This window comes from Pseudomonas sp. AC229 (assembly GCF_979254655.1).
Map to the genome: position 1 here is coordinate 1 of NZ_CEEDHK010000013.1, position 56,773 is coordinate 56,773.

Genomic DNA, 56,773 nt, shown 5'->3' on the forward strand with positions numbered 1-56,773 from the left:
TGGACGTTGGGACGCGCAAAAGGTGGCGTCAGCATCGCGGCTGAAGCCGCTCCCACAGGCTGCATATTTCCGTAGGAGCGGCTTCAGCCGCGATCCCTTGTTTACGCTCAAGCCCAAGCCGTTGATATGCCTGCTCGCTGCAGCGATGAAATGGCGGATTTGACGCAGGGTCATCATGGCAGGCGGCTCGCGGCAAGGTCGATTAGGTGACCTTGCCGCGAGTTTTATTGTTACGGAAGGGAAGCTATCTAAAATTAAGAATCCTAGCGGCGGTTCGCGTCAGTTAAAACGAGTAGCGGTATTGAACGCCCAGGCCAAACAGCGGACGTTCCCCGGCGTAGCGTGACTGCGCCATCTGTACACCGCCGCCCACCGTTGAATTGGCGTCTAGCGCATGGCTATAGCCTGCGGTTGCCACGGGTACGACGCGGCGCTTGTCCAGGCTGCTGTCGAGCTTGAAACGGCGCAAGCCCGGCACGGCTGAACGGCCTTCCAGCGCGTGGCTGTCTTCGCTCAGCAGCGCATCTGCCGCCAGGCTCAAGTGCAGCGTGCCTTGCGGGCTAACGGCGGTGGCGCTGCGCACGCCAACGGTGACGATTGCCTCGCGGCTGACGGAGCTTTCAACCGTCAGCGGCAACGCGACGTTGCGTTCGGTGAAGCCGTTTTGCGTGGTTCTGCCATGGCTCAACGCCAGTTCTGGCGAGAGCACCGAGTCGTCGATCTTGAACCCGTAATTAACAGCCGCTCGCACCACGCGGCTGCTCAGGTCCAGCTTGGCGCGCGCACGCTGAACATCCGCCAAGCCGGTACCGCGTTCGAAGCGATTGGCGCTGTCGCCGAGGGCCATGCTGGTGCTGGCATTCCAGCCGGTGGCGTCGACGTTTTCCTGAACGGCGCCCCACAGGCTCAAGCCGAACGTGTTGCGCTGCTGCGCGCCTTGCTCGCGCAAGTCGGCGCGGCCTACGGTGCCGTTTGCGCCGACCGAGAAATGCGGGTTTACGCGCAAGCCGGTTGCCAGATTCAGGTTGTGCTGATTGCCATTGGTATTGCCGTCGGCCCGATCACGGCTGCCGCCAACACCCAGGCAGAAGGTTTGCGAGGCGTCGGGTAGGCATTGCTGCTGAGCCAGATCCCGCAGGCGACGGGTTTGCGCGGCTACGAGGTGGTTGACGGTGTTGGTGCTGCGGATGATGGAGGTTTGTAGATATGACAGATCCTGGATGGCTGGGCTGTCCGGCGTCCAGATGAAAGCGCGGTTGCCGCTATTGCCTACCACGGTGTTGCCGTCGTCACTGACGCCTGTGGCGAAGCTGTTGGTTTCTCCGGTCAACACGCCGAGGTTTACCATCCCGGTCAGGTTGGTCCAGCGAAAGGCGCGGTTTTCGCCGCTATTGATCTGTGAGCTGCCCACGACCACCGAACCGTCGGCATTTACATCCGCTGCGCTCGATGACAAACCGCCAAGGGTTGCCAGATCCAGAAGCGCGTTGGGCGCGGTCCAGATCACAGCGTGACTGTTCCCTGCAAGCTCGCTTCGTCCCACTGTTACCGAGCCATCGCTATTAGTGGCGAAGGCTTGGCTGGCGCCCCCCAGGGAGCCCAGGTCGACCATCGTGGTCGTGGCGGTATCCCAACGGAAAGCTTTGCTGGTGGTTAAGTCTTCTACTCCATAGCCATTGGCGCCCAACGTTGCATTGGTGCTGTAACCCACCACGACCTGACCATCACCGCTGACGCCTCGGGCGACGCTGATGTCTCCGGCTCTCAATACGCCGAGGTCGGTCATAGCGCCGCCTTCCCACCTGAATGCACGGCCGAAGTACTTGTTTCCCGGCGTGTCAGCTGCGCCGACGATTACCATTCCGTCGTCGCTAATGCCATACGCTTCGCTTGTAGGGCCGCCTAAAGTACCTAATTCCAGGGCTGTATTCGCGGCGACGTCCCATCGGAACGCGCGCCCGACTGAAAAGCCTCCCGCCAAAGCCCATGCCGTACCCACGATGAACGTGCCATCCAGGCTGACGCCGTTTGCGATATTTCGGGAATACCTTGGAAAACCAGGGACCACCTGTTGGCCGGCGGCGGCAGTCCAATACGAAGGGTTTTCACCCGCTAACCCAACTACTACCTCCCCATTGCCGCTAATCCCTTTTACCGCGAGCCCAGCGGCACCGTTCTGCAAGCTCCCCAAATCCAACATCACCGCCGAAGCCGGCTGGCTGCCCAATACGGTGAGCGCGACAAGCGCGGTGGCGGAAATGAAGTGCCAGGGCGTGAGCGCCTTGGCAAGGGAACTAGGAATAAAAGGGATCGATTTCATGGCAAGCACACCGGAGGAAAAATGAGGTGGCAAGCTTGGTGATGACGTGGGGGCGGGTGCTGCCATCCCGTTCTTAACGGGGGTTGGGAAAACGGTGTGGTTTTGGGTGGGACGGTTCCGTGCAGTGGCGGCGATCGCCTATGGACGACGCTCCATGGACGTTGGGACGCGCAAAAGGTGGCGTCAGCATCGCGGCTGAAGCCGCTCCCACAGGCTGCATATTTCCGTAGGAGCGGCTTCAGCCGAGATTCCTGTTTAGGCTAAAGCCCAAGCCGTTGATATGCCTGCTCGCTACAGCGATGAATGGCGGATTTGACGCAGGGTCATCATGGCCGGCGGTTCGCGTCAGTTAAAACGAGTAGCGGTATTGAACGCCCAGGCCAAACAGCGGACGTTCCCCGGCGTAGCGCGACTGCGCCATCTGTATATCGCCGCCGACCGTTGAGTTGGCGTTCAGCGCATGGCTATAGCCTGCGGTTGCCACGGGTACGACGCGGCGTTTGTCCAGGCTGCTGTCGAGCTTGAAACGGCGCAAGCCCGGCACGGCAGAACGGCCTTCCAACGCGTGGGTGTCTTCGCTTAGCAGCGTGTCTGCCGCCAGGCTCAAGTGCAGCGTGCCTTGCGGGCTGACAGTGGTGGCGCTGCGCACGCCGACGGTGACGATTGCCTCACGGCTGACGGAGCTTTCAACCGTCAGCGGCAACGCGACGTTGCGTTCGGTGAAGCCTTTTTGCGTGGTTCTGCCATGGCTCAACGCCAGTTCTGGCGAGAGCACCGAGTCGTCGATCTTGAACCCGTAATTAACAGCTGCCCGCACCACGCGGCTGCTCATGTCCAGCTTGGCGCGCGCACGCTGAACATCCGCCAAGCCGGTGCCGCGTTCGAAGCGATTGGCGCTGTCGCCGAGGGCCATGCTGGTGCTGGCATTCCAGCCGGTGGCGTCGATGTTTTCCTGAACGGCGCCCCACAGGCTCAAGCCGAACGTGTTGCGCTGCTGCGCGCCTTGCTCGCGCAAGTCGGCGCGGCCTACGGTGCCGTTTGCGCCGACCGAGAAATGCGGGTTTACGCGCAAGCCGGTTGCCAGACTCAGGTTGTGCTGATTGCCATTGGTATTGCCGTCGGCCCGATCACGGCTGCCGCCAACACCCAGGCAGAAAGTTTGCGAGGCGTCGGGTAGGCATTGCTGCTGAGCCAGATCCCGCAGGCGACGGGTTTGCGCGGCTACGAGGTGGTTGACGGAGTTGGCGCTGCGGATGATGGAGGTTTGTAGGTACGACAGGTCCTGGATGGCTGGGCTGTCCGGCGTCCAGATGAAAGCTCGGTTGCCGCTGGTGCCGATTACGGTGTTGCCGTCGTCGCTGACGCCCGTGGCGGAGCTCGAAGTCTGACCCGCCAGTACGCCCAGGTTTGTCATGCCGGTTGCGTCCGTCCAGCGAAAAGCGCGTGTTGCACCGTCGGTTTGTCGAGCAGAACCTACTACGACCGAGCCGTTAGCATTTACATCTCTCGCTTCGCTGAAATCGCCCCCGAGAGTTCCGAGATCTTCCATGCCGTTAGCGGCGTGCCAGCGGAATGCATGGTAAGACGTCGGGGTATTGCCCCGGCCAACGATTACGGAACCGTCCTGGTTCGTGGCATAGGCGATGGAGCTGAACCCGCCAGTCAAAGTGCCTAGGGAGGTAATTCCCGAGACTGTGTCCCAGCGAAACGCGGTGCCGGCTGAATTGCCGACGATCACGTTTCCGTCGCCGCTAACACCCCGCGCGGTCCCTGCGCCAATTGTTAACAGGTTGCCGGCTTCCCAGCGGAAAAATTCAGACGCGCCAGCTGCGTTCTCGTTCGTACCGACGATCACACCGCCGTCAGCGCTAATCCCGCTCACGGTGCTAAAGGTGCCGTTTAGCTCGCCCAAGCTCACAAACCCATTTACCGCATCCCACCGAAACGCATGTTTAGTCGTGTCGCCAGGAATGATGGCGGCACTGCCTGCGATCACGCTGCCGTCGCGGTTTACGACGCTATTGATGGTGACGCCGGGGAGCGAGCCTAGTGAAACGAAACCCTTGTCGGCTTTCCAATAAAACAGCTCATCGGCGCCCATGCTTCCCACAATCGTGCTGCCATCGCCGCTGATGGCCTGAGCGCCGACCACGCCCAAATCAAACACCACCGCCGAAGCCGGCTGGCTGCCCAATACGGTGAGCGCGACAAGCGCCGTGGCGGAAATGAACTGCCAGGGCGTGAGCGCCTTGGCAAGGGAACTAGGAATAAAAGGGATCGATTTCATGGCAAGCACACCGGAGGAAAAATGAGGTGGCAAGCTTGGTGATGACGTGGGGGCGGGTGCTGCCATCCCGTTCTTAACGGCGGTTGGGAAAACGGTGTGGTTTTGGGTGGGACGGTTCCGTGCAGTGGCGGCGGTCGCCTATGGACGACGCTCCATGGACGTTGGGACGCGCAAAAGGTGGCGTCAGCATCGTGGCTGAAGCCGCTCCCACAGGCTGCATATTCCCGTAGGAGCGGCTTCAGCCGCGATTCCTGTTTACGCTAAAGTCCACGGTAACTACCGCCCACAAGCCATTGATATGCCTACTCGCTGCTACGCTTTCAGCTTGCGCCGGTGTAGGGTGCGTCTTACAGTCGCTGCCATTGGCGCGCCATCTGCCGCCGTCAGCTTGAGCCGTGCGCGGGCACCGTTCATTAGGGGAGTTACGTGTGAAGAACTGGACCCTGCGTCAGCGCATTCTGGCGAGTTTCGCGGTGATCATCGCGATCATTATTCTGATGGTGGTGGTGGCCTATTCGCGGTTGGTTACCATCGAAACCAGCGCCAAAAGCGTGGCCGAAGACTCCATGCCCGGCGTGTATTTCAGCTCCTACATTCGCAGCTCCTGGGTCGACAGTTTCCTGTTGGCGCAACAGGTGGTGGGTTTGTCGGATGAGCAGGTGATCAGCCCGGCCGTGCTGGCCGAATTCACCAGTAACGACGAAAAACTCATGGCCCGCGTCGCCGAATACCGCCGGTCCATCGTTGAGGTTGAAGACAAAGCACACCTCGACTCCTTCCTGAAAAACCGCGACGAATTCAATAAGGCGCTCGCCGAGGTGCTCGGCACTTTCCAGCAAGGCCAGCCGCTGCAAGCACGCAAAATTCTCAACGAGCGCCTGCGCCCGGTCTGGGCCGAAGGCCGCGAGCAATTGCTGCAAATGGTGCAGTTCAATAAAGACCGCGCCGACGTGGCCACCACGTCCATCACCGCCCAGGCCGCCGGCGCTAAGATCAGCCTGGTGTTGTCGCTGTTGCTGGTGATTGCCGTGGCGTTGATCAGCGGTTTCGTTTTGATGCGCGCCATCATGGGCCCGCTGAATAACCTGGCGCAGATTCTCACGGTAATGCGCACCGGCAACCTCACCACGCGATTCAACGATGTGCGCGCCGACGAGTTCGGCGCCGTGCAGGGCGGCTTCAACGCCATGGTCGACGACATTACAACGCTGGTTTCCCAGGCCCAGCGTTCGGCCGTGCAGGTCACCACCTCGGTGACGGAAATTGCTGCCACCTCCAAACAGCAACAGGCCACGGCTACCGAAACCGCTGCGACCACCACGCAAATTGGCGCCACCTCGCGGGAAATTGCCGCCACCTCGCGCGACCTGGTGCGCACCATGGGCGAGGTGTCCTATTCCGCCGAGCAAGCGTCGGCGCTGGCCGGAGCCGGGCAGGTGGGTTTGCAGCGCATGGAAGACACCATGCGCCAGGTAATGGGCGCCGCCGAGCTGGTAAACGCCAAGCTGGGCATTCTCAACGAGAAGGCCAGCAACATTAATCAGGTGGTGACCACCATCGTCAAAGTGGCCGACCAGACCAACCTGCTTTCGCTCAACGCCGCCATCGAGGCGGAAAAAGCGGGTGAGTACGGGCGCGGTTTCTCGGTGGTGGCGACCGAAGTCCGGCGCCTGGCCGACCAAACGGCCGTGGCCACGTATGACATCGAGCAGATGGTGCGCGAGATTCAATCGGCGGTGTCGGCCGGCGTGATGGGCATGGATAAATTCTCCGAGCAGGTGCGCCGTGGCATGAGCGAGGTGCAGGAGGTGGGCGAGCAGTTGTCGCAAACCATCGACCAGGTTCAGGCGCTGGCGCCGCGCGTGGTGGTGCTCAACGAGGGCATGCAGGCCCAGGCCACGGGCGCCGAGCAGATTACCCAGGCGCTCACGCAACTGGGCGAAGCCACCGGGCAAACCGTGGAGTCGCTGCGCCAGGCCAGCTTCGCCATCGAAGAGCTGAATCAGGTGGCCGGCAGCCTGCGTAGCGGCGTGTCGAGCTTCAAGGTTTAAGGCCGCCATGAGCAGCCACTCGCAGCCGGCGCCGCTTCAAAAGGCGCCGCTGTTTTTATTGTTTTCGCTGGGCGGCGAACGCTATGCACTGGCTGCCCGCGAGGTGGTGGCGGTGCTGCCCCGCGTGCCGGTGAAGAGCATTCCGGGCGCACCGGCATGGGTGGCCGGCGTGTTTGCCTTTCGCGGCGCGCTGGTGCCGGTGCTCGACCTTTGCCACCTAAGCCTCGGCACGCCTGCGCCCGCGCGCACCAGCACGCGCACGGTGCTGGTCGACTACCGCACCAGTGACGGCCGCCAAACCCCGCTCGGGCTGGTGCTGGAACAAGCCAGCGACACCTTGCGCTGCGACGCCGAGGCATTCCGCAATTACGGTTTGCTCAGTCCCGACTCCCCGTATTTAGGCCCGGTACTGGAAACCCGCGACGGCCTGGTGCAGCGCATTCAGATCGACCAGTTACTGCCTGAAAGTGCGCAGGCGCTGTTGTTTCCGCCCGCCGGCTTGAGCCTGGAAGTCGGCACGCCATGAGCATCGACCCGCGTTTCGAGCACCTGTTGAAAGAGCGCATCGGCCTGGACGCCATCACGGTGGGCGAGTCGGTGGTCGAGCGCGCGGTGCAGCGCTGCATGGCCGCTGTGCCAGGGCGCGATATTGAAAGTTACTGGCGCGCGTTGAATCAGTCGGATGCCGAATTGCAGGCGCTGATTGAAGCGGTGATCGTGCCCGAGACGTGGTTTTTTCGTTATCCCGAATCGTTCGCCACCCTGGCCCGTCTGGCCACCCGGCGCATCGGCGAATTGGCCGGCGCGCGGCCGTTGCGGCTGCTGAGCCTGCCGTGTTCAACGGGCGAGGAGCCGTATTCCATCGCCATGTGCCTGCTCGACGCCAACCTGCCCGCCGCCTCGTTCACGGTCGACGCGCTGGACATCAGCCCGTTGTCCATCGAGCGCGCGGTGGCCGGTCGTTATGGGCGCAATTCTTTTCGCGGCGACACCCTGGGCTTTCGTAATCGCTACTTCAGCGCCGAGGGCAATGGTTATGTGATCAGTCCGCAGGTGCGCAAACAGGTGCGGTTTCAGGCCGGCAATCTGCTTGAGCCGGGTTTGCTGGCCGGCGAGCTGCCGTACGACATGGTGTTCTGCCGCAATCTGCTGATTTATTTCGATGTGCCGACTCAGGAACAGGTGCTGGAGGTGCTCAAGCGCCTGACCCGCGACGACGGCGTGCTGTTTATCGGCCCGGCCGAAGCCGGCCTGTTTACCCGCGTGGGCATGCAGTCGCTGGGCATTGCGCTGTCGTTCGCGTTTCGCCGCCAGCCGGTGGCGGCCGATGTGCCGCGCATGCCTGCGCCGCCGCCACGTCGCGCAGTGCCGCCAGTGCCGGCGCCGCGTCCGGTGGCGCGCTTGCCTGCCAAACCGGTGGTGGCGAAGGCGCCAGCGGTGGATTCGTCTGAGCAACAGTTGGGGCAGATCGCTGCGCTGGCCAATCAGGGGCGCAGCCAGGAGGCGCGGCGCCTGGCCGATGGGTTTCTGGCCAGCCACGGCCCCTCGGCCGAAGTGTTTTATTGGCTGGGGCTGCTTTGCGAAGTGGAGCGCGACATGCCCGGCGCCCAGGGGTTTTACCGCAAGGCCTTGTACCTGCAACCGCACCACCCGGCCGCCCTGGCGCAACTGGCGGCGCTGCTCGCGGCACAGGGCGACAAGGCCGGTGCCGAGCGCTTGCAGGGGCGGGCGCAACGGGGGGCCGGCCGACATGAGTAATTGCCATGACTGACGTGAGCCTGCACCGCAGCGAATACGCGGTGGACGACTGCTGGAACCGCATCGGCGTGCGCGGCGACAAAAGCTGCCCGAAACTGATCGAACATGTGCACTGCCGCAACTGCGAAGTCTACGGCGCGGCTGCCACGCGCCTGCTTGATCGCTACAGCCTGAGCCAGGAACACGTGGCGCTGTACGAACACACCGACGACCTCAGCGAGCAGGTCACACGCTCCATGATCGTGTTTCGCCTCGGCGAAGAATGGCTGGCCCTGGCCACGCGCACGCTGGTGGAAGTGTCGCCGCTGGCGCCCATTCATTCCCTGCCGCACCAGCGCTCGCGGGCGCTGCTGGGCGTGGCCAACGTGCGCGGCGCGCTGGTGCCGTGTGTGTCGCTCAGCGAGTTGCTGGGCCTGGATGCGGCTCCGGCCAAAGCCGCCGGCCGCGTGGTGCCGCGCTTGCTGATTCTGGCGGCGCAGGGCGGCAACGTGGTGGCGCCGGTGGATGAAGTGCTGGGCATTCAAGCCTTTCCCGAGCAGCAGTTGGCCCAGGCCAGCGCCGGCCAGACGGGCGCTGGTGTGGCGGCGGCGAAGTTCACCCGTGGCGTGTTGCAGTGGCAGCAACGCAGCGTGCGCCTGCTCGACGAAGACCTTCTACTGAACGCCGTGATGCGGAGCCTGACATGACCCCGGATCAGATGCGCGACGCCTCGATGCTGGAGCTGTTTCAGCTGGAAGCCGAGGCCCAGGCCCAGGTGCTCAACGCCGGCCTGCTGGCGCTGGAACGCAACCCTACGCACGCCGAGCAACTGGAAGCCTGCATGCGCGCGGCGCATTCGCTCAAAGGCGCGGCGCGTATTGTCGGCGTCGATGCCGGCGTGGGCATTGCCCATGTGATGGAAGACTGCCTGGTAAGCGCGCAGAACGGCCAGTTGCGCCTGACGCCCGATCATATCGATGCGCTGCTCAAAGGCACCGATCTGTTGCTGCGCGTGGCCAAGCCCGACTCCGGCGTAACCCCGGCGGAGGTCGCGCAGTTCGTCGAGCAGATGGACATCATGAGCCGTGGCGGTTTTATCGCCATGCAGGAAAGCCGTGTGGCGGCGCCGGAGCCGGTGTTTGTCGAAACCGCCGTACCCCCGGCCGAACCGCTTGCCGCGCCAGCGTCGCCGGAGCCCGTTGTCGACGAAGCGCCAGTGGCCGATGCCGGCGGCGAGCGCGTACTGCGTGTAACGGCCGAGCGCCTGAACCGGCTGTTGGATTTGTCCAGCAAGTCGCTGGTGGAGTCGCAGCGGCTCAAGCCGTTTCTCACCTCGATGCAACGCATGAAGCGCCTACAAACCAACGCCAGTCGCACGCTCAATGGCGTGCACGACGCATTGAACGAGGCCGATACCGACCCGCAAACCTTGGCGCTGCTGGCCGACGCCCGGCGCCTGGTGGACGAATGCCAGCAACTGCTGACCCAGCAGGCCAGCGACCTCGACGAATTCAGCTGGCAGTCGGAGCAGCGTGCGCAATTGCTCTACGACACAGCGCTGGCCTGTCGCCTGCGGCCGTTCAACGATGTGCTGCGCGGCCAGGAACGGATGATCCGCGACCTTGGCCGCTCGCTCGGCAAGCAGGTGCGGCTGGAGGTGGTCGGCAAGAAAACCCAGGTCGACCGCGAGGTGCTGGAAAAGCTCGAGGCACCGCTGGTGCACTTGCTGCGAAACGCGGTCGACCACGGCATCGAGAGCGCCGAGGCGCGGGCGCAAGCCGGCAAGCCGGCAGAAGGCGTGATCCGCATTCGGGCCAGTCACCAGGCCGGTTTGCTGGTGCTGGAGTTGAGCGACGATGGCGGCGGTATCGACCTGGATCGCCTGCGCCGCGCCATTGCCCAGCGGCAGCTATCGACCGCCGACACCATCGCGCAGATGAGCGAAGACGAGCTGCTGAGCTTTCTGTTTCTGCCCGGTTTCAGCATGCGCGACACGGTGACCGAAGTGTCGGGCCGTGGTGTGGGGCTGGATGTGGTGCAACACATGGTGCGCCAACTGCGCGGCGCCATTGAACTGCGCCAGGTGCCGGGGCAGGGCGCCACGTTCCACCTGGAGGTGCCGCTGACGCTGTCGGTGGTGCGCAGTCTGGTGGTGATGATCGGTGGCGAGGCCTACGCGTTTCCGCTGGCGCAGATCGACCGCATGCTGGAGCTGGCGCCGGCCGACATCGTGCAGCTCGAAGGCCGTCAGCATTTCTGGCACGAAGGCCGGCATGTCGGCCTGGTAGCCGCACATCAACTGTTGCAACGCCCGGAAGGCGAGGCCTCGGCCGGCGACATCCGCGTGGTGGTGATTCGTGAGCGCGACGCGGTGTACGGCGTGGCGGTGGAGCGTTTTGTCGGCGAGCGCACGCTGGTGGTGCTGCCCATTGATGCGCGGTTGGGCAAGGTGCAAGACATCTCGGCCGGCGCCTTGCTCGACGACGGCACGCCGGTGCTGATTCTCGACGTCGAAGACATGCTGCGTTCGGTGGAAAAACTGCTCAGCACCGGCCGTTTAGAGCGCATCGACCGCGGCGCGCGGCAGGCCGGCGCGGTGGCGCGCAAACGCATTCTGGTGGTCGATGACTCGCTCACCGTGCGCGAACTGGAGCGCAAATTGCTGCTGCAACGTGGCTACGACGTGGCCGTGGCGGTAGACGGCATGGACGGCTGGAACGCGCTGCGTTCCGAGCACTTTGATTTATTGGTGAGCGACATCGACATGCCGCGCATGGACGGCATCGAGCTGGTCACCCTGATTCGCCGCGACAACCGTTTGCAATCGTTGCCGGTAATGGTGGTGTCGTACAAAGACCGAGAGGAAGACCGTCGCCGTGGCCTGGATGCCGGCGCCGATTACTACCTGGCCAAAGCCAGTTTCCATGACGAAGCGCTGCTGGAAGCCGTCGTCGATCTGATTGGGGAGCCGTAGGTGAAGATAGGGATTGTCAACGACATGCCGCTGGCCGTGGAGGCGCTGCGCCGGGCGCTGGCGCTGGAGCCGGCGCATCAGGTGATCTGGGTAGCGGGCGACGGCGCCGAAGCGGTGGCCAAATGCGCCGAGCAACGGCCCGACGTGGTGCTGATGGATTTGATCATGCCGGTGATGGACGGCGTCGAGGCCACCCGGCTGATCATGGCCAACACGCCGTGCGCCGTGGTGGTGGTGACGGTGAATTCGCAGCAGAGCATGAACCGCGTGTTCGAGGCCATGGGCCACGGCGCGGTGGATGTGGTGGACACGCCGGCGCTGGGCGTCGGCGATTTACGTGAAGCCGCCGCGCCGCTGCTGCGCAAGATTCAGAACATCGGCTGGCTGTTGGGCGAGCGCGAAAAGAAGCCTGCGGACAAAGCCCCGGCCGTGGCGCCGAACCGACAGCGCAAGGCGCTGCTGGCCATCGGCGCCTCGGCAGGTGGGCCGGCTGCGCTGGAAATTCTGCTGAAAGCGCTGCCGGCGGATTTTCCCGCCGCCGTGGTGCTGGTTCAGCACGTGGATGAAGTGTTTGCCGCGGGCATGGCGGATTGGCTGTGCAGCGCCGCCACTATGCCGGTGCGCCTGGCCGTGGCGGGCGAACAACCGCAGGTGGGCACGGTGTTGCTGGCGGGCACCAATAATCACCTGCGGCTGCTCAAGGACGGCACATTGAGCTACACGGTGGAGCCGAGCGAGCACATTTACCGGCCGTCCATAGATGTGTTTTTCGAAAGCGTCGCGCAGTATTGGCAAGGCGAGGCAATTGGTGTGCTGCTCACCGGCATGGGGCGCGACGGCGCCAACGGCCTGAAACTCCTGCGTGAGCGCGGGTTCCATACCATTGCGCAAGACCAACAAAGCTCGGCGGTGTACGGCATGCCCAAGGCGGCCGCCGCCATTGATGCGGCGGTGGAAATTTGTTCACTCGACGCCATCGCGCCCACGCTGTGTCGGCTGTGGACATAGGCGTTACCCGGTTCTCGTGTAACAACAACAATGATTGATCGAGGGTAGTACCGAAGTGATTAACGACGAAAACGCCGTGATGGTGTTGCTGGTAGATGACCAAGCTATGATCGGCGAGGCCATCCGCCGGGCCCTGGCGAACGAGCCGAACATCGGCTTTCACTTCTGCTCGGACCCTCACCAGGCCGTGGCGCAGGCCATTCAGATAAAACCCACGGTAATCATTCAGGACCTGGTGATGCCCGGCGTGGATGGTTTGTCGCTGGTGCGCGCCTACCGCGCCAATCCGGTGACGGCGGACATCCCGATTATCGTGCTGTCGACCAAAGACGACGGCCTGGTGAAAAGCTCGGCCTTTGGCGCCGGCGCCAACGATTATTTGGTGAAGCTGCCCGACTCCATCGAACTGATCGCCCGCATTCGCTACCACTCACGTTCCTACCAGATGCAAGTGCAACGCGACGACGCCCACCGCGCCCTGCGCGAAAGCCAGCAGCAGTTGATGGAAACCAACCTGGTGCTGCAACGGCTGATGAATTCTGACGGCCTGACCGGGCTATCGAACCGTCGCCACTTCGACGAATACCTGGAAATGGAATGGCGCCGCGCCATGCGCGAGCAGAGCCAACTGTCGTTGCTGATGATCGACGTGGATTACTTCAAAGCCTTCAACGACGGTTTCGGCCACCTCAAAGGTGACGAGGCGCTGCACCAGGTTGCCGACGCCATTCGCGGCGGCTGCAGCCGACCCTCGGACCTTCCCGCCCGCTACGGCGGCGAAGAATTTGCCATGGTGCTGCCGAGTACGTCGTCAGGCGGCGCGCGCTTGGTCGCCGAGAAAATTCGCCGCGCTGTGGAAGGGCTGAACATCGCCCACACCTCGCCCAAAGACGGCTCGGTGCTGACCGTCAGCATCGGCCTGGCGACCATGCTGCCGCAGCAGGGCGAAGAGCACCGGCTGCTGATACAAAGCGCGGATCGGGCGCTGTACCAGGCCAAGAATGCGGGGCGTAATCAGGTGGGGATGTTGTAGGAGGGCTTGGTCCAGTGGCTTCTGTGCGGGTCAGTGTTCGTCTTTGACCGCCACTCAAACCCAAGTCCCCGTCATTCCCGCGAAGGCGGCGATCCGAAAATTCGGAATCCAGGCTCGTTCAGGGAACTGCGTTCGGCGCGGCATACTGGATTCCCGCCTGCGCGGGAATGACGGAGGTTTTTGTTGCGACCACCGTCATTCCCGCGAAGGCGGCGGTCCGACGATTCGGAATCCAGAGTCTTGAGTCGAACGAACATCCCCGAACCCTGCAGTTCCGGACCGTCGGACGCCTGCTCGCGGCTTTTGAAACGGATTGCCGCCAATGGCCACACTCCCCAAAAGCAACATCCGCAAACACTCTCGTGTAGGGCTTTTCCCGCGTTTGGTTCTAGTCTGCCGGTCGGCTAATTCAATGACTGGAGGCGTTATGAACACCCGTGGCTTACTCGATCAGCTGCTCAAGTCCGGCCAGGATCTGCTGCAAAGCAAAACCGGCGGCGCCAAGCCCGGCAACAGTGGCGGTAAGGCTGGCGGGCTGCTGGACAGCGCCAATCTCGGCAGTTTGCTTGGCGGTGCCGGTGGCGGCGCGCTGGCAGCCGGGGCCATGGGCCTGCTGCTGGGCAACAAGAGCGCGCGCAAGCTGGGCGGTAAAGCCCTGACCTACGGCGGCCTCGCCGCGCTGGGCGTGATCGCCTACAAAGCCTACGGCAACTGGCAAGCCAATCAGGCCAACGGCGCCGTCAGCGAACCGCAGACCCTCGACCGCTTGCCGGAGTCCCAGGCCGAGTTGCATAGCCAGGGCATTCTCAAAGCGCTGGTGGCTGCGGCCAAGGCGGACGGCCACGTCGATGCCCGTGAGCGGCAGTTGATCGAGGGCGAGTTCGTCAAGCTGACCAACGATCCCGAGCTGAAAACCTGGCTCGACCTCGAACTGAACAAACCCCTCGACCCAGCCGACGTCGCCCGCGTGGCTACCACGCCTGAAATGGCGGCGGAAATGTATGTGGCGAGCGTGTTGATGGTTGATGAGGAGCACTTTATGGAGCGTGCATATCTGGACGAGCTGGCCAAGCAGTTGAAGCTTGAGCCGTCGTTGAAGCTGGAGTTGGAGAATCAGGTGCGTCAGGCGGTTTAACGGCAAGAGCCCCTCTCCCCAGCCCTCTCCCGCAAGCGGGCGAGGGGGCCGACCGAGTAGGCGCTAGCGGCCGGAGCGCGATTGAATTCCCCTCTCCCGCTCGCGGGAGAGGGGCTAGGGGAGAGGGCAGCGGCGAACCGCGATCTTCGCCCAATCCCCCCGATTTCCCGCTGCAACCCGCATATCTACTCGGGTATACTCGCCGGCTTTTCGAAAGTAACGCCTGCGAGTGCTGCCCACCATGGAAATCAACCCGATCCTTAACAGCATCAAGGACCTCTCCGAACGTTCCGAAACGATTCGGGGGTATCTTTGACTACGATCACAAGAGTGATCGTCTGACGGAAGTCAACCGCGAGCTGGAAGACCCGGCCGTGTGGAACAACCCCGAATATGCGCAGAATCTGGGCCGCGAACGCGCTCAGTTGGCGCAGATCGTCGAAACCCTCGACGAAATGAGCAGCGGCCTCAGCGACGCCCGCGATCTGCTGCAAATGGCAGCAGAGGAAGAAGACCAAGGCGCCGTCGACGACGTGGCCGCCGAGGTGGAGCGCCTGCGCGAAGCGCTGGAGAAGCTCGAATTCCGCCGCATGTTCAGCGGTGAAATGGACGCCAATAACGCTTACCTCGATATCCAGGCCGGTTCCGGCGGCACCGAAGCCCAGGACTGGGCCAACATTCTGCTGCGCATGTACCTGCGCTGGGCCGACAAACGCGGCTTCGACGCCACCATCATGGAGCTGTCGGCCGGCGAAGTGGCGGGCATCAAAGGCGCCACCGTGCATATCAAAGGCGAATACGCGTTTGGTTGGTTGCGCACCGAGATTGGCGTTCACCGTCTTGTACGAAAAAGCCCATTCGACTCGGGTAACCGTCGCCATACCTCGTTCTCGGCGGTGTTTGTGTCGCCGGAAATCGACGACAACATCGAAATCGAGATCAACCCGGCAGACCTGCGAATTGACACCTATCGTTCATCCGGTGCCGGTGGTCAGCACGTAAACACCACCGACTCGGCCGTGCGTATTACCCACGTGCCGACCAACACCGTGGTCAGCTGCCAGAACGAGCGCTCGCAACACGCCAACAAAGACACCGCGATGAAGATGCTCCGTGCTCGTTTGTATGAGCAGGAAGTGCAGAAACGCAACGCGGCGTCCCAGGCGCTGGAAGACACCAAGTCGGATATCGGCTGGGGTCACCAGATTCGCTCGTATGTACTCGACGCCTCGCGCATCAAAGACCTGCGCACCAGCATCGAACGCAGCGACTGTGACAAAGTGCTGGACGGCGATCTGGACGAATACCTGATCGCGAGCCTCAAACAAGGGCTTTAAAACCGCCGAGTAACTGAATCGGACGCAGTGTGGGAGCGGCTTCAGCCGCGATGGCCGTGATGCAATAAGCCGCCGAATTCCCACACCTGCGCGTACCGCACCCTGTAATGGATACCGAAAAAACATGAGCGACCACAAAGCCGAACCGCAACCCGACCTGCAAGCGCTGCAACAGGAAGAAAACTCCCTGATTGCCCTGCGCAAAGAAAAGCTCGCAGCCGCGCGCAGCAAAGGTCAGGCCTTCCCCAATGACTTCCGTCGCGACAACTACTGCAATGACCTGCAGAAGCAGTACGCCGACAAGACCAAGGAAGAACTGGAAGCAGCGGCCATCCCGGTGAAGGTTGCCGGTCGCATCATGCTCAACCGTGGCGCGTTCATGGTTATCCAGGACATGACCGGCCGCATTCAGGTGTACGTGAATCGCAAAACCCTGTCGGAAGAAACACTGGCCGAGGTGAAAACCTGGGACCTGGGCGACATCATCGCCGCCGAAGGCACCCTGGCCCGTTCCGGTAAAGGCGACTTGTACGTTGAGATGACCAGCGTGCGCCTGCTGACCAAGTCGCTGCGTCCGCTGCCGGACAAGCACCACGGCCTGACCGACACCGAAACCCGCTATCGCCAGCGCTACGTTGACCTGATCGTCAACGAAGAAACCCGCCAGACGTTCCGCGTTCGTTCGCAAGTCATCGCCCACATCCGCAGCTTTTTGATGAAGCGCGACTTCCTCGAAGTGGAAACGCCGATGCTGCAGACCATTCCGGGCGGCGCCGCAGCCAAGCCGTTTGAAACCCACCACAACGCATTGGACATGGGCATGTACCTGCGCATCGCGCCGGAGCTGTACCTCAAGCGTTTGGTAGTGGGCGGTTTCGAGCGTGTGTTCGAGATCAACCGCAACTTCCGTAACGAAGGCGTTTCGACCCGGCACAACCCCGAGTTCACCATGCTCGAGTTCTACCAGGCCTACGCCGACTACGAAGACAACATGGACCTCACCGAGGAACTGTTCCGCGAGTTGGCGCAGCTGGTGCTGGGCAGCACCGACGTGCCGTACCAGGGCAAGGTGTTCCACTTCGGCGAGCCGTTTGTGCGCCTGTCGGTGTTCGACTCGATCCTCAAGTACAACCCGGAACTGACCGCTGCCGACCTTACCGACATCGACAAAGCGCGCGAAATCGCCAAGAAAGCTGGCGCCAAGGTGCTGGGCTTCGAAGGTCTGGGCAAATTGCAGGTGATGATTTTCGAAGAGCTGGTCGAGCACAAACTCGAACAGCCGCATTTCATTACCCAGTACCCGTTCGAAGTGTCGCCGCTGGCCCGTCGCAACGACCAGGACCCAAGCGTGACCGACCGCTTCGAGCTGTTTATCGGTGGCCGTGAAATCGCCAACGCCTATTCGGAGTTGAACGACGCCGAAGACCAGGCCGAACGCTTCCAGGCGCAGGTAGCCGACAAGGACGCCGGCGACGACGAAGCCATGCACTACGACGCCGATTTCGTTCGCGCGCTGGAGTACGGCATGCCGCCAACAGCGGGCGAGGGCATTGGTATCGACCGTTTGGTGATGTTGTTGACGGATGCGCCGTCTATTCGCGACGTGATCCTGTTCCCCCACATGCGCCCTCAAGCGTAAGCGATGCAGGCCGAGCGCATGCCCATGCGTTCGGCCTGCTGCGGTAGCGGCTAGAAAGGTTTAGTGGGGAAGGGATTTATTCTGCCTAGGCGTGCTCCAAGGCGAGAGTTTCACCATTGCGAGCATTTCACCAATGCGAGAGGTAAGCCCAGTCGTGACCCAACCTTCCCGAGACAGAGCCGCAGACGTCGCCAGCGCCGTTGCCGAAAGCGTGCAGTACCAAGGCCGCAAGGCCAGCCGCCAGGGCAGTGAACAACGCCGTCAAGCCATTCTCGATGCCGCCATGCGCATCATCATTCGCGAAGGCGTACGGGCAGTCCGGCACCGCGCCGTGGCCGCCGAGGCCGACGTACCGTTGTCTGCCACCACCTATTACTTCAAAGACATCAACGACCTCATCACCGATACCTTCGCGTTGTTCGTAGAACGCAGCGCTGCCGACATGGCTGCGTTTTGGGAAGGGGCTGAAGGGCTGTTGCGCGCGCGTGTGGAAAAACTGCATGGCAGCGCCGAGTCGCGCCGTGAGCTGGCCGACTATATCGCCGCCATGGCGGTCGATTACGTGTACCGCCAAGTGATGGAGCGCCCGGCGCATCTGCTGGCCGAGCGCGCGTTTCTGCAGGAAGCCTTGCTCAACCCGCGCTTGCATGAACTGGTGCGCTCGCACCGGCAAATTCTGCAGCAGGGCGTGACGCATTTCTTTGAAGTATTGGGTTCGCAGCACCCAACCGAAGACGCCAAGGTGCTCACCGGTATCGTTGAGCGCATGGAATACCAGGGCTTGATCGATGGCGCATCGAACATGAACAGCGCCGAGCAACTGGCGCTGCTCAAACGCTACATTTATCTGGTGCTTGGCCTGTAGAGCTGCTCGAATCCTGGTTCGCATCACTTGTCACATTTCAGGAGTAGGGTGCGCCGTTTTGTAGTCAGGGGAGTGGCAGTGGTAATGGCTAACGTAAGAAGGAGTGGGCTGCGGATGGAAAAATCGATAAACGTCTGGCGCGTGCTGATGGCCTTGTCGTTCGTGTTGCTCAGCGGCTGCCTGGTGACGTTTAAAGACCCCATTCCCGCCAACGAACCGGCGCCCATGCCGCTGCTGGGCGAGTGGACACGCAAAAACGAGTTTGGCGACACCCTCTACCTGGACATCAGCCGCTCCGGCTCGAACGTCTACAAAGCCCGTACCTATATCAACAGCCCCGACAACGCCAAGAGCGTCGAGGAATACAGCTTCACCGTGTCGCACCACGGCAGTCGCTGGTACTTGTCGGCGGGCCTGCCGAAAACCCTGGGCGCGAACTTCGCCATTGGCGGCTTTGAGCTGACCAAAGACAACGAGCTGTTGCTCTATAACCTGGACATCGACCGGGTGAGCCAGGAGCTGCAAGTCGGTGGTTTGCAGGGCGATGTGATAGAAACCCCGGAAGGCGACGGCGTGCTCATCACCAGCCCGCTGCAAAAGGTGTTTGCCTACCTCGACGACCAAGCCAACTCGGACGTGTTCGTCGAAGTGGCGCGCTACCAACGCACCGGCGAGTAATACGCTGCTTTTGTAGGAGCGGCTTCAGCCGCGATGCTCTTGATTTTGAGGCGAGGGACCGATGAACAGCCAAACCCCACTCGACAACTACCAACTGGTCATTCGCGCGCTCTCCGACCGGCTGGTAGAAGCGCAAACGCCGATCCGCGTGCTGGACGCCGTCAAGTGGGACGACAACGTGCGCCAGGCCTTCCTCAAGGGCAAAGGCAAGGAAATGCCGCTGGTGGGCCGCGACTACTACGCCGGCCGCCCGCTGGGTTTTGATTCGGGCGCCAAAAAGCTGGAATTCCAGAACATCGAGCGCGACATCACCCGCCAGCTCGGCCAGTTCAACCCGGTGGGGCAGATCATGCGGCGCATGTGCAAGGAATACCGCATGGTGATCCGCATGCTCGAAGCGCGCGGCACCCCGGATTTCGGCCTGATCTCGCAAGAACTTTACGGCTCCGCCTCCGACGCCTTCCACGCCGGCGACCCGACCCTGGCCGACCTGGGCCTGATGTTTTCTGATTACCTGAACAAGATCGACGACCGCGGCGACCTCAAAGACGAGCCGAAAACCCTCACCGCCAAAGACGCCGTGCAGTTGCTGCAAGGCCGGTTGAATACCGTGTTTGGTGAAGAACAGAGCACCATTCGTGTGTTCGAGTCGGACGGCATTCTGGCCGACGCCGCTGCTGGCGCCGATTACATCAAGATTCGCGCTGACGCCATGTTCAACGAACGCGATGTGCGCGCCCTGGAAGTACACGAAGGGCTGGTGCATGTCGGCACCACATTGAACGGCTTGAATCAGCCGATCTGCACCTTCCTCGCCAAAGGCCCGCCTTCCTCGACGGTGACCCAGGAAGGCTTGGCCATTCTCATGGAAGTGATCGCCTTCGCCTCGTACCCGAGCCGCTTGCGCAAGCTCACCAACCGCACCCGCGCCATCCACATGGCCGAGGAGGGCGCCGATTTCCTTCAGGTGTTCGACTTCTTCCGCGCCCAAGGCTTCGACATGGAGCAGAGTTACGCCAACGCCAGCCGCAGCTTCCGGGGCTCGACGCCGGACGGGTTGCCGTTTACCAAGGATTTGTCGTACCTCAAGGGTTTTATCCTGATCTACAACTACATCCAGTTGGCTGTGCGCAAAGGCAAGCTCGAAGCCATTCCGCTGCTGTTCTGCGGCAAGGCCACGCTGGAAGACATGCGCACCTTGCGCCAGTTAGTCGACGAAGGCCTGGTGGTGCCGCCCAAATACCTGCCGCCGCAATTTCGCGACCTCAACGCGTTGTCGGCCTGGATGTGTTTCTCCAACTTCCTCAACCACCTGAGCCTGGACCGCATCGAAGCCGACTACGCCAATATTTTGTAGGCAGCATTCAACAAAATGCCGGGGAGGCGATTGATGCGACGACTGCTGGTGCTCGGCCTGCTGCTGGCCAGCTTGTGCGGATGCAGCAATTTGCTGTTCTTCCCGCAAAAGGGCCTGCCGTTTACTCCGACCGTTGCCAAGGTCGACTACCGCGACGTCGCACTCACTGCAGCAGACGGCACGCGCTTACATGCCTGGTGGATGCCGGCGAAAGCGGGTGTTGCCGTCAAAGGCACGGTGCTGCACCTGCACGGCAACGGCGGTAATGTGGCCACCCATCTGGGCGGCAGCTACTGGTTGCCGGAGCAGGGCTACAACGTGCTGCTGCTCGATTACCGGGGCTACGGCAACTCCGAAGGCAAGCCAAATCTGCCGGGCGTTTACCAAGACATCGACGCCGCCTTCGCCTGGCTGCGCGCCGCGCCTGAAACCAACGGTCAGCCGCTGTACGTGCTCGGGCAAAGCATCGGTGGCGCGCTGGCGGTGCGATACCTCAGCGAACACCCCGAACAAGCCAAACGCCTGAGCGCCCTGGTGCTGGATGGCGTGCCAGCCAGCTACCGCGACATTGCTCAACTGACCCTGAGTAACTCGTGGCTGACCTGGCCGCTGCAGGTGCCGCTGTCGTGGCTGGTGCCCGACGGCGACAGCGCGCTCGCCGCCATTGGCAATTTGCCGCAGCTGCCGTTGTTGATCTACCAGAGCATCGACGATACGGTCGTGCCCCTTTCCAACGGCGTGAGCTTGTATCAAGCTGCGCGCCCGCCGCGGGTGTTCCGGCCCACGCGTGGCGGCCATGTGCAAACCTTCGCCGACCCCGTATGGCGGCAAGTAATGCTCATGTTCCTCAGCGACCCCACCGGTTTTACCGGCCTGCGGCGCCTGGCTGAAGTGCCCAACACCCCGACTTCCGATTCAAAAGCAGAGACAGCGCAATGAGCGAACAACGCGATGCAATTCCCCTGATCATCACCGGCGTGTGCAGCATCATCGGCACGGTGGCCGCGCTCTGGTACTACGGCTACCTGCACATCGCCAAACCCGAAGACGCCTTGCTGCTCTCCGAATTCACCATGCTCAAGACTGTGCCGGGCGAGGACTACAAAGTCTCCCTGGAACCGGCCGCGCAGGTGGCGCAATGCGTGGATGGCGTGGTGGTGTTGTTTGATACCGAGCAGAAGGGTTTGACTGGCGTGCTGGTGGATAACCGTAAGAAGGCCGTGCGGTGTATTGGGCAGGAGACGCCGCAGAAGACGGAGTGATTGGGTGGCTGGGTTATGAAAAGCCGCTCTTCGGAGCGGTTTTTTTATGGTTGCGAGACCGATGTCTTTTTGTTTGGGGCGACACTTTCAAACTAATCACCGTCATTCCCGCGCAGGCGGCGGTCCGACGATTCGGAATCCAGAGTTTCGGATTGACCGCTGTTTTCGGACCCAGCAGAAACCGCTTTTTGCTTCCGATCTTCGTCCCGTCCAACATTCTGGATTCCCGCGTGCGCGGGAATGACGGGGGTTTTTATTAAGTCATCCGTCATTCTCGTGAGAATCGCGGATGAATCGGCAAAAACCTCCGTCGTCCTCGCGAAAGCGGGGACCCAGAATGCCGGAGCGGATGATGAACTCCGGCATGACTCTGGATTCCGAATCGTCGGACCGCCGCCTGCGCGGGAATGACGGTGTCGGTGCGGATAGCTCTGCAGAACGGTACCCGTCGTCGAATCAAACTCTGCCCGCCCGCAACAACCGCAACCCGTTAAACACCACCAGCAAACTCGCCCCCATATCCGCAAACACCGCCATCCACAGGCTGCCCATCCCCGCCAACGTCAGGCCGAGAAACACCACCTTTATCCCCAGCGCCAGCGCAATGTTCTGCATCAGCACCGCATGGGTGCGGCGTGACAGGCGGATAAACACGGGCAGCTTGCGCAAGTCGTCATCCATCAACGCTACGCCCGCTGTTTCAATGGCGGTGTCAGTGCCCGCTGCGCCCATGGCGAAACCAATGTCGGCGCGGGCCAGTGCCGGGGCGTCGTTGATGCCGTCGCCGACCATGCCGACCCGCTGCCCGCCTTCCTGGCGTTGGCGGATAAACGCCAGCTTCTCTTCCGGCAATAAGTTGCCTTGCGCCTCATCGATACCCACTTGCGCGGCAATGGCAGCAGCCGTATGGGGGTTATCGCCGGTGAGCATCAGGGTTTTAACGCCCAGCTTGTGCAACTCGCTAACGGCTTCGCGACTGGTTTCGCGCACCGCATCGGCCACCGCAAACAATGCCAGCGGACCGTTGCTGTCGAGCAGCACAATGGCGGTTTTGCCTTGGCGCTCCAGGGCGTCCAGTTGGGCTTCCAGGTCGGTTGAACACAGGCCCAGCTCCTCGACCAAGCGGTGATTGCCCAAGTGATACAGCGCGCCGTCGACCGTTGCTTTCACGCCCCGGCCGGGCAGGGCGACTACGTCCTGAACCGCCACCTGCTCAACTTGCTCAGCCTGCGCCGCACGGGCCAGCGCCTGCGACACCGGGTGGTCCGAGCGCGCGGCCAGGCTAGCGGCGATTGCTCGCGCATGAGGCTGGTCACCGAGCAGCACCACATCGGTTTGCTGCGGACGACCGTGGGTCAGCGTGCCGGTTTTATCCAGCGCCACCCAGGCCAATTGCCGGCCCATTTCCAGAAACACGCCGCCCTTGACCAAAATGCCCGAGCGCGCCGCTGCGGCCAGACCGCTGACCAGCGTCACGGGCGTGGAAATCACTAGCGCACAGGGGCAGGCGATCACCAGCAACACCAGGGCTTTGTAGATCCAGTCCAGCCAGGCGCCGCCCAGTACCAGCGGCGGCACAACGGCGGTGAGCAAGGCAATGGCGAACACGGTGGGCGTATAGATGCGCGAGAAGCGATCGACGAAGCGCTGGGTCGGCGCCTTCGAGCTCTGCGCTTCTTCCACGGCATTAATGATGCGCGTCAGGGTGCTGTCGTTGGCGGCGCGGGTGGTGCGGTATTCAAGCTCGCCTTCGCCGTTGATGCTGCCGGCGAACAGCACGTCGTCCGGGGCTTTTTCCACGGGCATGCTTTCTCCGGTGATCGGCGCTTGGTTCACGCTGGAACGTCCGGCCAGCACCTCACCGTCCAGGGCAATACGCTCACCAGGGCGCACGCGCACGTGGCTGCCCAGCTCGACTTCAGCGACTTGCACCTCGCGCCATTGGCCGTCGACCTTCACGGTCGCCTGTGCCGGGGTTAAATCCAGCAGCCCACGGATCGCCCGACGCGCACGGTCGAGCGACTTCGCTTCGATCAACTCGGCAATCGCAAACAGCACGCTGACCATCGCCGCTTCCGGCCACTGGCCAATCAGCAGCGCGCCAGTGACGGCGATGCTCATCAGCGCGTTGATATTGAGGTTGCGGTTTTTCAGGGCGATCAGGCCCTTGCGGTAGGTGGGCAGACCCGCGCCGGCAATGGCAGCCAACGCGAAAGCGGCGATCAGCCACGTCGGGCCGGCGCCGGTCCACTCCAGCACTTCCGATACCAGCGCCGCCACACCGGCAACCGCCAACGGCCACCACGGCTTTTGCGCGACGGGCGGGGCAGGCGTGGCGCCGTCCACAGGTTCGCCTGTCATGCCAAGGCTGGCGATGATTTGTTGCAGCGGTTGCAACTCGGCAAAGCGGTGCTGCACGCGCAGGACGCGCTGCATCAGATTGAATTCCAACGCCTCTACTTCTTTCACCTTGCCCAGCGCATCGCGAAGCAAACGTTCTTCGGTGGGGCAATCCATCGCGTCGATGCGCAGGCTGCTCCAGCGCAATTCACCGGTCGCGCCGCTGACCGCCACGGCCGGCGCCGGGGCCGGCTCGTGATGATGGTCGCAACAGTGGTGGTGGTCGTGGCTCATGGTCCGCTCCGTTGGCGCGTCTGGAGTTGACGCTATGGAAGCGATTGCACACCCTGTAGCTACTACAGAGTCAACAGGCGAAAAGGCACACGATGAAAATTGGCGAACTGGCACGACTGACCGACTGCCCCGTGGAGACCATCCGCTACTACGAACGCGAAGGCCTGCTGCCTGAACCGGCGCGCTCGGAAGGCAACTACCGGCAGTACACGCAGGTGCATGTCGAGCGCCTGGCATTTATCCGTCACTGCCGCTCGCTGGACATGACCCAGCAGGAAATCCGCGAACTGCTGGCGCTGCGCGACGCGCCCGAAGCCGATTGCGCGGCGGCCAATCGCTTGATCGACGAACACATTCACCACGTTGAAGTACGGATTAACGAGCTGCGCGCTTTGCAGGACCAGCTACGGGATTTGCGCGCGCACTGCCAGGTCGCGGGTAATAGCGAAGCGTGCGGCATTTTGCGTGAGCTGGAGCAGCCGGCGCCGCCTGCGGTGGCGAGCGAGGCGTGTATTGAGGCGGGGCATCTGCATGTGCCGGGGGTGCACAAGCGGCATTAAGCGGTTTGCCCAAGAGCATCGCGGCATTCCGATTAGCCGCGATGCTTTTGCCCCGCCCAAAAAAACGCCCGCATCTGCGGGCGTTTTCCTATCGCGAGCTACCTTACAAAACCCGCGGCGCCACCGGTGCATTGCCGTCGGCAATGGTCACTTCAACGCGACGGTTCAGCGTGCGCGAATCCGCTGTGGCGTTGCTGGCCACTGGATAGTCTTTGCCGAAACCGTGGGTAGTGATGCGCGTCGGCGAAACGCCCATGGCGACCAGGGCGCTACGCACCGAGTCGGCACGTGCTTGCGACAGGCGCAGGTTGTGGTCGGTGGTGCCGGTGTTGTCAGTGAAACCTTCCACTACCACCTGGCTGTTCGGGTTCTGCTGCAAATAAGTGCCCAACTGCTGCACGTTGCGCAGACCGTTCGGGGTCAGCTCGGCGCGATCAATCTGGAACAGTACGTCGCCCAGTGTGACCACGGTGCCGCGCGGAGTCTGCTTGGATTGCAGCTGCTGCAGCAAGGTGTCGACCTGTTTGTTACGCGCATCCAGTTGCGCCTGGGTGCGCAAGGCCGGGGCGTTGGCCAGTTGTTGCTCAGCTTGTTTTTGCAGCAGGGTTTGACGCGCGACTTCTACGCGCTGGTTGCTGATGTAGGCGAGCTGGTCGACCTGGGCTTGCGGCTTGCCATCGGCGTAGGCGATGTCGGCGCGGGCCAGCATGTCGGCGGCTTCCTTGGTTTCCAGCGCGGCCAGGGTTTGCGCTTGCGGCTGGGCGGTCAGGGCCGAGTAGTTGCTGTGTGCTTGGTCCAGGTTCGGGTTGGGCTTGGAGGCGCAGGCCACCAATGCCAGGCTCAGAACCGACAGGGCAGAAACAGAAATCAACTTGTTCATAGGGGATTGTCCTTATCTAAGCGAGGGCGCGATCTATGCGAGGGGCGGGCCCGTTACTGCACGATGATCGGCGTACGAGCGCCTTCTTCACGGATTTGCTGAACGCCTTGTTGCGAGTCCTGCAGCATTTTCTGCGCCTTGGTCGCCAGGGCAGTGCGTTCGGCTACGCGGGCGTCCCACTCGGCTTGTTCAGCCAACAGGCGCGCTTGCTCGTATTCGTCTTCGCGCAGCAGTTGCTCAGCTTGGGTGAGCTTGTCTTGCGCGGCTTTCATTTGTACCGGTGCGTACTCGGCGCCGCCGGCTGCGGCCGCACTTTTCACCACGGTATTGGTGACGGCGAACTGCTCGGTCGGTGGGTTGCCGGCGCAGCCGGTCAACAGCAGGCTGCCGCCCAGAGCGAGGGCCGCCAGCAGAGTAGATTTCGAGGTGACAGCAGGATTTGTCTTCATGATATTCCGCTCCATTGGTATTTCTCCACAGATGTCTTCACTCAAGACAACTTGCCTTCCAGATGCACGCTTAGTAGCGCTAGTTAGCCGACGATGGCGACTAGTTTGCGGCTAGTGGCTGATGCGCTGGCTTACTCGTTACGACTGGAGGGCTGCGAAAAATGTTCAACATAATTGACGATAAGCGGCGCTTATTTGTCCGAGCGAAACGCGCAAACGCCCGCCGCAGCGGGCTTGCAGCGATGCAATTAATTTAATGGCATGGCGCTGAAAATCGCTGCGGCGGGCTTTGGTAACGGCGAATGTAGTTAGTGGTTGGTGCTGTCAAGTTGCTCGCTCAGCAGGTGCAGGTGTTTTTTCGACAGTTCTAAAAAGCGCGGCGTGGGGCCGACGTCTTCGTAGAGCGGGTCGCCCTGCTCGTCGGTGGCGACTACATGGGTACCTTTTACATACGGCAGGCCGGCTTCGAGTTCTTCAAGCGCGGCGCCGATCAGTTCGCCGAGCAGTTCGTGCGGCTGGCGTTTGGGATACATCTCGGCCAGCGCGGCCAGGCGCGCGGCGGCTTCTAGGTCGAGGTGTACTTCGTAAGGGCTGCGGGTCAGGCGGCCGGTGGCATCGTTTTCCCATTGGCGAACCAGTTCGCGAATCTTCATAGCGTCCTCAGGTGTCTGACGAGAATGAGCACCCAGCAGCCGAGCAGCGGGCGCCGGGCTTACAGGGTTGAGACTAGACCGCTGCGCATTCGAGCGGCGCCGTTCGTCGCACCCTTGCACGACCATGGCGCATTCACGACGCTGCTCGCGAAGTGGCCAACGCGGGTTAAGCTCAAGCGCATGCGTGCATCAACAACAATGAATTGGCAGCGGAGAAGTGCGAATGGCTGAAATCGACGCGCGGTTGCGTGAGGACGTCCACCTGCTCGGTGAACTGCTCGGCGAAACCATTGGCGCCCAGCGGGGCGAGGGGTTTGTCGACAAGATCGAGCGCATTCGTAAAGGCGCGAAAGCAGCCCGTCAGGGCTCGGCGAAAGGCGCGGCGCAACTGACAAGCACCCTCGACAGTTTGAAAGAAGACGAACTGCTGCCCGTGGCGCGGGCCTTTAACCAGTTCCTCAACCTGGCCAACATTGCTGAGCAATATCATCAAGTCCGCCGCTTGGGGCCGGAAGAACCGCCGCGCTTCGAAGCCGAGGTGCTGCCGCAATTGCTGGAGCGTTTGAAGCAGGACGGTAACAGCGCCGAGGTATTGGCCCGCCACCTGAGCCGTCTGGAAATCGAGCTGGTGCTGACGGCGCACCCGACCGAAGTGTCTCGCCGCACCCTGATCCAGAAGTACGACGCCATCGCCGCGCAGCTGGCCGCGCAGGATCACAGCGACCTCTCGCCCGCCGAGCGCAACCAGATCAAACAGCGGTTGCACCGCCTGATCGCCGAGGCGTGGCACACCGAAGAAATTCGCCGTACACGGCCGAGTCCGGTCGACGAAGCCAAGTGGGGCTTCGCGGTAATCGAGCATTCGCTGTGGAAAGCGGTGCCCAAATACCTGCGTGGCGCCGATGACGCGCTGTATGCCGCCACCGGCCTGCGCTTGCCGCTGACGGCGGCGCCGATTCGTTTCGCCTCCTGGATGGGCGGCGACCGTGATGGCAACCCCAATGTCACCGCGCCCATCACCCGCGAAGTGTTGTTGCTGGCGCGCTGGATGGCGGCGGATTTGTACCTGCGCGATGTTGATAACCTGGCCGGCGAACTGTCGATGCAGCAGGCAAACGCCGCCGTGCGCGAGCTGGTGGGCGACAGCCCGGAACCGTATCGCGCGCTGCTCAAACAACTGCGCGAGCGCCTGAAAGCCACGCGGGCCTGGGCCGAAGCGGCGCTGCATGGCGACCTCGCGCCGACGGCAGCGGTGCTGCACAGCAACAACGAATTGCTGGAACCGCTGGAGCGCTGCTACCACTCGCTGCATGAGTGCGGCATGGGCGTGATCGCCAACGGCCCGTTGCTCGATTGCCTGCGCAACGCCGCCACGTTTGGCTTGTTTCTGGTGCGCCTGGATGTGCGCCAGGACTCGACCCGCCACGCCTCGGCCATGAGCGAAATCACCGACTTCCTCGGCTTGGGTCGCTATCAGGACTGGGACGAGGAAACCCGCGTGGCGTTTTTGCTGCGCGAGCTCAACAACCGTCGGCCTTTGTTGCCGGCTCATTACCAGGCGTCGGCCGACACCGCTGAAGTGCTCGCCACCTGCAAGGTGGTCGCCCAGGCGCCGCAGGCTTCGCTCGGTTCGTATGTCATTTCCATGGCCGGTGCGCCTTCGGATGTGCTGGCGGTGCAACTCCTATTAAAAGAAGCCGGGTTGCAACGCCCGATCCGGGTGGTGCCACTGTTTGAAACCCTGGCGGATCTAGAAAACGCCGGCCCGGCCATTGACCGCTTGCTTGGCCTGCCGGGCTATCGCTCACGCTTGCATGGCCCGCAGGAAGTGATGATCGGCTATTCCGACTCGGCCAAAGACGCCGGCACCACCGCCGCCGCCTGGGCGCAGTACCGCGCGCAGGAAGCGTTGGTGAACGTGTGCCGTGAGCATCAAGTGGAACTGCTGCTGTTTCACGGTCGCGGTGGCACGGTTGGGCGCGGCGGCGGTCCGGCCCATGCGGCGATTCTGTCGCAGCCGCCGGGCTCGGTGGCGGGGCGGTTCCGCACCACCGAGCAAGGCGAGATGATCCGCTTCAAGTTCGGTCTGCCCGACATCGCCGAGCAAAACCTCAACCTGTACCTGGCCGCCGTGCTGGAAGCCACGGTGCAACCGCCACCCGTGCCGGAACCGGCGTGGCGAGACTTGATGAGCAAATTGGCCGAGGACGGCGTGGCCGGTTACCGCGCCGTGGTGCGTGAGCACCCGCAGTTCGTTGAGTATTTCCGTCAAGCCACGCCGGAGCAGGAATTGGGCCGGTTGCCGCTGGGCAGTCGGCCGGCGAAACGGCGCGAAGGCGGGGTGGAGAGCCTGCGCGCCATTCCGTGGATATTCGCCTGGACGCAAACGCGCCTGATGCTGCCGGCCTGGCTGGGCTGGGAGGCTGCGCTGGGCAATGCGCTGGCGCGCGGCGAGGGCGAGCTGCTGGCCGAGATGCGCGAGCGTTGGCCGTTCTTTCGCACGCGCATCGACATGCTGGAGATGGTGCTGGCCAAAGCAGACGCCGCCATTGCCGGTTTGTACGACGAACGTCTGGTGTCAGACGAGCTGCGACCGCTGGGTGCGCATTTACGCGACCTATTGTCGCAGGCGGGGTCCTGTGTACTGACCCTGACTGGTCAGTCGCAGCTGTTGGCGCACAGTCCTCAGACGTTGTCGGCCTTCACTGTAAGGAACACTTACCTCGACCCGCTGCATCTTCTGCAGGCTGAGCTGCTGGCCCGTTCTAGACAGTCCGAGCGCCAGGCAGACAGCCCGTTGGAGCAAGCGCTGCTGGTCAGCGTGGCAGGTATTGCAGCGGGGTTGCGCAACACCGGTTAAGGCATTGTCGACGGGCCTGGAAAGGGCATTCCAGATGCCTTGAAAGGCCCGGTTTGCTCATACTTTCGGTGGCTTGTGCGGTGCCGGTGCGCTGTGTATCTTGATCAACCTTTTGGCCGCTCCGTGCTGCCGGGACCTATACCGAGATTGGCCCAACGAGGCGAATCCAACGAGTTCTATTCAATCTTGAGGAGCACAGAGATGCGCGTGATTCTGTTGGGAGCGCCCGGTGCCGGCAAAGGTACCCAGGCTCGCTTCATCACCGAGAAATTCAATATTCCACAGATCTCGACCGGCGACATGCTGCGCGCAGCCGTCAAAGCGGGTACCGAGCTGGGTCTGCAGGTGAAGGGCGTGATGGACAGCGGCGGTCTGGTTTCCGATGACCTGATTATCGGCCTGATCAAAGAGCGCATCGCTCAAGCAGATTGCGCCAACGGCTTCCTGTTCGATGGCTTCCCGCGCACCATTCCCCAGGCTGAAGCCTTGAAGGATGCCGGTGTGAAGCTGGATCACGTGGTGGAAATCTCGGTAGACGACGAGGAAATCGTTCAGCGCATTTCCGGTCGTCGCGTTCACGCTGACTCCGGCCGTGTTTACCACCTGGTCTACAGCCCGCCCAAAGTGGAAGGCAAAGACGACGTCACCGGCGACGAGCTGGTGCAGCGCGTGGATGACACCGAAGCCACCGTGCGCAACCGCCTCAAGGTTTATCACGATCAAACCAAGCCGCTGGTGAACTTCTACCAGCAGCTGTCCGCCGCTGAAGGCACGCCCAAGTACAGCTACATCGAAGGCGTTGGCTCGGTGGAAGACATCACTGCCAAGGTTCTCGCGGCCCTCAGCTAAGCGAACCGACCCGCTTCAAACCAACGGCCCGCTTGCGGGCCGTTGGCGTTTATACTGCGCAGCGTTTTTTTCGACCAAGCCCTGGATACCCCGATGAGCACTTTGCTGGCCCTGGATACCGCAACCGAAGCTTGCTCCGTTGCCTTGCTGCATGACGGCAAAGTGCTGAGCCACTACGAAGTGATTCCGCGTCTGCATGCTCAGCGCTTGCTGCCGATGATCAAAGACCTGCTCGCCGAAGGCGGTATCAGCTTGTCAGCCGTGGACGCCATCGCCTTCGGCCGGGGTCCTGGCGCGTTTACCGGGGTGCGGATTGCCATCGGCGTGGTGCAAGGGCTGGCGTTTGCGCTGGATCGGCCGGTGCTGCCGGTGTCGAACCTGGCCGTTCTGGCCCAGCGCGCATTGCGCGAGCACGGCGCGCAGCAAGTGGCGAGCGCCATCGACGCGCGCATGGACGAAGTGTATTGGGGTTGTTACCGCGCCGAGCAGGGCGAAATGCGATTGGCCGGCGTTGAAGCGGTACTCGCGCCCGAGCAAGCGAACCTGCCGCGCGACGCCAGCGGCGACTGGTTCGGCGCCGGCACCGGCTGGGGCACCTTCGCGGCGCGCATTCCGGTAGCCGTGGTCGGCCAGGAACCGGCCATGCTGCCCCACGCCCTGGACTTGCTCACCCTGGCCCAAGGCGCCTGGGCCCGTGGCGAAGCGCTGCCGGCGGATCAGGCGCAACCGGTATACCTGCGCGACAACGTGGCCACGCCCAAAGCGGCGCCTTGACCGTCCGGCGCTAAAACGTCCCGCTTGTAAGTAATTTCCGACTAGCTGTGTAAGCCCGGATTGCGCTTATAAATCGACTCTGGTTACATACCCGACACATAGATTGGCCGTAGTTGCGATTGGCCAATGTCTGTCAGCCATTTCCGATACTTTTGCTAGAGAAGTACGAGCAGTAATGCGCATCGACGGTTTTACCTCCTCTTACACGCTGGATCGCACCCCTCGTCCGGGAAGCGCGGTCACGCCTTTTCGCGAGATTCAGCGCGAGCAAGAGGCGCGTCGTGAGGTACCCGCTACCCCGTCGACCACGCAAGGTATCGAAAGCACCCCTCAGCAACGCCGTGTGCAAGCCAGCAATGCCAGCAGCGACAGCCTGCCGGCCCGCTCGCAAGACGTGTACACCCAGCGCAGCGGCGTAAGCGCCCGCGCTCAGCAGGCTCTGGCCAGTTACGCCAGCACCGCCAGCTACTCGAACGAAACCGACGCCACGGAAATTCTCGGCCTCGATACGTACGCCTGAAGCCTTGATGCTTCCCTATTTCCTCGGTTGTCCTTCCTGGAGTGAACCTGCCTGGCGCGGTGATCTGTATCCCGACAGCGCCCGCAGCGCCGACTTTCTCGGCCTCTACGCCCACGTCTTCAACACGGTTGAAGGCAACACCACTTTCTATGCCCAGCCCTCGGAAGCCACCGTGCAACGCTGGGCCGAGCAGATGCCGGAACACTTTCGCTTCTGCGCCAAATTGCCCCGCGACATCAGCCACAGCGCCGACCTTTATGCCCAGCTCGACGCCGCGCACGCCTTTGTCCGCCTGTTAAAACCGTTGGGTCCGCGCGTGGCGCCGTATTGGTTGCAGTTGCCCGCCAAGTTCGGCCCGCAGCGCCTGGCCGAGTTGCGCGCATTTATTGCTGAACTGGCTGTGCCGTTGGCCGTCGAGGTGCGTCATCCGGCGTTCTTCGCCAAAGGGGAAGACGAGCGCGCGCTGAACCGCATGTTGCTCGACGAGGGCGTGGAACGTGTGTGTCTGGACTCGCGGGCGTTGTTCAGTTGCGTATCCAACGACCCAGCGGTACTCCACGCGCAGGCGAAGAAGCCGCGCTTGCCCACTCGGCCCGCGGCATTCACGCTGTTTCCGCAGCTTCGTTTTATCGGCCATCCCGACCTGGCAGCCAACGACGTGTTTATGCAGCCGTGGCTGAGCAAGGTCGCCGTTTGGATCGAAGAGGGGCGTACGCCTTATGTGTTTCTGCACACGCCCGACAACGTATTGGCCGCGCAACTGGCGCGACGGTTTCATCAGCAATTGAGTCTGTTATTGCCTGGCCTGCCGCCACTTGCTGAGTTAGACGTCGAACCGGCGGCCGAGCAGTTGGGTCTGCTTTAAGGGTAATGTCCCCGATAGCCAAGCAGCGCTACTCCATCACCCAACACCACGCAGGACGCACCTTTATGCCCTCGCAACTCGAGCGCGCCCACGCCTTCCAACAACTCCACGTCGGCGACGGCGCGTTTGTAATCCCCAATCCGTGGGATGCCGGCTCGGCGAAAATGCTCGCCAGCCTCGGCTACAAAGCCTTGGCCACCACCAGCGCGGGCCTGGCATTTTCCCTTGGGCGACCCGATGCCGAAGGCGCGCTGTCGCTGGAGGAAAACCTCGCCAACGCGCAGTCCATCGTCGCTGCCACCGCTTTGCCCGTGGCGGGCGATCTGGAAAACGGTTTCGCCGATGATCCCGAAGGCTGCGCCATCTGCATCAAGCGTGCGGCCGAAGTCGGCTTGGTCGGCGGTTCCATCGAAGACGCCAGCGGCCGCGCCGAGGCGCCGATCTACGATTTCCAACTGGCGGTAGAGCGCGTCCAAGCGGCCGTCGCCGCTGCGCGCAGCCTGGCGTTTCCGTTCACCCTCACGGCGCGGGCCGAGAATCTGTTGAATGGCCGCGACGACCTGGCCGACACCATCCGCCGTTTGCAAGTGTTCGCCGAAGCGGGTGCCGACGTGTTGTTCGCGCCGGGCCTGCGTTCGGTGCAGGAAATTGAAACGGTGGTGCGCGCCCTGGCGCCCAAGCCGGTGAACGTGTTGATGGGCTTGTCTGGCGTGACGCTCACCGTGGCGCAATTGCAGGATTTGGGTGTGAAGCGCATCAGCGTCGGCTCGTCCTTGGCCCGCGCGGCCTACGGCGAATTCTTCCGCGCCGCCCAAGCTATCCAGCACGAAGGCCGCTTCACGTTCGCCGAGCAGGCGATGCCGTTCCAACAGCTGAACAACCTGTTCAAGGGCTGACGGTGCGCGGGCTGCTCAAATTGTTAATCGCCATCGTGGTTCTGGGCGCCGCGCCGTTCGCGGTGTGGCGCGGCTGGTGGCAGGTGCCGCCGCAGTGGAACCCTTGGGCGCCGCTGGATGTGCGCCTGGCGCCGAATTGGTTAACGCCGTGGAAAATGATGCGTCTGAGCCAGGACCGTGAGCTGTGCGCCCAAGCCTTGGCCACCTCGCCGGTGCGTTTTTTACCCTTGGCCGACAACGCCGCCACGGCCAATTGCCCGCTGAGCAATGTGGTGCGGGTGCAAGGCTCACAGGTGGCCTTCAGCAGCAGCTTTATCGCCACCTGCCCGCTGGCCGTGGCCTTCGCAATGTACGAACGCCACGGTCTACAACCGGCTGCGCAAGCGGTGTACGGCCAGGCGGTGACGCGCATCGACCATCTCGGCAGCTTCGCCTGCCGCAACATTGGCAACAGTTCACGGCGCAGCCAGCACGCCAGCGCCAATGCCTTGGATATCGCCGGTTTCCGTCTGGCCGACGGCCGCCGCATTACGGTTGCGCGGGACTGGAACGGCGACGATGACGAGGCGCGCTTTCTGCGCCTGGCCCGCGACGCTGGCTGCAAGGCGTTCAATGTCACCCTGAGCCCGGATTACAACACCGCGCATCACGACCATTTCCACCTCGACATGGGCATGTTTCGCCTCTGTCGCTAGGCTCTGGCAGAATGCCGCGCCCCTTTATCACGAGCCGCCAGCCCATGAGCGATCACATTCCCAGCGTTGTAGTGCGTGCCCAAGCTTTGGCGCCGGCCTTTACCGAGGCCGCTGCGAAGTGGGCCGCGCGCCTGGGTTTGCCCCTGGAAGGTGAGGCTGACTTTGCCCTGCAACTGGGCGACAGCGGTTTGCAATTGGCCGATCTCGGGCCGCAGGCGCCTGGGCCGGTGCGGGTCGATTTCGTCGAAGGCGCGGTGGCGCATCGGCGCTTGTTTGGCGGCGGCACGGGGCAAATGATCGCCAAGGCGGTCGGCGTGCAACCGGGCGTGCGGCCGTCGGTACTGGACGCCACGGCGGGCCTGGGGCGTGATGCGTTTGTGTTGGCGAGCCTGGGTTGCCAGACGGCGATGATCGAGCGCCAACCGCTGATTGCCGCGTTGCTTGAAGACGGCCTGGCGCGTGCCAAAGGCGATGAGGAAGTGGGCGCGATTGTGGCGCAGATGCGCTTGCTGGTCGGCAACGCCATCGAATTGATGCGCGGTTGGGAAGGGGAGGCGCCGCAGGTGATTTACCTCGACCCGATGTTTCCCCATCGCGACAAAAGCGCGCTGGTGAAAAAGGAAATGCGCCTGTTCCGCCCGCTGGTGGGCGACGACCTCGATGCCCCGGCGCTACTCGAAGCGGCGCTGGCGCTGGCCACGCACCGGGTGGTGGTCAAACGCCCGCGCAAGGCGCCGATCATTGCTGGCCCCAAGCCCAGCTATGCGCTGGACGGCAAATCGAGCCGTTACGACATCTACCCGAAAAAAGCGCTGAAGCCTTAAAGCGCCCCCAACACCGCAGTCCTGTGGGAGCGGCTTCAGCCGCGAGCTTTTAATTCTTCAATTCAACGCGGCAAATAAGCCCGCACAAACATCGCCACCGCGTCGGCAATCTGCTCCTCGGTGGAGCACAACTCATCTTCAGCATTGCAGCCAATCAGCAGCCGGAAGTTGATGCCGCCTTTGAGCAGGCACAGGAAATGCTCGGCGGCCAGCTCCGGATTCTCGATGCGTAATTTCCCTAACTGATCGGCCTTGCTCAGCAGCCCGGCCATTTCGTCGTGCACGACCTTCGGGCCGGACTCGTAAAACATCTTCGCCAGCTTCGGGTCCTGGCTGCCTAGGGAAATCATCACGCGGTGCAGTTCGATGGACTCGCGGCTGCTGACCAGGCAATGAAACGCCTGGGCAACATTCAGCAGCACGGTTTCGATAGGCGCGGTTTCCAGCAGCTCGAAAATCACCAACGGCATCTGCTCTTCGCACTTGGCGCGCACGGCCATGGAGAACAGTGTCTCCTTGTCGGTGAAGTGGCTGTACACCGTCAGTTTCGAAACGCCGGCTTCGGCGGCAATCGCATCCATGCTGCAGCCGTCGTAACCCAGGCGCAGAAACAGGTTCTTCGCGGCATCAAGAATGGCGGCGCGCTTTGTAAGGTCTTTCGGACGACCGGGTCCGCTTGGCGGTAATAGATTGTCTGACATTTCGCGTTTTATTACTGGACTGGCGAGTTTGCTATTTTTACTATACCGCTCAGTACAATTATTCAAAGCCTTAATTCGCGAAAGGTCTTACATCATGTTCCGCCATGTCCTGCCACTCGCATTGCCCGTCTCGCTTGTTGTTTTGCTCGCTGCCTGTGGCTCCGCTGAGGAAGTGAAGACTCCTCCGCGTCCGGCCCTGGTGGTTCAGCCCCAGCCTGCCGGCGAAACCGCCGACACCTTTCCCGGCGAAGTGCGGGCGCGACTGGAACAGGACCTGGCATTCCGCATCGGCGGCAAGGTGACCAAACGCCTGGTTGATGTAGGCGCGCGGGTGAAGAAGGACCAGCCGCTGGCCGAGCTCGATCCGCAAGACGTGCAACTGCAACTGGAAGCCCAGCGCGCCCAAGTGGCCGCCGCGACCGCCAACCTGCAGTTGGTGCGCAGCGAACGTGATCGGTACAAAACCTTGTTTGATCGGCAGATGGCCAGCCGCTCGCAGTACGACAACGCCGAAAACCTGTACCGCGCCGGCGAAGCGCGGGTGAAACAGGCCAAGGCTGAATTCGATGTCTCCAACAACCAGGCCGGTTATTCCGTGCTGCGCGCGACCCAATCGGGCGTGGTGGCGCGGCGTCTGGTTGAAGTGGGCAACGTGGTCGCGGCCGGGCAAACCGTTTACACCTTGGCTGCCGATGGCGAGCGCGAGGTGCTGATCAGCCTGCCGGAGCACAGCATCGAGCGCTTCAGCATCGGTCAGGAAGTGTTCGTCGAGCTCTGGTCGCGTCCGGATAAACGTTATTCCGCACGTATCCGCGAACTGTCGCCAGCGGCCGATCCGCAATCGCGCACCTACGCCGCCCGCGTTTCTTTCACTGCCGATAAAGTGCCAGCCGACCTCGGCCAGAGCGCGCGCGTGTTCGTGCCGGTAGCCGGTGAAGTGCCGCTGGCCATTCCGCTGTCGGCGCTGAGTGCCGAAGGCGGCAAACCCTTTGTGTGGGTGGTGGAACCGAAAACCGCCAAGCTGATGCGCCGCAGCGTCAAGGTCGGGCCGTATGGCGAAGACCAAGTGCCGGTGCTCGAAGGGTTGCAAGCCACCGACTGGGTCGTCGCCGCTGGTGTTCAAGTACTGCGTGAAGGCCAGGAAGTTCGGCCGGTGGACCACGCCAATCGCTCGGTCAAACTGGCAGCGCAGGAGTAAGCACGGATGAGCTTCAACCTATCCGAATGGGCGCTGCGCAATCGGCAGATCGTGCTGTTCCTGATGTTGCTGCTGGCCCTTGTCGGGGGCCTGTCGTACACCAAACTGGGGCAGAGCGAAGACCCGCCCTTCACCTTCAAGGCCATGGTGGTGCGCACCCTGTGGCCGGGCGCCAGCGCTGAAGAAGTGTCGCGGCAGGTGACCGAGCGCATCGAGAAAAAGCTGATGGAAACCGGCGAGTTCGAGAAGATCGTTTCGTTCTCGCGTCCGGGTGAATCGCAGGTCACTTTTATGGCCCGTGATTCCATGAATTCCCGCGACATTCCCGAGCTCTGGTACCAGATTCGCAAGAAGGTCAGCGACATCCGCTACACCTTGCCGCAAGGCATTCAAGGCCCGTTCTTCAACGACGAATTCGGCACCACCTACGGCAACATCTATGCACTGACCGGCGAGGGTTTCGACTACGCCGTGCTCAAGGACTACGCCGACCGCATTCAGCTGCAACTGCAGCGCGTTAAGGACGTGGGCAAGGTCGACCTGCTCGGGCTGCAAGACGAGAAAATCTGGATCGAGCTTTCCAACGTCAAAGCCGCGACCCTCGGTTTGCCCATGGCGGCCGTGCAAAAGGCGCTGGAAGAACAAAACACCGTGGCCTCGTCGGGCTTTTTCGAAACGCCGTCAGACCGTATTCAATTGCGCGTGACGGGGCGCTTCGAGTCGGTGGATGAAATCAAAGCCTTCCCGATCCGCATCGGCGACCGCACATTCCGAATTTCCGATGTCGCCGAAGTGCATCGTGGCTTCAGCGATCCGCCCGCGCCGCGCATGCGTTTCATGGCCCAGGACGCCATTGGCTTGACCGTGTCGATGAAACCCGGCGGCGACATTCTGGTGCTGGGCAGCGCCCTGGAAAAAGAATTTGCCCGTATGCAGCAAACGCTGCCGGCCGGTATGCAGCTGAGCAAGGTGTCGGACCAACCCGCGGCGGTGAAAACCGGCGTCGGCGAGTTCGTTCAGGTGCTGGTCGAAGCCCTGGCCATTGTGATGTTGGTGTGCTTCTTCTCCCTGGGGTTGCGCATCGGTCTGGTGGTGGCGCTGGTGATTCCGCTGGTGCTGGCCATGACGTTCACGGCCATGTACTACCTGGGCATCGGCCTGCACAAAATTTCCCTAGGCGCGCTGGTGCTGGCGCTGGGGTTGTTGGTGGACGATGCGATCATCGCCGTTGAAATGATGGCGATCAAAATGGAGCAGGGGTACTCGCGCTTTAAAGCCGCGAGTTTCGCCTGGACCAGCACCGCCTTCCCGATGCTGACCGGCACGTTGATTACGGCGGCCGGGTTCCTGCCAATCGCCACTGCGCAGTCGGGCACTGGCGAATACACCCGCTCGATCTTCCAGGTGGTGGCCATCGCGCTGCTGGTGTCGTGGATCGCCGCCGTGATTTTCGTGCCCTATATCGGCGAAAAATTACTGCCCGACCTGGCCAAGCTGCACGCCGCCAAACACGGCGGCAGCGACGCCGGCCACGATCCGTACTCGACGCCGTTCTACCGCCGTGTGCGCGGGGTTGTCGAATGGTGCGTGGGGCATCGCAAAACCGTAATCGTGCTGACCCTGGCGTTGTTTGCCGGCTCGATCTTTATGTTCAAGTTCGTGCCGCAGCAGTTCTTCCCGTCCTCGGGGCGACTGGAGCTGATGGTCGATTTGAAACTCAGCGAAGGCGCGTCGTTGAAGGCCACCGAAGAACAGGTTCGCCATCTGGAAAGCCTGCTTAAAGATCACCCCGGCATCGACAACTATGTGGCCTACGTCGGCACCGGTTCGCCGCGTTTCTACCTGCCGCTGGACCAGCAACTGCCGGCCGCCAGCTTTGCGCAATTCGTGGTGCTGAATAAGACCATCGAAGACCGCGAAGCCGTGCGCAAATGGCTGATCGAAACCCTGGCTAACGAATTCCCGACCTTGCGCACCCGCATCACGCGCCTGGAAAACGGCCCGCCTGTGGGCTACCCGGTGCAGTTCCGGGTCTCGGGTGAGCACATTGATGAAGTGCGCACCCTGGCGCGTGAAGTGGCGGACCGCGTGCGCGAAAACTCACACGTCACCAACGTGCATCTGGACTGGGAAGAACCGAGCAAAGTGGTGTACCTGAGCATTGACCAGGAACGCGCCCGCGCCCTGGGCGTGAGCAGTGCCAGCCTGTCGACCTTTCTGCAAAGCGCCTTGTCGGGCAACAGTGTCAGCCAGTACCGCGAAGACAACGAGTTGATCGAAATTCTGCTGCGCGGCACCGTGCGTGAGCGCCAACAGTTGGCGTTGCTGCCAAGCCTGTCGGTGCCGACCGACACGGGCCAGAGCGTGGCGCTGTCGCAAATTGCCACGCTCAAGTACGGCTTTGAAGAAGGCATTATCTGGCACCGCGATCGTCTGCCGACGGTGACCGTCCGCGCCGATGTCTACGGCAAGGAGCAGCCGGCCAGCATCGTCAAACAGATCCTACCGACCCTCAGCGATGTGCGCGCCAAGCTGCCCGATGGTTACCTGCTCGACGTGGGCGGCACGGTGGAAGATTCCGCCCGAGGCCAGAACTCGGTGAACGCCGGTATTCCGCTGTTTATCGTGGTGGTGTTGGGGTTGTTGATGTTGCAGCTGAAAAGCTTCTCGCGCTCGGCCATGGTGTTTCTCACCGCGCCCCTGGGCCTGATCGGCGTGACCTTGTTCTTGCTGGTGTTCAACCAGCCGTTCGGGTTTGTGGCCATGCTCGGCACCATCGCCTTGTCCGGCATGATCATGCGTAACTCGGTGATTCTGGTGGACCAGATCGAGCAAGACATCAACGCCGGCCATGACCGCTGGCACGCCATTATCGACGCCACGGTGCGGCGCTTCCGTCCCATCGTGCTCACCGCACTGGCGGCGGTGCTGGCGATGATTCCGCTGTCGCGCAGTACCTTCTTCGGGCCGATGGCGGTGGCGATCATGGGGGGGCTGATTGTGGCGACGGCGCTGACCTTATTGTTCCTTCCGGCCTTGTATGCCGCGTGGTTCAAGGTGCGACCGGAAGAGAAGGTCGCCGAGTAGAACAAAAAAGCCCGGCGAATTGGCCGGGCTTTTTTGTGGCTGTCGTGGGCGTGGCTTACAGCGCGCCGAACACTTTCTTGGCCAGGCTGGTTGCCGCTGCCGCCGGGTTTTCGCGGATGGTGGCTTCCTGTTTGGCGATCATCTCGAACAAGCCATCGAGCGCTTTCTCTGTCACGTAGTTTTCGATATTGGCGCTTTTTGCATCCACAGCACCAAGGGTCGCAGCCTGGCTGGCGAAGGCGTTGTACTGCTTGGCCAGGCCAACCTGGTCGGTGGCTTGCTTGACGATGGGCAAGAACTTGGCGCGAATCTGCTCGCGGCTGCTTTTGTTCAAGTATTGGGTGGCGGCGTCATCCTTGCCGGCCAGAATCCCTTTGGCATCGGCCACGGTCATTTTTTTCACAGCATCCACCAGCAGCGCCTGAGCTTGCGGCACCGCGGCTTCGGCGGCTTTATTCATGCTGGTTTCGAGTTGGTCGACCTGCGCGCCCATGCCCATCATTTTCATCGCCTTGGCGGCTTTGCCGAGCTTGCCGGGCAACTCGATGCGTACCTCGTCGTTGTTGCTGAAGCCACCCGGCTTGCCGAGTTCTTTCACGGCAATTTGCGCACCTTGGGTCAGGGCATCTTTAAGGCCGCTGCTGGCGTCGGTTTGCGAGAGGTCGCTAATGGACAACGCGAACGCCTGCGCGGAAAGCGCAATGCCGGCGAGCAGGGTGGCGAAGGTGGCAGTGGAGCGAAGCATGGGCGCATTCCTATTGTGGTGAATGGCCGGAGCTTAGCTGAGCGCACCGCCCAGGCAAACCCGGGCGGTGTGTTGACGACGGTTACTGGCCCATCGGGCCGCGCAGGTATTCGGGCGGCAGGTAGAAGTACCAATAGAGAATCGCCGACACCAGCACCGTGGTCAGCGTGAGCACGGAAACGCCCCACACGCTGGAGGCAAACAGAAAGCCTTGCTTCTGGTTATTGCGCATAAAAGTGGGCAGGCCAACGTACAGCAGGAACGTCGAGTAAGCGCAGGCGGCCAGTAGCACAAACACAGCCAGCCAGCGGCTCGGGTAGAGCCCGGCCAAGCCGGCGACAAACAGCGGCGAGGCGGTGTACGCGGCGAAGCCGATGCACTGGTTCAGGGTGGGGCGGGCGTCGAATGTGCGCGACATCCAGCGAATGAAAAAGCCCATCAACGCCGTGCCGATCAAGGTCGCGGCATAGATCATCGCGCTCAGTGCCAGGGCGCTGTCGGCGGTCAGGCGAACCGTCTCGTTCTCCGCCAGGCTCCAGCCCACACGGGTAGTGCCTATAAACAGGGCGAAGGGCGGAATCAGCCCAAGAAAAATCAGATGCGGCCAGTAATTATGGGGTTTCTCTTCCTCTTCCTTGCGGATTTCAGTCCAGACGCGGTCCGGCTGGGTGAAGAGTTTGATCAGGTGCGTACTCATCATTCGGGTCCTCGCGCAGATCGGTGCGACGTATCGATGGATGCCGACCGGTTACTGGTTTAGACGCGACCTGCGCTGAGGGTTTCAAGAGTTTTTGCCGCTTCGGGCTCAACGGTTGGCAGACGAGGGGCTGAGCATGACGATGGGTCGAATGTCGAAATCGCGCGTCAGGTAGTCCATCCGCGTCTCAGCGAAACGCTGCATATGCGGCAAGGCCGAGTGCGCGTCGAGGTGCGCTTTGCTTTGCCAGACCTCATAAAAGATGAACAGGGTCGGGTCTTGAGCGTCGCGCAGCATGTGGTATTCGATGCAGCCCGGTTCCGCGCGGCTGGGTTCGACATAAGTGCTGAACAGCGCCTCGAAGGCGTTGGACATTTCGGGTTTGGTGTAGGCGTGCAGAATAAAACCGTAGGGTTGTTCGCTCATGGGGACGGCTCGGGGTGAGGTTGATTGCTGCATTTTAAATGGGGAGTTGGTGAGTTATTCGTGCTTTTTGAGCAAATATCATTTGCGCCCCCTGCGGTTTTTCTCCTCGCGTGAGGCCGGTAGTCTGCCGGCCATCGACTCACTCACCGAGGTTTTCCCCGTGAAAAATATCCTTCTGCTTAATGGCGGCAAACAGTTCGCCCACTCCGATGGCCGCTACAACCAGACCCTGCACGACGCCGCGCTGAGCTTTCTCGATCGCTCCGGTTTTGACGTTCGCGAAACCTTTATCGATGGCGGCTATGACGTAGCGGAAGAAGTGCAAAAGTTTCTCTGGGCCGACGTGATCATTTATCAGATGCCGGGCTGGTGGATGGGCGCGCCTTGGACCGTGAAAAAGTACATCGACGAAGTGTTCACCGAAGGTCACGGCAGCCTGTACGCCAACGACGGCCGCACCCGTTCCGATGCGTCGCAGAAATACGGCAGCGGCGGCTTGCTGCACGGTAAGCAGTACATGATTTCCGCGACCTGGAACGCGCCCCAGCAAGCCTTCGATGAGCCCACCGATTTCTTCGAAGGCAAAGGCGTGGACGCGGTGTACTTCCCGTTTCACAAAGCCAATCAATTCCTCGGCATGACCGGCTTGCCGACCTTTTTGAGCGTGGATGTGATGAAGCGCCCGAACGTGGAAGCAGACATCGCCCGCTATGAGCAGCACCTGGCGAGCGTATTCAAGGTCTGATCGCGTAGCACGGCAGTGCAAGGAGACCGGAGGACTGGCATTACAAGTGGCAGGTTGGCACTATGCGCGCCCGCCAACGTTCCAGGCGGCGACTATAAGGACATTCCGCGCAATGAAGTTCTCCCGTATTGCCGGCGCGTTGGCGCTGGCCGCTCTGGTGAGTGGCTGCTCCACCGCCGCCTATTTCAAGCTGCCTGAGCACAGCACAGTCGAAATCTACAAACGCGACACCCAGTACAACCAAGGACTGATCAAAACTCGTCCGTTCGCCTGGAGTGCTGCGGGTGGTATTCCGTACAAAATCACCGACGACAACGGCACCGTGTTGCAAGAAGGCAAACTGCGTTCGCGCTTCCGGGTCGGCTCGATTTTCTGGCCACCGTTCGCGATCATTTATTGGCCAATGAAATTCGGCCAGACCTGCTACGACCTCACCGGCGCTTCGCCGCTGACCTGTACCCATCAAGACATGATTGATTTGCGCCGGAACCAGCGTTTGGCGCGTTGATCGCCAGAGTGGTGTTTTGCAGGAATCGCGGCTAAAGCCGCTCCCCCAAACACCGCCATCCTGTAGGAGCGGCTTCAGCCGCGATCCCTGCAAAAGGTGATTTCCAGGCAAAAAAAGGGAGCGCTCAGCGCTCCCTTTTTCACATCTGCCAGACCCTTACAACCCGTCCACCAGATCCTCGCTGCGATCCATCGCCACCTGGCGAATGGACAAGCGAATCTCTGCCGGCAATACCCGCTTGGCCGCGCCTTCGGCCAGCTCGTTGAGCAGCGGATGGTGGCTGAGCTTGCCGGCCTGGTCCTGGCGCAGCACGCCTTGGTCGAGCAGGGTCTGGATGAAGTGACGGAACAGGCTCTTGTCGAAAAACTCCGGGGCATTCAGGCCGTGGAGAATCGACAAGCGCTGCGCCATCACCGTACACAGGTCTTCCAGCTCTTCCGCGCTGATGGTGTTCTGCCCGGCATTAAGCAGCAGGGCCGTGGCCATGTAGAAACGCTGCAAGGTTTGCGCGATGGCGCGCGACAGCAGCGTCAGCAACACGAAATTGCGCGAGCTCGGCGCCGGGCGCACGTAGGCATCGTTCTCGAACTTCAGCAGCCCTTGCTCGACAAACGCTGCCAGCCATTGATCCACCACCGGCTCCAGTTCATCCACGTTCCAGCGGATAAACAGCTCCGACTGCAAGTACGGATACAACGCACGGGTGTAACGCAGAATCTGCTCGCGGCTCATGCGCGCGCTGCTCTGGAAGAAGCTGGCGAGCAACGCCGGTAGGGCGAAAATATGCAGCACGTTGTTGCGGTAGTAGGTCATCAGGATGGCGTTCTGCTCATCCAGATACAGAATCTTGCCCAGCGAATCTTTCTGCTCGGCGAGCAACTTCATGCCTTGCACGTACTGAATCAGCGCCTGGCCGTCGCCTTCGGGCAACGTGGTGTGCGGCGAATACGGCACGGCGCGGAGCAGGGTCAGGTACAGGTCGAGCACGCGGGTGAGGGCGCGGTCGTCGAGTGCCAGTTTGCTGGTAGACAGCAACGCCAGCGCCACCAGGTTCACCGGGTTCACGGCCGCCGCCTCGTTGAGGTGCTGCGCCACGCGCTCGGACAACCGATGGGTGCTGTCGCTCAGCCACTCGGGGCGGTATTGCGGCCCCAGTTCCTGCTCGCGCCAGCCCGGTTGATCGGCATCGAGGAATTCGGCCAGCTTGATCGGCTCACCGAAGTTCACCCACACGCTGCCAAAGCGCTGCTTGAGCGCGCCGATGACTTTGAAAATATCGAAGATCGACTCTTTCTTCTTGCTCGCACCGCGCAGCTCGCCCAGGTAAGTGCGGCCTTCGAGCACGCGCTCGTAACCGATGTACACCGGCACAAACACCACCGGCAGGCGATTGGAGCGCAGGAAGCTGCGCAAGGTGATCGCCAGCATGCCGGTCTTGGGCTGCAACATGCGCCCGGTGCGCGAGCGACCGCCTTCCACGAAGTACTCAACCGGGAAGCCCTTGCTGAACAAGGTGTGCAGGTATTCGTTGAACACCGCCGTGTACAGCGGATTGCCCTTGAAGGTGCGGCGCATAAAGAAGGCGCCGCCACGACGTAGCAGGCCACCGATGACCGGCATGTTCAGGTTGATGCCGGCCGCAATGTGCGGCGGCGTCAGGCCGTTGCGGAACAGCAGGTAAGAGAGCAGCAGGTAATCGATATGGCTGCGGTGGCAGGGCACGTAAATCACCTCGTGCCCCTGCGCTACGTCTTGCACGCCTTCGATGTGGTTGACCTTGATGCCGTCGTAAATCTTGTTCCAGAACCAGCTCAGCACCAGCTCCAGGAACCGGATGGCGGTATAGGTGTAGTCCGAAGCGATTTCGTTGCCGTAGCGCAGCGCCAGGGCTTCAGCTTTAGCCGGCGAGATTTTCTCGCGCTCGACTTCCTCGGCAATGGCTTGGCGCACCAACGGACCGTGCACCAGGCCTTTCACCAGATTGCGACGGTGCGACACGTCCGGCCCAATGACGGCCGCGCGCTGGTTGCGAAAGTGCACCCGCAACAGGCGTTGCACCATGCGCAGGGTGCGCTCGTGGCCTTTGTCTTGCGCCACGATTTCGCGCAGGTGAATCGGCGCCGAGAACTGCACGCGGGTTTTGCGCCCCAAAATCAGAATGCTCACCAGACGGCGAAGGCGCCCGGTCACCGCCCAACTGTCGGCAAAGAGCAGTTTCCACGGGCTGGTTTCGCGGTCGGGGGACTGGCCCCAAAACACGCTCACCGGCACGATTTGCGCGTCTTCCACTGCGTGCTGATTCAGCGCACCGACCAGGCGTACCAAGGTCGGCGACGTGCCGGGCTTGCTCGGCGTGCCCAGCCAACCCGGCTCGGGGTTGAGGTAGAAGAATGCAGCCGGCTCAATCAGATCGCCAACGGCCACCGGCACCACCGGACGCGGCAGTCCGGCCTTGGTGCACTCTCTGTCGAGCACCGCCAGGTCACTCAGCGACGGCTGCTGCAGCACATAGAGCACCGGCTTGCTGCGGTCGAGCTTGAGGGTGAAGGCGGACTGGTTGATGGTTTCCGAGCGCACCCAGAGATACAAAAGGCGGCGCAGGGTACCGAAGACAAGACGGCGAAACGGGGAGCGGGTCATACAGAGTCTGTCGAAATCGAGCCTCGGCTCGGGGACGCTAGTTTGCCGTATGAAATGCCCGGCGGCAAAAGGCATCTGGCACACCAGCCGACGCCGTTTGGGCGCGCGTGGGGGCGAGGTTACGCCGGTTGCCGCAAGCGGGGGCTGATCCCCTCGAACGCGCACCGAAATGTTACCGATGCCCACAAAATCGGCAGTAGTAAACCGGTTTTTCGTACGCACGTACCTGACATAAAAAGCCGCTAGACCGCTCTATCACGAGGCATGGGGCGCAGTGGCGGAAATTGCTTGGCAGGCTTTGTGCTTACGCAATCAGCCGGCGCCGCTTCGCTTCGATGTGCCGCCGCTGATCCGTCGATACCTCCTTTGAGAGGACATAAAAAAATGCGAGTTGGAGAAAGTAGTAATGGCTGAACGCGAGACAGGAACCGTTAAGTGGTTCAATGATTCCAAAGGCTATGGCTTCATTCAGCGTGAAAGTGGCGCCGACGTGTTTGTTCACTACCGCGCGATTCGCGGCGAAGGCCACCGGTCCCTGAATGAAGGCGATCGCGTTGAGTTTGCTGTAATCGATGGTCAAAAGGGCCCGCAGGCCGAGGACGTAACCAAAGGCTGAATGCTCCGGTTACCCAACAAAAAGCCCCGCTCGTGCAGGGCTTTTTGATTTCAAACGTTAACAGCATCGCGGCTAAAGCCGCTCCCACAAGTTCTGCACCATCTGTAGGAGCGGCTTTAGCCGCGATCCCTGCAAACGACAGTCGTGGGAATCCGCTTCAACTGGTATGCCAGGTAATCTCTTCTTCCCCATCGGCGCTGATGCGAATCCAGCGATCAGCCTGTTCTTCTGCCTCTTCCTCACTCCAGCCACCCGGCGCGCACCGTACTTCCACGTTCAGCGCAGCGAAGGCGGCGCGGGCGCAGGCGAGGTCGTCGTCCCATGGGGTGATGTCGCTTTCCAGAAACAGGCTGTTCCACTTACCCACGGCTTTGGGCAGCCAGGTCACGGGGATCAGCCCTTCGCTGGTGGTGATGCTGCATTTGTAGGTCTGCCCCTGTTGCCGCCACGCTGAACACGGGCCCAGCGCCTTACTCAGCCAGTGGGTGATGGCGTTGTGGTCGGCGTCTTTTACATAGATTTCGATGTCGGGTTGGCGCATGGGGGTTCTCTCTAATTCAGGATTCGCCGCTCAGGCTTGGCGATCTAACTCAAACCAATCGTAGCGCATGGACACGGTGACTTTCAGCGCTGCGGCTACCACTGCTTCCCTGCGCTCGGCACTGGCGCGCCAGCCATGAGGCGTCATGGCCAGCAGGTCGGCGCGGGCCTGTTCGCTGTCCACGCTCAAGGTGAATTGCAGCGTTTCGCTGTGGGCGTGGCGCATGCCGTCGGGCACCAGGGCCAGGTGTTTTTCATCGCTGTAGTCACGCACCTGGTCGTAGAGCTTTTCGCGCAATTCCATCAGGTGCTCGTTGGTTGGGCCGATGCGCAGCAAGCCGCCGCCGGGGCTGAGCACGCGTTTGGCTTCTTGCCAGTCCAGTGGGCTGAATACGCTGATCAGCGCCTGGCAACTGGCATCGCCCAAGGGAATACGCGCCATGCTCGCCACCAGCCAGGTCAACTGCGGGCTGCGTTTGCACGCGCGCTTTACCGCCTCGCGGGAAATATCCAGCGCATAGCCATCGGCCGCCGGCACGGCGTCAGCGACCTGCGCGGTGTAATAGCCTTCGCCGCAGCCGATGTCCAGCCACTGCGTGGGCGCGCGTTCAGCCACCAATTCGGCGAGGCGTTTGGCCACCGGCGCGTAGTGCCCGCCGTCGAGAAAACGCCGACGCGCTTCGACCATGGCCTGGTTGTCGCCAGGGTCGCGGCTGTTTTTGTGCTGCACCGGCAACAGGTTCAGGTAACCCTGGCGTGCGCGGTCGAAACGGTGGTTCGCCGGGCAGGCGACCCCGTTATCAACCGCGTGCAGCGGCGCGCTGCAAATGGGACAGGCGAGCATCAGGCGAGCAGGTTGACGAGGGTTTGGTAGTAGATCTCGGTGAGGGTGTCGAGATCGCTGGCCAGTACCCGTTCGTTGATTTGGTGAATGGTGGCGTTGACCGGGCCGAGCTCCACCACCTGTGTGCCAAGGGTGGCGATAAAACGTCCATCAGACGTGCCGCCGCTGGTAGACGGCTTGGTGTCGCGGCCGGTAACCGACTTGATCGCTGCCGCCACGCCATCGAGCAAGTCGCCCGGTTCGGTAAGGAATGGCAAGCCCGACAGCGACCATTCCACATGCCAGTCCAGGCCGTGTTTATCGAGAATCACGGCCACGCGTTGCTGCAGCCCTTCAACGGTGGATTCGGTGGAAAAACGGAAATTGAACACCGCCTCCAGCTCGCCCGGAATGACGTTGGTGGCGCCGGTGCCGGCGTTGAGGTTGGAAATCTGGAAACTAGTCGGCGGGAAGAAGGTGTTGCCGTCATCCCAATGCTCGGCGGCTAATTCGCTTAGCGCCGGCGCGGCCAAGTGGATCGGGTTTTTCGCCAAGTGCGGATAGGCCACATGGCCTTGCACGCCGCGCACCGTGAGCTTGGCACCGAGCGAGCCGCGGCGGCCGTTCTTGACCACATCGCCCACTAAGGTAGTGCTCGACGGTTCGCCAACGATGCACCAGTCCAGGCGCTCGTTACGTGCCGCCAAACGCTCGACCACCGCTTTGGTGCCGTGGTGCGCCGGGCCTTCTTCGTCGCTGGTAATCAGAAAGGCGATGCGCCCTTTGTGGTTGGGGTAGTCCGCCACAAAGCGCTCCACGGCGATGATCATCGACGCCAGGCTGCCTTTCATATCCGCCGCGCCACGGCCGCAAAGCATGCCGTCTTCATCGACCTTGGCATCGAACGGCGCGTGCTGCCACGCCTGCAAGGGGCCGGTGGGCACTACGTCGGTGTGGCCGGCGAAACACAGCACCGGGCCTTCGCCGCCATGGGTTGCCCAGAAGTTATCGACGTCTTCGATGCGCATCGGCTCGATGGCAAAACCCAGCGCCCGCAGTCGCTCGATCATCACCGCCTGGCAATCGGCATCCACCGGGGTAACCGAGGGACGGCGGATCAGATCGCAAGCCAGTTGCAACGTGGGCGAAAGCGGGGACGAGACGACGGTCATGAAGCAGCTCCAACGGCGGCGTACGAATTGAGGGTGGGCATTCTAGCAATATCGAAGCGGAGTGCCTTGGGCAAAGCGTCGTGACCAGGCAGTCCGAGGTTCGGAGCAGGGACCTGTACGCTGCGCTGGCGCGGCGGTGGCACCGCTTTGATGCGGTCCGCCGCCACTGGCTATGGGTGGATTTGGTTTTGCCGATTTATAACGGGGTATCTGCTCCGCTATCGCTGTCGCTTTCCAGCAAGCCTTCCTTTACTTTGAAGTTCTTTTCGTCCCTCCCCAACATCTTTCCTAATTGGCTCAACACAAACTCGGTCGAGAGAGTCGGTTTGGCGGGATCTGACAGAATATAGACTTTGGTTTTAATGTCGGAACTAAAGTTCACTGCTATGCCAGATTCGTAGCGTAGGCCCTTGCGATCGCCTGAAAAAGTGATGTTGCTCGAAGGATGCGCGTCCTGTAGTCCGGCTATTTCGGATGCCGCTTTATCCCCTACAAGATTGACAATTACGTGGCTTCTATTTTTTCGTTCTTGATAGAGCCTTTGCTCGCCGTTCTGCTGATTATATTCAGGCAGTAACTTGAAAGGATGCGTAATTGACGCGCCTGCGTGGCTGGCTCTGGGTTGAATGAGTGACGGGAAGTATTCCTTGCCTGATTGTAGGTCCGTGAACATCGGCATGAGCTGATGAACTCGATCTTCGGGTATGTTTAGAAGCTCTTGTAAAGCAGGGTTCAGCGTTCCTTGATTGGAAACGGATGTCTTCAGATGATCCAATCCGAACAATCCAAGCGTCCCGGCGGCAATCTCGTCTCCGTCGGGCTTGATCCGGTTGGCCATGTCCAAGTTGCGTAGATGAAAAGAATCGCCATCATAAGCAGCTATACTTCCATTGTCCGTATACTCGTTACGAGTCCGACCTCCGTCGACAAAGGCTATTTGCGTGCCTGAGCTAATCGCATGAGAAGCCAATTGGTTGTACTCGTCGTTACCGGCTGCCGCGGTTGCTTCATTAAATAAATACTGCGCTTGGCGAAAACGTTCCGATGCAGCATCGCTAGGCTGAAAATTGGCAAGGTAAGTGTCCAGTGATGCCCATCCCGAGCTTTTTAACTCGTCGGCAAATGGCTTTATCTTTTCTTGCCAGTGTAGAACTCGCTCAAGGTGATCTGAAGAATCTCCTAGCTCTGGAAGCGTGGCGACAAGTTCCCCAGTCGAGGATATTTTTTTCGTCGCCATATAATGGCTGATGTTGGCGGCCTCTTGATCATGCAGCAGTTCGCTCAACGGCGGAGACTCAAGTACCAGTCGCTTGACCCTGTCTTCTGAAATAAGTTGCTTGGTCAGGAGTAACGCTTCGGGCAACAAATGGTATTCGCCTAGCAGCACGGGCCCAGTGTTTAACTGTTCGGCAATTACCAGTTTTACCTGATCAAGGTACTCTTTCGATTCAGGGCTTATCATTTGTTCTGCCCTGGCCTCAGCGATAAAATCCGCCGCGTGCGAGCGACCGGACGGGGGCGCTAGCGTTAGTGGATCGGGGGCAGTCGCCCTGTCTTTGCCAGCGCTTGGCTGGCTTATAGTCGCCGTTTTGTTCGTGCCTTCTTCTTGGGGGTGCTTGTTGGATGAGTGAATAAGGTCGCTATTAACCTGGATAGATTTGCTACCACGTTGGCTCCCTTCCTCTACGGGCGTTTGCGGGCTACCGACGTAAATCTTTTTAACTGAAATATCAGCTAGATCTGCATCTAGCTTAAGGGCCGCATGCGAAAGCAGGCGGTCTAACTTCGAACTGTCGCTGTTTTCGTTACCAAATAGGTAGGCTTTGGTAGGAAGGTGGTCGATGTTAAGCCTTGTTCCTGAGATGTACTCAAGGCCGTGGGTGTCGGAGGGCTTGAAAATTATACTGGTGGACGGGCGTTGTTCTACAATACGCTTGATGCGTTCGTCCGCGGCACCATCAGATGCGTCGATGATGACATGGCTTTTATTTGTTCGAGCCTTGTACTGTTGGTCTGCTGCCGTCTTCTTATAAGGGAAGGATAAGGACATCTCCGCTGTTTGATTGGCCATCGCGCCAAGGTGCGACCAAGGGAAGAAGTATTCGCCGGTTGTATGGTCATGATATAAAGCAAATGTTTCATGCACTCGATTCTGGGGGAAATTTAATGTTTGCTGCATGGCCGGTTGGAGTGTTCCATCGGTCCCTGCATAGGTTCTAGAGTGTTCGAGGCCAAACAATCCTAGTACACCAGGTTCGCTATATTTCTTCTCTCCACTGAGTTTTTTTGTCATATACGCATTGCGGACGGATAATTCGTCAAGGTTGTCTATTACATCGTCGTCCATATAACGACCGCCATCGATGAAATCCACATGAAGACCCGCTTTAATTGCCTCAGTCATTATTTGCAGTTGGGGGCCTTCCAACGCTTCTTCCAGGGATTTCAAGACGCTACGCTGGGCTTGGTCATAAAAGTCGGTGTGGCGCTGGTCTTCCGTAAAGCCGCTGAAATAGTCGTCGATCGATTCAAAACCTATTTCACGTATTGGCAATCTCGATCACTGGCACGCCATTGGCAGCACTGGCCACACTGCCGCCGCCGCTGCGATCCAGCAGAATCTCGGCGGCCGCCCAACTCGGCACGCCCGCCACTAGCAGAGAAAGCGCGAGGTGTTTAAGCGAAAACGCCGGCGGCTTGGCCTCAACCGAACTAGCAGCAGGCCCCTGCCGCTGCCCAGGTTTGCGCTGGGCAGTAGTGATTTCCGCAACGGGAATTAAAAAGCCCAGGGGCTTGCTGAAGACGAGGCGAAAGCAGTGTTTGTTCATGGCCGGGTCCGCAAATATTTGATTCCCCAGAACACTAAAGGAGGCTCAGCGATGCAGTTGCAGGACGGTTCCGGTTATGGCTTCAGTGCGCAGCGGCGACGATATGATCTTTCTGCGCGGACGTTAGGACGAATCGGCGAATGTAAAAAAGGCGACCCGAAGGTCGCCTTTTTTACAGGTCACTAAGTGCGGTTTAGTTACAGACGCGGATAGTCGATGTAACCCACCGGGCCGCTGCCGTAGAAGGTTTCCGGGTGCGGTTCGTTCAGCGGTGCATCTTGTTCCAAACGCGCTGGCAGATCCGGGTTGGCGATGAAGGGAATGCCAAACGCTACCGCGTCGGCGCCGCCGCTGGCGAGCAGGGCGTTGGCGCTTTCTTTGGTGAAGCGTTCGTTGGCGATAAACACGCCGCCGAAAGCTGCTTTCAGTTCGGCGCTGATGCTGTCTTCGCCTTGTTTCTCACGGGTGCAGATAAACGCGATGCCACGTTTGCCCAGCTCGCGAGCCACGTAGCTGAAGGTGGCCGAGCGGTTGGAGTCGCCCATGTCATGGCTGTCGGCGCGGGGTGCCAGGTGCATGCCCACGCGGCCCGGTTCCCATACCGACAACACGGCGTCGGTCACTTCGAGCATCAGACGCGCACGGTTTTCCAGGGAGCCGCCGTATTGGTCGGTGCGCTGATTGGTGCTGTCTTGCAGGAATTGGTCGAGTAGGTAGCCGTTGGCGCCGTGGATTTCCACGCCGTCAAACCCGGCGGCTTTGGCGTTCTCGGCGCCGTTGCGGTAGGCCTCGACGATGTCGGCAATTTCTTCGGTGGCCAGGGCACGCGGGGTGACGAAGTCTTTCAGCGGACGCACCAGGCTGACGTGGCCTTTAGGGGCGATGGCGCTCGGTGCTACCGGCAGTTCGCCGTCCAGGTAGCTGGGGTCGGAAACCCGGCCTACGTGCCACAGTTGCAGGAAAATTTTGCCGCCATTGGCGTGCACGGCCTTGGTGATATTGCTCCAGCCACGTACTTGCGCGTCGGACCAGATGCCGGGGGTGTTGGGGTAGCCAACACCCATCGGCGTAACCGAGGTGGCTTCGCTGAGGATCAGGCCAGCCGAGGAGCGCTGGGCGTAGTACTCGGCCATCATCGCGTTGGGCACGCGGCCTTCGTCGGCGCGGCAGCGGGTCAGCGGGGCCATAACGATGCGGTTTTTCAGTTGCAGGTCGCCAATGGTAATCGGGTCAAAAAGAGTCGCCATGAATACAGTCTCCAGTGGATCGTAAGTAATGAGTCAGTAAGGGGTAGGGCTTGGTTCGAACAACCGGGCTCAGTCGAGCACCGGCTGCAATTCGTTACGGGCGTTGTTGGTAAGTTGTGTGGCGATCAGGGCGACGACCGCCAGCGCGGCGGCGGCCAGCGGCACGTCGGTCAGGCCCATGCCGCGGCTGATGACCACGCCGCCCACCCAGGCGCCCAGTGCATTGCCCAGGTTGAAGGCGCCGATGTTCAGGGTGCTGATCAGGTTCGGCGCGTCTTTGCCAAAGGCCATGACGTTGATTTGCAGCGCGGGCACAGCGGCGAACGCCGCCATGGCCCAGAGAAACAAGGTGATCTCGGCGGGAATCAGCGCTCCAGCGGTAAAGCTGAACAGGCTGGCCAACACCGCCAGGCTGATGAATACGCCAGTCAGCGTTGTGCCCAGACGCCAGTCGGCCAGCTTGCCGCCGACAATGTTGCCGATGGTAAGGCCGAGGCCGATGAGCAGCAGGGTCCAGGTCACGCCAGTGGGCGAAACGCCGGTCACTTCGCCCAGCATCGGCGCGATATAGGTGAACAGGGCGAACACCGAGGCCGAGAAAAACACCGTGGTGCTCAATGCCAGCCACACCCCGGCGCCGCGCATGGCACGCAGTTCGCTGCGCAGGTCGGCTTTTTCCTGATCGTGTTGATGGGGCAGGGCGCGCCACAGGCCGATAAGGGCCACCACGCCAATGACGGTGACGGCCCAGAAGGTCGAGCGCCAGCCAGCGGCTTGGCCAAGGGCAGTGCCCAGCGGCACGCCGAGCACGTTGGCGAGGGTCAGACCGGTGAACATCAAAGCCACGGCCGAGGCGCGGCGGTTAGCCGGCACCAGGCTGGCGGCTACGACCGAACCGATACCAAAAAACGCGCCGTGGCACAGGGCGGTGATGATGCGGGCGATCATCAGCATCTGATAGTCAGCGGCGAGGGCGCAGAACAGGTTGCCGGCGATAAAGATGCCCATCAGGGCCAGCAAGGCGGCCTTGCGCGGCCAACTGGCGGTGACCATGGCCATGAACGGCGCGCCGATGGCCACGCCCAGGGCGTAACCGGTGACGAGCCAGCCAGCGCCGGGAATCGACACGCCAAGGTCGGCAGCGACATCGGGCAAAAGCCCCATGATCACGAACTCGGTGGTGCCGATGGCGAAGGCGGATAACGCCAGAACAATAAGTGCGAGGGGCATGTCGGGTGCTCCGGAAAAGGCGAGTGCGGCTGTGCTTAAAGCGCGTCGTGCAAATGGCTGATGAAGGCCTGGATCACGTCTTCATTACGTTTGAAGAAATTCCACTGGCCGACTTTCTGGCGAGTGACCAGGCGGGCGCGTTCCAGGCTGGCGAGATGGCCGGAAACGGTGGATTGCGACAGGCCGGTTTTGACATCGAACTTGCCGGCGCAGACGCCGATCTCGAACGGGTGATGTTCTTGCTCAACGAAATGGGTGTGCGGGTCTTTCAGCCACACCAGCATCTGGCGACGCACCGGATGGGCGAGGGCTTTGAAGATTTCATCGAGGTCGATTGGCATGGTCGTAACCGTCCGTTCGCTAAAGGTTGCCGGGTGTGTATCGGCGTGGGGCGAACTTTATATCGGTGTTTGCCGATATACAGATTGATCGTGGCGATAGTAGTCATCAGCCCGAGTGATCGGCGCAGCTGGGATTGATCCCCGTTCTGCCTCTACACTCGGCGTATGAATTACCTCGCACACCTTCATCTGGGCGGTGATCAGCCGGAACAACTGCTCGGCAGCCTGTACGGCGATTTCGTCAAAGGACCGCTGGCCGGCCGCTTTCCCGCGCCCATAGAGCGGGCGATCGCCGTGCACCGGCGAATCGACGCGTTCACCGACAGCCATCCCTTGGTTCTGCAAGCCAAAGCCCGCTTCCCGCAAGCGCGGCGGCGAACGGCGGGCATTCTGATTGACCTATTTTTTGATCACTGCCTGGCGCGCCATTGGCCGCGCTACGCCGACGAGCCGTTAGCCCAGTTCACTACTCGCGTGTACCACGTGCTGAGCAACGAGCCGGCTTTGCCCGAGCGCTTGGCCTATGTGGCACCACGCATGGCGGCGCAGGATTGGCTGGGCAGTTATGAAGAGTTCGAGGTGTTGCAACAGGTGGTGTCTGGCATGAGCCGACGCTTGTCACGCCCGCAGATGCTGGACGGCGCGATGGCGGAATTGCGTGAGTTGTATGAGCCGCTGACCGAGGATTTTCATGCGTTCTACCCCGAGTTGCAGGCGTTTGCGCGCCGGTTGTTGTAGGAGCCACCTTGGTGGCGAACCCCGCAAACGAACGTCGTGAACGGTGGTTGCAGGGTTCGCTAGCAAGCTAGCTCCTACGGGGCGATGTATCAGGCGGCGAGATTCGTGTCTTCCACATCCACCACCTCTACCTCACCAAACAGCGCCACGCCAATCGCCCGATGCGCCTGCCTGGCCAGCACGTTGCGTGAAGCCCCCAGCGTTTCAATCGGTTCCAACAAATGAATACGCACGCTGGCCACGTCGCTTGAGAGCAGGCGCAGCAGGTGCGAGACCAAATCGTCATCGCCAATGAACGGCGCAATTTCAACGTCTACCTGGTTCTCGCGCACATACCGGATGGCCACCGGTTGCAGCGGCGTGCCGGTTTCGATGGCGCTGCTCAGCAGGCGTCCGTGGAAGGTGCGCAGTTGGCGGCCGTCGGTGGTGGTGCCTTCCGGAAATATCAGCAGCGAGCGTTGCTGTTCCAAGTGCTCACGTAGTTGCTGACCCAGCAGGGCGCTGTCGCCTGAGCCGCGACGTATAAACAGCGTGCCGGCTTTTTTCGCCAGCCAGCCGGCGACCGGCCAGGTCCGCACCTCGGCTTTGGACAAAAACGACAGCGGTGCCAACATGCCCAGCAGCGGAATGTCGGTCCAGGAAATGTGGTTGCTGATCCACAGCATCGGCCGTTGCGGCAGGCTGCCAAGCACTTCTATCTGAAACGGCAATGCGCCGCTCAGACGCGCCAGAAACCAGCGGGTCAAGCGTTGGCGAATAGCACTTTCGTTGCGCAGGTGCAGGCGCTCCACCACGGTCATGGTGGTCGCCACCAGCAGGCCCAGGCCCACCGTGGCCAGCAACCTGGCGAGGCGCCCGTACAGGCGCAGTTTGCTCATCAGACCGCCGCCTTGAAGTGGCGGGCGTAGCGCGGGCAGAGCTCGTCGCGTTTGAGCAGAATGAACACATCGGCCACTTGGAAATCCTGGTCCCAGCACGGCTCGCCGCAAATTTTCGCGCCCAGACGCATATAGGCCTTGAGCAGCGGCGGCATCTCGGCGATGACGTTGCTCGGCACTTCCAGGCTCGGCAGCGGGGTTTTCGGTTCGGCGCGCAGGTGCTCGTTGCACAGGTAGCGTTCGCGCAGGCGCTGCATGATGGCCTGAGCCTGAATGCCGCCGTCTTGCATGGGAATGCTGGCGCAACCCATCAGGTAGCTGTAGCCGCCTTCGTTGAGCACTTCGGCTAATTCGCTCCACAGCACGGCGATGGTGCCGCCGTTGCGGTAAGCCGGGTCTACGCAGGTGCGACCAATTTCCAGCACCGGGCCTTGCAGATGCGCCAGGCCGTGCAGGCTGAATTCTTCTTCA

General features: G+C 61.5%; 52 protein-coding genes (1 of these 52 cut by a window edge). 31 read left to right on the forward strand and 21 right to left on the reverse strand.

From position 1 onward, the window contains the following. Window positions 1-283: 283 nt before the first annotated feature. Window positions 284-2,386 carry an autotransporter domain-containing protein gene (locus AC0IW7_RS17995; protein ID WP_471819819.1) on the reverse strand — a complete coding sequence of 701 codons (2,103 nt, stop codon included), beginning with the start codon at window positions 2,384-2,386 and terminating at the stop codon, window positions 284-286. Window positions 2,387-2,669: 283 nt separating this feature from the next. Then, entirely contained in the window at window positions 2,670-4,607 is a 1,938-nt protein-coding gene (locus AC0IW7_RS18000; protein ID WP_471819821.1) for an autotransporter domain-containing protein, read from the reverse strand. A 428-nt stretch (window positions 4,608-5,035) separates the two neighbouring features. Here AC0IW7_RS18000 and AC0IW7_RS18005 point away from each other — a divergent pair, with 428 nt between their 5' ends. The 15 genes from AC0IW7_RS18005 (at window position 5,036) to AC0IW7_RS18075 (ending at window position 21,683) form a co-directional block, all read left to right on the forward strand. Then, entirely contained in the window at window positions 5,036-6,658 is a 1,623-nt protein-coding gene (locus AC0IW7_RS18005) for a methyl-accepting chemotaxis protein (RefSeq protein WP_471819822.1), read from the forward strand. Between the two features lie 7 nt (window positions 6,659-6,665). Next, entirely contained in the window at window positions 6,666-7,184 is a 519-nt protein-coding gene (locus tag AC0IW7_RS18010; RefSeq protein WP_471819823.1) for a chemotaxis protein CheW, read from the forward strand. Beyond that, window positions 7,181-8,416, forward strand: coding sequence for a CheR family methyltransferase (locus AC0IW7_RS18015; protein ID WP_471819825.1), 1,236 nt, complete (start codon window positions 7,181-7,183; stop codon window positions 8,414-8,416). The genes AC0IW7_RS18010 and AC0IW7_RS18015 overlap by 4 nt, the downstream gene beginning before the upstream one ends. Window positions 8,417-8,421: 5 nt before the next feature. Then, window positions 8,422-9,102, forward strand: a complete 681-nt coding sequence (locus AC0IW7_RS18020; RefSeq protein WP_471819827.1) for a chemotaxis protein CheW — start codon at window positions 8,422-8,424, stop codon at window positions 9,100-9,102. Then, window positions 9,099-11,369 carry a response regulator gene (locus AC0IW7_RS18025; RefSeq protein ID WP_471819829.1) on the forward strand — a complete coding sequence of 757 codons (2,271 nt, stop codon included), beginning with the start codon at window positions 9,099-9,101 and terminating at the stop codon, window positions 11,367-11,369. The genes AC0IW7_RS18020 and AC0IW7_RS18025 overlap by 4 nt, the downstream gene beginning before the upstream one ends. Next, a complete protein-coding gene (gene cheB, locus AC0IW7_RS18030) occupies window positions 11,370-12,377 on the forward strand; it encodes a chemotaxis-specific protein-glutamate methyltransferase CheB (RefSeq protein ID WP_471819831.1) in 1,008 nt (335 codons plus the stop codon). Between the two features lie 79 nt (window positions 12,378-12,456). Further along, window positions 12,457-13,410, forward strand: coding sequence for a diguanylate cyclase domain-containing protein (locus AC0IW7_RS18035; protein WP_463384649.1), 954 nt, complete (start codon window positions 12,457-12,459; stop codon window positions 13,408-13,410). Window positions 13,411-13,837: 427 nt separating this feature from the next. Next, window positions 13,838-14,545 carry a tellurite resistance TerB family protein gene (locus AC0IW7_RS18040; protein ID WP_471819833.1) on the forward strand — a complete coding sequence of 236 codons (708 nt, stop codon included), beginning with the start codon at window positions 13,838-13,840 and terminating at the stop codon, window positions 14,543-14,545. A 241-nt stretch (window positions 14,546-14,786) separates the two neighbouring features. Then, window positions 14,787-15,882, forward strand: a protein-coding gene (gene prfB, locus AC0IW7_RS18045) for a peptide chain release factor 2 (protein WP_122451979.1) whose coding sequence is annotated in 2 segments (ribosomal slippage) — window positions 14,787-14,858 and window positions 14,860-15,882 — 1,095 coding nt in all. Because the reading frame shifts where the segments join, the coding sequence is not laid out codon by codon here. Between the two features lie 124 nt (window positions 15,883-16,006). After that, window positions 16,007-17,521: a lysine--tRNA ligase gene (lysS, locus tag AC0IW7_RS18050; protein ID WP_122492732.1), complete on the forward strand. Its 1,515-nt coding sequence runs from the start codon at window positions 16,007-16,009 to the stop codon at window positions 17,519-17,521. A gap of 133 nt (window positions 17,522-17,654) precedes the next feature. Next, window positions 17,655-18,386 carry a TetR/AcrR family transcriptional regulator gene (locus tag AC0IW7_RS18055; RefSeq protein ID WP_471819835.1) on the forward strand — a complete coding sequence of 244 codons (732 nt, stop codon included), beginning with the start codon at window positions 17,655-17,657 and terminating at the stop codon, window positions 18,384-18,386. 126 nt (window positions 18,387-18,512) lie between these two features. Continuing rightward, entirely contained in the window at window positions 18,513-19,064 is a 552-nt protein-coding gene (locus AC0IW7_RS18060; protein ID WP_471820050.1) for a hypothetical protein, read from the forward strand. 61 nt (window positions 19,065-19,125) lie between these two features. Then, window positions 19,126-20,421 (forward strand): flavohemoglobin expression-modulating QEGLA motif protein, encoded by a 1,296-nt coding sequence (locus AC0IW7_RS18065; protein ID WP_471819837.1) that lies wholly within the window; start codon window positions 19,126-19,128, stop codon window positions 20,419-20,421. 33 nt (window positions 20,422-20,454) lie between these two features. Continuing rightward, window positions 20,455-21,360, forward strand: coding sequence for an alpha/beta hydrolase (locus AC0IW7_RS18070; RefSeq protein ID WP_471819839.1), 906 nt, complete (start codon window positions 20,455-20,457; stop codon window positions 21,358-21,360). Continuing rightward, entirely contained in the window at window positions 21,357-21,683 is a 327-nt protein-coding gene (locus tag AC0IW7_RS18075; protein ID WP_122492730.1) for a hypothetical protein, read from the forward strand. The genes AC0IW7_RS18070 and AC0IW7_RS18075 overlap by 4 nt, the downstream gene beginning before the upstream one ends. A 456-nt stretch (window positions 21,684-22,139) precedes the next feature. Here AC0IW7_RS18075 and AC0IW7_RS18080 read toward each other — a convergent pair whose 3' ends face one another. Further along, entirely contained in the window at window positions 22,140-24,317 is a 2,178-nt protein-coding gene (locus AC0IW7_RS18080; protein ID WP_471819841.1) for a heavy metal translocating P-type ATPase, read from the reverse strand. 92 nt (window positions 24,318-24,409) lie between these two features. Between AC0IW7_RS18080 and cadR the strand changes: the two genes are divergently transcribed. Beyond that, the gene (cadR, locus tag AC0IW7_RS18085) at window positions 24,410-24,877 is read left to right on the forward strand and encodes a Cd(II)/Pb(II)-responsive transcriptional regulator (RefSeq protein WP_463541333.1); all 468 of its coding nucleotides are present in this window, start codon (window positions 24,410-24,412) and stop codon (window positions 24,875-24,877) included. 103 nt (window positions 24,878-24,980) lie between these two features. Here the strand turns inward: cadR and AC0IW7_RS18090 are convergent, their stop codons facing one another. The 3 genes from AC0IW7_RS18090 to AC0IW7_RS18100 form a co-directional block, all read right to left on the reverse strand. Continuing rightward, a complete protein-coding gene (locus AC0IW7_RS18090) occupies window positions 24,981-25,757 on the reverse strand; it encodes an OmpA family protein (protein WP_463381907.1) in 777 nt (258 codons plus the stop codon). 53 nt (window positions 25,758-25,810) lie between these two features. Continuing rightward, the gene (locus tag AC0IW7_RS18095; protein ID WP_463551617.1) at window positions 25,811-26,221 is read right to left on the reverse strand and encodes a DUF4398 domain-containing protein; all 411 of its coding nucleotides are present in this window, start codon (window positions 26,219-26,221) and stop codon (window positions 25,811-25,813) included. A gap of 293 nt (window positions 26,222-26,514) precedes the next feature. Beyond that, a complete protein-coding gene (locus tag AC0IW7_RS18100) occupies window positions 26,515-26,859 on the reverse strand; it encodes a pilin assembly protein (RefSeq protein ID WP_463381909.1) in 345 nt (114 codons plus the stop codon). A 223-nt stretch (window positions 26,860-27,082) separates the two neighbouring features. On the opposite strand from AC0IW7_RS18100, the gene ppc reads away from it, so the two are divergent. The 8 genes from ppc to AC0IW7_RS18140 all read left to right on the forward strand — a co-directional run bounded on the left by ppc (window position 27,083) and on the right by AC0IW7_RS18140 (window position 35,142). Then, window positions 27,083-29,719 (forward strand): phosphoenolpyruvate carboxylase, encoded by a 2,637-nt coding sequence (ppc, locus tag AC0IW7_RS18105; protein ID WP_471819843.1) that lies wholly within the window; start codon window positions 27,083-27,085, stop codon window positions 29,717-29,719. 201 nt (window positions 29,720-29,920) lie between these two features. Further along, window positions 29,921-30,568: an adenylate kinase gene (adk, locus tag AC0IW7_RS18110; protein WP_471819845.1), complete on the forward strand. Its 648-nt coding sequence runs from the start codon at window positions 29,921-29,923 to the stop codon at window positions 30,566-30,568. A gap of 93 nt (window positions 30,569-30,661) precedes the next feature. After that, window positions 30,662-31,342: a tRNA (adenosine(37)-N6)-threonylcarbamoyltransferase complex dimerization subunit type 1 TsaB gene (tsaB, locus tag AC0IW7_RS18115; RefSeq protein WP_471819847.1), complete on the forward strand. Its 681-nt coding sequence runs from the start codon at window positions 30,662-30,664 to the stop codon at window positions 31,340-31,342. A gap of 175 nt (window positions 31,343-31,517) precedes the next feature. Next, window positions 31,518-31,862, forward strand: coding sequence for a hypothetical protein (locus AC0IW7_RS18120; RefSeq protein WP_122492720.1), 345 nt, complete (start codon window positions 31,518-31,520; stop codon window positions 31,860-31,862). A gap of 7 nt (window positions 31,863-31,869) precedes the next feature. Continuing rightward, entirely contained in the window at window positions 31,870-32,727 is an 858-nt protein-coding gene (locus AC0IW7_RS18125; protein WP_471819849.1) for a DUF72 domain-containing protein, read from the forward strand. A gap of 65 nt (window positions 32,728-32,792) precedes the next feature. Beyond that, window positions 32,793-33,623, forward strand: coding sequence for an isocitrate lyase/PEP mutase family protein (locus AC0IW7_RS18130; RefSeq protein ID WP_471819850.1), 831 nt, complete (start codon window positions 32,793-32,795; stop codon window positions 33,621-33,623). A 26-nt stretch (window positions 33,624-33,649) separates the two neighbouring features. Continuing rightward, the gene (locus AC0IW7_RS18135) at window positions 33,650-34,318 is read left to right on the forward strand and encodes an extensin-like domain-containing protein (protein ID WP_471820052.1); all 669 of its coding nucleotides are present in this window, start codon (window positions 33,650-33,652) and stop codon (window positions 34,316-34,318) included. 44 nt (window positions 34,319-34,362) lie between these two features. Next, entirely contained in the window at window positions 34,363-35,142 is a 780-nt protein-coding gene (locus AC0IW7_RS18140; RefSeq protein WP_471819851.1) for a class I SAM-dependent methyltransferase, read from the forward strand. Window positions 35,143-35,204: 62 nt separating this feature from the next. Here AC0IW7_RS18140 and AC0IW7_RS18145 read toward each other — a convergent pair whose 3' ends face one another. Further along, window positions 35,205-35,843 carry a TetR/AcrR family transcriptional regulator gene (locus tag AC0IW7_RS18145; protein WP_122492715.1) on the reverse strand — a complete coding sequence of 213 codons (639 nt, stop codon included), beginning with the start codon at window positions 35,841-35,843 and terminating at the stop codon, window positions 35,205-35,207. A 94-nt stretch (window positions 35,844-35,937) separates the two neighbouring features. Here AC0IW7_RS18145 and AC0IW7_RS18150 point away from each other — a divergent pair, with 94 nt between their 5' ends. Beyond that, window positions 35,938-37,041: an efflux RND transporter periplasmic adaptor subunit gene (locus AC0IW7_RS18150; RefSeq protein WP_471819852.1), complete on the forward strand. Its 1,104-nt coding sequence runs from the start codon at window positions 35,938-35,940 to the stop codon at window positions 37,039-37,041. Between the two features lie 6 nt (window positions 37,042-37,047). Further along, window positions 37,048-40,128: an efflux RND transporter permease subunit gene (locus AC0IW7_RS18155; protein ID WP_471819854.1), complete on the forward strand. Its 3,081-nt coding sequence runs from the start codon at window positions 37,048-37,050 to the stop codon at window positions 40,126-40,128. A gap of 55 nt (window positions 40,129-40,183) precedes the next feature. On the opposite strand, the gene AC0IW7_RS18160 is transcribed toward AC0IW7_RS18155, so the two are convergent. The 3 genes from AC0IW7_RS18160 to AC0IW7_RS18170 all read right to left on the reverse strand — a co-directional run bounded on the left by AC0IW7_RS18160 (window position 40,184) and on the right by AC0IW7_RS18170 (window position 41,996). Next, window positions 40,184-40,873, reverse strand: coding sequence for a DUF4197 domain-containing protein (locus tag AC0IW7_RS18160; RefSeq protein WP_463381920.1), 690 nt, complete (start codon window positions 40,871-40,873; stop codon window positions 40,184-40,186). An 82-nt stretch (window positions 40,874-40,955) separates the two neighbouring features. Continuing rightward, window positions 40,956-41,570 (reverse strand): Yip1 family protein, encoded by a 615-nt coding sequence (locus tag AC0IW7_RS18165; RefSeq protein ID WP_471819856.1) that lies wholly within the window; start codon window positions 41,568-41,570, stop codon window positions 40,956-40,958. Window positions 41,571-41,678: 108 nt separating this feature from the next. After that, window positions 41,679-41,996, reverse strand: coding sequence for a putative quinol monooxygenase (locus AC0IW7_RS18170; protein WP_471819858.1), 318 nt, complete (start codon window positions 41,994-41,996; stop codon window positions 41,679-41,681). Between the two features lie 160 nt (window positions 41,997-42,156). On the opposite strand from AC0IW7_RS18170, the gene mdaB reads away from it, so the two are divergent. Both mdaB and AC0IW7_RS18180 read left to right on the forward strand, forming a co-directional pair. Continuing rightward, a complete protein-coding gene (mdaB, locus tag AC0IW7_RS18175; RefSeq protein WP_471819860.1) occupies window positions 42,157-42,741 on the forward strand; it encodes an NADPH:quinone oxidoreductase MdaB in 585 nt (194 codons plus the stop codon). Between the two features lie 112 nt (window positions 42,742-42,853). Next, on the forward strand, window positions 42,854-43,249 hold the full coding sequence (locus AC0IW7_RS18180; RefSeq protein WP_471819861.1) for a hypothetical protein: 396 nt from the start codon (window positions 42,854-42,856) through the stop codon (window positions 43,247-43,249). Between the two features lie 156 nt (window positions 43,250-43,405). On the opposite strand, the gene plsB is transcribed toward AC0IW7_RS18180, so the two are convergent. Continuing rightward, complete coding sequence (gene plsB, locus AC0IW7_RS18185) at window positions 43,406-45,889, reverse strand: glycerol-3-phosphate 1-O-acyltransferase PlsB (protein WP_471819863.1); 2,484 nt, start codon at window positions 45,887-45,889, stop codon at window positions 43,406-43,408. A gap of 406 nt (window positions 45,890-46,295) precedes the next feature. On the opposite strand from plsB, the gene AC0IW7_RS18190 reads away from it, so the two are divergent. Then, entirely contained in the window at window positions 46,296-46,505 is a 210-nt protein-coding gene (locus AC0IW7_RS18190) for a cold shock domain-containing protein (protein WP_110616040.1), read from the forward strand. Between the two features lie 157 nt (window positions 46,506-46,662). Here the strand turns inward: AC0IW7_RS18190 and AC0IW7_RS18195 are convergent, their stop codons facing one another. The 5 genes from AC0IW7_RS18195 to AC0IW7_RS18215 all read right to left on the reverse strand — a co-directional run bounded on the left by AC0IW7_RS18195 (window position 46,663) and on the right by AC0IW7_RS18215 (window position 51,868). Further along, complete coding sequence (locus AC0IW7_RS18195; RefSeq protein ID WP_471819865.1) at window positions 46,663-47,046, reverse strand: hypothetical protein; 384 nt, start codon at window positions 47,044-47,046, stop codon at window positions 46,663-46,665. A gap of 30 nt (window positions 47,047-47,076) precedes the next feature. Then, window positions 47,077-47,889, reverse strand: a complete 813-nt coding sequence (locus AC0IW7_RS18200; protein WP_471819866.1) for a putative RNA methyltransferase — start codon at window positions 47,887-47,889, stop codon at window positions 47,077-47,079. Further along, complete coding sequence (gene dapE, locus AC0IW7_RS18205; protein WP_471819868.1) at window positions 47,889-49,040, reverse strand: succinyl-diaminopimelate desuccinylase; 1,152 nt, start codon at window positions 49,038-49,040, stop codon at window positions 47,889-47,891. The genes AC0IW7_RS18200 and dapE overlap by 1 nt, the downstream gene beginning before the upstream one ends. A 196-nt stretch (window positions 49,041-49,236) precedes the next feature. Next, window positions 49,237-51,594 (reverse strand): hypothetical protein, encoded by a 2,358-nt coding sequence (locus AC0IW7_RS18210; RefSeq protein WP_471819870.1) that lies wholly within the window; start codon window positions 51,592-51,594, stop codon window positions 49,237-49,239. Then, on the reverse strand, window positions 51,581-51,868 hold the full coding sequence (locus AC0IW7_RS18215) for an ESPR-type extended signal peptide-containing protein (protein ID WP_471819872.1): 288 nt from the start codon (window positions 51,866-51,868) through the stop codon (window positions 51,581-51,583). The genes AC0IW7_RS18210 and AC0IW7_RS18215 overlap by 14 nt, the downstream gene beginning before the upstream one ends. 51 nt (window positions 51,869-51,919) lie before the next feature. On the opposite strand from AC0IW7_RS18215, the gene AC0IW7_RS18220 reads away from it, so the two are divergent. Then, window positions 51,920-52,054 (forward strand): hypothetical protein, encoded by a 135-nt coding sequence (locus AC0IW7_RS18220; protein ID WP_471819873.1) that lies wholly within the window; start codon window positions 51,920-51,922, stop codon window positions 52,052-52,054. An 11-nt stretch (window positions 52,055-52,065) separates the two neighbouring features. On the opposite strand, the gene AC0IW7_RS18225 is transcribed toward AC0IW7_RS18220, so the two are convergent. The 3 genes from AC0IW7_RS18225 to AC0IW7_RS18235 form a co-directional block, all read right to left on the reverse strand. Further along, a complete protein-coding gene (locus AC0IW7_RS18225) occupies window positions 52,066-53,115 on the reverse strand; it encodes an alkene reductase (RefSeq protein WP_471819874.1) in 1,050 nt (349 codons plus the stop codon). Between the two features lie 69 nt (window positions 53,116-53,184). Beyond that, window positions 53,185-54,345 carry an MFS transporter gene (locus AC0IW7_RS18230; RefSeq protein ID WP_463381925.1) on the reverse strand — a complete coding sequence of 387 codons (1,161 nt, stop codon included), beginning with the start codon at window positions 54,343-54,345 and terminating at the stop codon, window positions 53,185-53,187. A 35-nt stretch (window positions 54,346-54,380) separates the two neighbouring features. Further along, a complete protein-coding gene (locus AC0IW7_RS18235) occupies window positions 54,381-54,686 on the reverse strand; it encodes an ArsR/SmtB family transcription factor (RefSeq protein WP_471819875.1) in 306 nt (101 codons plus the stop codon). A 165-nt stretch (window positions 54,687-54,851) separates the two neighbouring features. Between AC0IW7_RS18235 and AC0IW7_RS18240 the strand changes: the two genes are divergently transcribed. After that, window positions 54,852-55,424, forward strand: coding sequence for an acyl carrier protein phosphodiesterase (locus AC0IW7_RS18240; RefSeq protein WP_471819877.1), 573 nt, complete (start codon window positions 54,852-54,854; stop codon window positions 55,422-55,424). 89 nt (window positions 55,425-55,513) lie between these two features. Here AC0IW7_RS18240 and AC0IW7_RS18245 read toward each other — a convergent pair whose 3' ends face one another. Beyond that, window positions 55,514-56,302 (reverse strand): lysophospholipid acyltransferase family protein, encoded by a 789-nt coding sequence (locus AC0IW7_RS18245; protein ID WP_471819878.1) that lies wholly within the window; start codon window positions 56,300-56,302, stop codon window positions 55,514-55,516. Further along, window positions 56,302-56,773, reverse strand: partial view of an L-ornithine N(alpha)-acyltransferase gene (gene olsB / locus AC0IW7_RS18250; RefSeq protein ID WP_122451943.1) — the 3' portion only. Its footprint extends 284 nt past the window's final position; only the last 472 of its 756 coding nucleotides appear in the window; its start codon lies beyond the right edge, outside the window; its stop codon occupies window positions 56,302-56,304. The genes AC0IW7_RS18245 and olsB overlap by 1 nt, the downstream gene beginning before the upstream one ends.

Coding starts and splice junctions, on each gene's coding strand:
- adk (WP_471819845.1), top strand. CDS start 29,921: ATGCGCGTGATTCTGTTGGGAGCGCCCGGTGCCGGCAAAGGTACCCAG.
- AC0IW7_RS18235 (WP_471819875.1), bottom strand. CDS start 54,686: ATGCCAATCGACCTCGATGAAATCTTCAAAGCCCTCGCCCATCCGGTG.
- AC0IW7_RS18215 (WP_471819872.1), bottom strand. CDS start 51,868: ATGAACAAACACTGCTTTCGCCTCGTCTTCAGCAAGCCCCTGGGCTTT.
- AC0IW7_RS18225 (WP_471819874.1), bottom strand. CDS start 53,115: ATGGCGACTCTTTTTGACCCGATTACCATTGGCGACCTGCAACTGAAA.
- AC0IW7_RS18240 (WP_471819877.1), top strand. CDS start 54,852: ATGAATTACCTCGCACACCTTCATCTGGGCGGTGATCAGCCGGAACAA.
- AC0IW7_RS18070 (WP_471819839.1), top strand. CDS start 20,455: ATGCGACGACTGCTGGTGCTCGGCCTGCTGCTGGCCAGCTTGTGCGGA.
- AC0IW7_RS18220 (WP_471819873.1), top strand. CDS start 51,920: ATGCAGTTGCAGGACGGTTCCGGTTATGGCTTCAGTGCGCAGCGGCGA.
- AC0IW7_RS18140 (WP_471819851.1), top strand. CDS start 34,363: ATGAGCGATCACATTCCCAGCGTTGTAGTGCGTGCCCAAGCTTTGGCG.
- AC0IW7_RS18090 (WP_463381907.1), bottom strand. CDS start 25,757: ATGAACAAGTTGATTTCTGTTTCTGCCCTGTCGGTTCTGAGCCTGGCA.
- AC0IW7_RS18150 (WP_471819852.1), top strand. CDS start 35,938: ATGTTCCGCCATGTCCTGCCACTCGCATTGCCCGTCTCGCTTGTTGTT.
- AC0IW7_RS18165 (WP_471819856.1), bottom strand. CDS start 41,570: ATGAGTACGCACCTGATCAAACTCTTCACCCAGCCGGACCGCGTCTGG.
- AC0IW7_RS18160 (WP_463381920.1), bottom strand. CDS start 40,873: ATGCTTCGCTCCACTGCCACCTTCGCCACCCTGCTCGCCGGCATTGCG.
- AC0IW7_RS18130 (WP_471819850.1), top strand. CDS start 32,793: ATGCCCTCGCAACTCGAGCGCGCCCACGCCTTCCAACAACTCCACGTC.
- AC0IW7_RS18170 (WP_471819858.1), bottom strand. CDS start 41,996: ATGAGCGAACAACCCTACGGTTTTATTCTGCACGCCTACACCAAACCC.
- AC0IW7_RS18020 (WP_471819827.1), top strand. CDS start 8,422: ATGACTGACGTGAGCCTGCACCGCAGCGAATACGCGGTGGACGACTGC.
- cadR (WP_463541333.1), top strand. CDS start 24,410: ATGAAAATTGGCGAACTGGCACGACTGACCGACTGCCCCGTGGAGACC.
- AC0IW7_RS18155 (WP_471819854.1), top strand. CDS start 37,048: ATGAGCTTCAACCTATCCGAATGGGCGCTGCGCAATCGGCAGATCGTG.
- AC0IW7_RS18145 (WP_122492715.1), bottom strand. CDS start 35,843: ATGTCAGACAATCTATTACCGCCAAGCGGACCCGGTCGTCCGAAAGAC.
- AC0IW7_RS18010 (WP_471819823.1), top strand. CDS start 6,666: ATGAGCAGCCACTCGCAGCCGGCGCCGCTTCAAAAGGCGCCGCTGTTT.
- AC0IW7_RS18035 (WP_463384649.1), top strand. CDS start 12,457: ATGGTGTTGCTGGTAGATGACCAAGCTATGATCGGCGAGGCCATCCGC.
- AC0IW7_RS18075 (WP_122492730.1), top strand. CDS start 21,357: ATGAGCGAACAACGCGATGCAATTCCCCTGATCATCACCGGCGTGTGC.
- AC0IW7_RS17995 (WP_471819819.1), bottom strand. CDS start 2,386: ATGGCAGCACCCGCCCCCACGTCATCACCAAGCTTGCCACCTCATTTT.
- AC0IW7_RS18120 (WP_122492720.1), top strand. CDS start 31,518: ATGCGCATCGACGGTTTTACCTCCTCTTACACGCTGGATCGCACCCCT.
- AC0IW7_RS18065 (WP_471819837.1), top strand. CDS start 19,126: ATGAACAGCCAAACCCCACTCGACAACTACCAACTGGTCATTCGCGCG.
- AC0IW7_RS18040 (WP_471819833.1), top strand. CDS start 13,838: ATGAACACCCGTGGCTTACTCGATCAGCTGCTCAAGTCCGGCCAGGAT.
- AC0IW7_RS18125 (WP_471819849.1), top strand. CDS start 31,870: ATGCTTCCCTATTTCCTCGGTTGTCCTTCCTGGAGTGAACCTGCCTGG.
- AC0IW7_RS18100 (WP_463381909.1), bottom strand. CDS start 26,859: ATGAAGATTCGCGAACTGGTTCGCCAATGGGAAAACGATGCCACCGGC.
- AC0IW7_RS18180 (WP_471819861.1), top strand. CDS start 42,854: ATGAAGTTCTCCCGTATTGCCGGCGCGTTGGCGCTGGCCGCTCTGGTG.
- AC0IW7_RS18200 (WP_471819866.1), bottom strand. CDS start 47,889: ATGCTCGCCTGTCCCATTTGCAGCGCGCCGCTGCACGCGGTTGATAAC.
- AC0IW7_RS18015 (WP_471819825.1), top strand. CDS start 7,181: ATGAGCATCGACCCGCGTTTCGAGCACCTGTTGAAAGAGCGCATCGGC.
- plsB (WP_471819863.1), bottom strand. CDS start 45,889: ATGACCCGCTCCCCGTTTCGCCGTCTTGTCTTCGGTACCCTGCGCCGC.
- AC0IW7_RS18080 (WP_471819841.1), bottom strand. CDS start 24,317: ATGAGCCACGACCACCACCACTGTTGCGACCATCATCACGAGCCGGCC.
- tsaB (WP_471819847.1), top strand. CDS start 30,662: ATGAGCACTTTGCTGGCCCTGGATACCGCAACCGAAGCTTGCTCCGTT.
- AC0IW7_RS18025 (WP_471819829.1), top strand. CDS start 9,099: ATGACCCCGGATCAGATGCGCGACGCCTCGATGCTGGAGCTGTTTCAG.
- lysS (WP_122492732.1), top strand. CDS start 16,007: ATGAGCGACCACAAAGCCGAACCGCAACCCGACCTGCAAGCGCTGCAA.
- AC0IW7_RS18190 (WP_110616040.1), top strand. CDS start 46,296: ATGGCTGAACGCGAGACAGGAACCGTTAAGTGGTTCAATGATTCCAAA.
- AC0IW7_RS18095 (WP_463551617.1), bottom strand. CDS start 26,221: ATGGAGCGGAATATCATGAAGACAAATCCTGCTGTCACCTCGAAATCT.
- AC0IW7_RS18245 (WP_471819878.1), bottom strand. CDS start 56,302: ATGAGCAAACTGCGCCTGTACGGGCGCCTCGCCAGGTTGCTGGCCACG.
- AC0IW7_RS18055 (WP_471819835.1), top strand. CDS start 17,655: ATGCGAGAGGTAAGCCCAGTCGTGACCCAACCTTCCCGAGACAGAGCC.
- AC0IW7_RS18230 (WP_463381925.1), bottom strand. CDS start 54,345: ATGCCCCTCGCACTTATTGTTCTGGCGTTATCCGCCTTCGCCATCGGC.
- dapE (WP_471819868.1), bottom strand. CDS start 49,040: ATGACCGTCGTCTCGTCCCCGCTTTCGCCCACGTTGCAACTGGCTTGC.
- AC0IW7_RS18195 (WP_471819865.1), bottom strand. CDS start 47,046: ATGCGCCAACCCGACATCGAAATCTATGTAAAAGACGCCGACCACAAC.
- ppc (WP_471819843.1), top strand. CDS start 27,083: ATGGCTGAAATCGACGCGCGGTTGCGTGAGGACGTCCACCTGCTCGGT.
- AC0IW7_RS18000 (WP_471819821.1), bottom strand. CDS start 4,607: ATGAAATCGATCCCTTTTATTCCTAGTTCCCTTGCCAAGGCGCTCACG.